Here is a 49,911-nt window from a genome sequence, read left to right as displayed (position 1 = left end):
GTAGTAAAAAAGGGTCGAGGTCAGTTCCAAAATCATCGAAATTTGACTTCTTAATCACATATATTTGGCTGCCCAATGAATTTTTTATGCCTCAGTTTCTAACTGAGCCAGCTTTTCTTAGTCTAAACTCCAGTATTTTAGCTGTTTTTTTTGCACCTGACCACCTTTTGTGGGTCAGACAATCCATAGAGTGTTTACTTTTCCAACTTATTAAACAAGTCCTAATTAGGTGTAAGGTGCGCCGTGCGCCTTCTACAGATAGAGTTGGCACGTAATTCCTAAACCTTATTTCATCAGATAGGGAGGTTCAGATGACCCAAATAAATCCCGATGGCACTACTGGAACAATTGCGATCGACGTTTTCGCTCAATCAAATGGGCAGTATGCTTGTCAGATTTCATCATCTCTGAGCGATCGCCCTGACGATCGCATGAATTTTTACGGACAAACGAAAGAATACGCGGTCGCGATCGCCTTAGAACGTTTAGCCTCTCGCTACCGCCAGCAAGCCGAAGAATCTCAAAATATAGATTGGGACGCGGTGGAAATTTCGGATTTTGGAGACCCAATTGAAAAGCGTTATCACGTAATTTTGCACTACGAACGAATTGCTAAGGATGAATCTAAGTTTGAGGCAATGCACAATACAATGCTCGGAAATACAGTAGTTGAAAATGCCCAAATTTCAATAATTGAGATTTCTCCAGGTATTGAAATCGAGCCGTTAGAGCGATCGGGATATTGAGCGATCTGGACTTACGCGCAGACACTATATTTAGGGCGATGCACACCACACCTTACCCTAAGCCTCAACGAGCGAAACGTTAGTTTGAGGCGCTCGACTAGAAGCGATCGCATAATTTCAAATACCCATTAATCCAGGTTTCGGAGGCAAATACGGACCGAATACCCCACCTACTACACCTATTGTTTGTGGTATCTTTCTGCTGTCTCCTTCCAAAAGAGTTTCTCCCTTCACATTTAATTTAGACGAACCCGAACCATCTAGCATCATTACTTTATTAGCTCCAAAATTTTTGAGAGTATCACCAGCATTATTTTGAGTGGATTTGTCAGAAGTAAACAGTAAAACACTCTCATTAATCCCATCAGAATCATGAAGATCGCCAACACCGATGAATGTTCTTCCCTGTTCCGTATTCCGTGATGCTCCATACTCTATAGGATCGTAGCTGACCAGAATATTTTTGGCTGAAGATGAATCGAAAGTGTTACTATTGTACTCTTTGATATTTGCCCGATCGGAGAACAACTCTAACAGGAGTAGACTGTCTGCTTCCTCTTGGGTTTTAGCACCAGTGCTTGCTCTTTGCCCATCAATTTTTAGAGGGTGAATAACTTGAGCGCTGGTATCCCAGAACCAGCCTCCAAACCAAAAATTGTTCACAGTATCCAAAGGTCCTTGATCGAAGTATTGACCGTTGGTAACAGAGAAAGCCCGCGAATTTGCTCTTGAAAAATCCGACCATGCCTCATCAATAGTTTGAGTCTTAAACTCAGGACTGTTGCCCTGCTCAGTAATTTCTCCATGAAGGAACTTGACGGAGGCTCCTTTGCTTAGATCTACAACTTGTACGTAGTCAGAGCCTCTGCGATAAAAATCAATACCTATTGCACTAGGCAAAGTCTCGAAGCCATTGGGAATAGTTCGCGGTTTTTCAGGTTTTGTACCGCCTTCAGTGTTGCCGCTGTTGCTATTTTCTCCCGGCTTGCTGTCGCCAGGATTGGATGGTTTACCAGGCTCTTGGTAAGCAGTCGCCTTGTTGCCATTCCAGTAAATGTGACCGTTCTCAAAGTATTGAATCTTGTTACCGTTACCCCGATCGATCTCTCCGCTCTTGGGAACTCCCAACCTACCATCCAATCCGCCTGTTTTCAAGTATTCTTGGCGGATCGCACCGTAAATTGGAAAAGTTCCTTTGGAACTGCTGACGATCGAGCCACGCTCAAATAGTTGATAGCTGACATTACCTGAATAGTTGGTAACATCTGAAGTAGGTTTGCCGATCGTACTTTGATACTTGTCGTAAACCGGATAGAATTTGCCAGCAATATTGTGACCGTTGATAGAGGTTGAATTAGGTGACTGTTGCTCTGGCTTTTCGATCGAATTGTCACCGCCATCAGATGCCGCTACTTCTACAGGAACCTCTATTTTTTGACCTTCAGAAATTACGTTGTGATTGGAAATGTTGTTGTGTTTGGCAATGAATTTGTAGTAATCGGGAGCAGCGCTGCCCATTGTTTCTCTGGCAATTTCGCTGAGACTATCTCCGGCTTGAATCGTGTAAGGTTGCCACTCATAAGATTTGCCGTTAAATCGATCGGCAGTAGCTCGTTCCATTGGCTTCACAAGCCCTTCGTAACCCCAAGTTTCAGGTGTTGCGAATTCTGCGCGAGTGCTCGATTGCGGTGCAGTTTCCTTCGCTAACTGCACGGCTTTATCTAAATTCAACAATCCAAAACCTGTTTTCCGATCCCAACCCGGTAAATTGACATCGCTCGCACTTTGCCTGAGAATATCTATGACTTGGCGATCGCTCAACTCTGGATTGGTTTCCCACACCACAGACGCCATCCCAGTCGCTTTCGCTGCTGCAAAAGAAGTTCCCGTCAGCGCATCTAAATCGTTGTCCCCCTCGGCAACTACAGCATCCAAACCATAGCCGTAACTCGAATAGGACGATCGGCGCACTCCGTCAAACGCCCCAACAGTCATAATATTGTCAAACTCCTGGGAAGCTTGACCCAAAACCGACATCACACCGCCATCGTTGCCAGCAGCAACCACCAGCAGCACTCCATTCTGACGAGCATATTCTAAAGCCGCCCGCTCTCTGGGCGTCAACTCGTAACGCGTCGTCACGTTGCCCTCGCCGTTAACTTGAGTTAAGTCTAGGCTGAGGTTGACAATAGAATTCTGCTGCCCTTGTGCCTTGGCTTCATGCACAAAATCTGTCAGCGACAAGTCCCACTGCCCGGAACCGCTGGCGCGTCCCAGCCAAACAGGAGCGCGATCGTTAATACCGTCAATGCCAATATTATTACCTGCGCGAGCGCCAATCAAACTCCAAACAGCCGTGCCGTGTTCGTTTTCTGCATCAGACGACACTAAAGGGTTGTTGTCACCGTCAATGCGATCGCGCCCCAGTGTCACTTTAGAATAATCAAGATCCTGATTGTTGGCAGCAAACCCAGTATCGATAATCCCGATTAAAGGCAGGTTGGGCTTCTTTGGTTCTAGAGGCGGTGCAGGCTCAGCAGGCGGTTGAGTTTCAGCCGATAACTGGGTATCATCGATCGACCGCGGTGCAGGTGCAGGCGCAGGCACAGGTAGCGGTGCAGGCGCAGGTGGTGGTGCAGGTGGTGGTGCAGGTGGTGGTGCAGGTGGTGGTGCAGGTGCAGGCGCAGGCGCAGGTGTTGGTGCAGGCGCAGGTGGTGGTGCAGGCGCAGGTGTTGGTGCAGGCGCAGGTGTTGGTGCAGGCGCAGGTGTTGGTGCAGGCGCAGGCGCAGGTGGTGGTGCAGGCGCAGGTGGTGGCGCAGGCACAGGTGGTGGTGCAGGCGCAGGTGTTGGCGCAGGCGCAGGTGTTGGCGCAGGCGTGGGTGCAGGCGGTTCTGGCTCAACAGGCGGTTCTGTATCTGCAGGGGGCTTCAGCTCATCAGGCAGTTTTGATGTGACATAATCGATTAATTTCTTACCGCCTTCAGATTTAGTCCAATCCTTAGCCGGAGCGATAACTTCTTTCACCTCCACCGCTTTGCCTGTCGCACCCGTCAAACGGAAAATCACATCCTCGTAGTCGTAATCTGACTTCGGAGTAATCGATCGATCCTCGATCGCGAATGTCTTACCATCGCCAGTAATATCTGCTACCTGACCCAACAGCCAAGCATCATCCGCGTCACTGCTAGATAGCGAAAACAGCGGACGATTGTCGCCGCTAATATCCGGTTTATCAAATACTTCCTTAACTGTGCCATCCGGCACCAGCATCACAGCAAATGCTTCTCCCGGAGTCATCGCAAACTTCTTCACACCTTTGTAGGGCCCGGTGTTCAGATTTACCTTCCCTAAAGTACCCCTGAATTGAGGATCTGTTCCTTCTGTAATATCAGAAATCACGACGTGACCCAACACCGAATTACTCAGAGCCCTTTTTGCAGCTTCCTTGATAAACTCCTCAGAGCCTGGAGTAAATTTCTCCATACCCTGCAAACTAAATATGGCTAATTGTCCTTTGAATCCGCCGCCATCATACAGGAAATCAAAGCCTACTTCACCAGCAGGATCGGGCGTAAAAAAACCGGAGTCAACCTTCAAACCCGTGAGCGGGTCAACTTTGTCATTTACGGCCAGACTAATCTGATAGGTTGTGTCGGAGGAGATGGGAGAAACTTTGAGAGTATAGTCTCCTGCGCCCAAATTCTCGGTACTGAGAGTTCCGGGCTTTTTGCCACTAGTTGAGATAGTTTCGATCGGCTTTCCTTGGCTGTCGAGCAGTTCCATTTTCAGACCCCCGCTAAAACCTTCAGCCAAGACTTGGAAACTGCCTGCCGCAGGACGATTGAAACGATAAATGTCTGTGGAATCGAGCTTACCAACGAAATCGATATTGAAATAGTTATCGTTAAGACTGCCGAGTTGAATGTTAGACATTTTGCACCCTGCCCACAAACTTACTTGTATTTTTATCAGTCGGCATAATTGAGCGATCGACTTTCAATACATCTGGGCTGCTTCCCAGATCCGGTCTCTCCCCACAACACAGATATCCGCCCCTTCAAAAATCTACGATTGTAAGCTGCTACCTATGTCTTGGATTAAGTCTTACTTTTTTCGCTGCAAGCAAACTTTACAGACATTACTTTGGAGGCAGGATATAGTATTAGTTTTGGTTAAAGGTTTTTTGAAAGAAAGCTCGTTACTACCTTCTATCCGTTGAGGATACTTTATGTGTGAAAAGTTGACAAGCAATCTGAACGATTACTAGCTTGGCGAATTTAGATGTCAGTCAATTAGAGAGGACTTACGCACAGCCTCTAAATATAGGATTTTGTAGGGCAATCCCCCCACAGATGAAGAGCCCCTACATCTGGATATGGCGCGTAAGTCCTGCTTTATGCGTTGTGGAACAGGCCGAATATCCCGTTTTCTGAGTCTCTTAAAGGGGGGCTTCGTTGGTGTAGTAGTACCTTCAAGCGCCGGCTTTTAACTGCCGAGTTTTAGCAGCCGATTTTATGGACTTCAACTACTAGAATAAATGCCTCTTTCTTGCAGTTGCTGCATAAAAAACTCTTCCAAACTAGGCTTAGCCAAATTCATCCCAATTAGCTGCCCTCCCGTACCGCTCAGACTAGAAAGAAACTCCTTCGGATCGCCCTGCAAATGACCGTACCACAAATCATTATCAACTTCCATATCCGGTATCCATTTTTTCAGGATATTCAAGTGACCGCCCCTACCTTCAACCCGGTAAGTTTCAGTATTACCTAGGATTTCGTCGATCGCACCAATGCAGATTAACTCACCCTTCGCCAAAATAGCCACTCGATCGCAAATCTTCTCCACATCAGACAATATATGCGAATTAAAAAAAATCGTTTTTCCTTGATTTTTCAGCGATAAAATTATCTCCCGCATCTGATAGCGCCCCATCGGATCTAAACCCGACATCGGCTCATCCAAAAATACTACATCTGGATTGTTAATCAAAGCTTGAGCCATGCCGATCCGTTGCAGCATTCCCTTAGAATACTGGCGCAACTGTTTTTTTATTGCCGCCGATTGAGATAGCCCAACTAAGTCTAGCAAATTCGGAATTCGCTGCCGCTGAATCGAGGGGGGAATTTGAAATAACCCCGCCGCAAATTGCAAGAATTCCCAGCCCGTGAGATAATCATAGAAATAGGGATTTTCAGGCAAATAGCCGACTCGCTGCTTCACAGTGCGATCGCCCAAAGGCCTCCCCAACAGCAGCGCCCGCCCAGAAGTGGGGCGCACTATACCCAGCAAAGTTTTCAGCAGCGTAGTTTTCCCCGCTCCATTTTGCCCTAACAACCCAAAAGTTTCCCCCTCAGAGACAGTCAGAGTACAATTTTTGAGCGATTCAACTTTTTCATTCATCCAAAAGCCGGTACGGTAGAACTTCCCCAGATTAAATGTTTCCACCACAGGGGTAGCTCCGTGTATCTCGGTGGGATTTGGCGCATCTACAAGAGGTTCCATTTTTGTCACAGAAATAACTAGCACCTAATTATATTTTATGGCATAAGTTCAGTAATAATTGTTTTTTTAATGTTAAACTAATCTTAGCTGCACTTAATTTTTTCTCAATATGGATCGTTCAAAAATTATTGCTATTATCACTGGGGTGATTTCTCTAATTCTAGCAGTTGCCTATCTGCTGCTTGTCACCATCCTCGACTTTCGAGGCGAAATGCTGCCTGCACCTCAAAGTCAGTTGCCAGTCTCCATGCCACTTCAGCAATTAGGCACTGCCAACCCGACTTTGCGATCGCCCAGGATTTATTCTCAATCGTGAGAAAAATAATACAATTAAAATTCCGAAATTTCCCCAGCACATCATGTAGACAAAATTACCGATTAATTAACGATAGGTTGAGATAATCGGCTAATAATTCTCACCTATATTTTGGCTAAATAAAGTCAATTTAACATGATGGAGGACTTTAGATATGAAACCGATAATTTTAATCGCTATCTTAACTCCTTTGTTGTTGACTCCGCCCGCCAAAGCGGAAAATATTACTTGCACCAGACAACGGATTGCAACAAATTACTGCAAAGATCATATTAGTCAAGCTCAGAATATTACTCTCGGACAAGCTTCGGATTTAATTAGCAAGTGGTTGGAGGCCAAGCAGAAAATATTTGCTCCTCCATTCGATCGCCAATTGCTGGCTAAAATGACTACAGGTATTTTGTATGCCGATACAGTCAAAGGGATAGACTATCTGAGAAAAAGCAATTCTCAGTACAGATACGGTGTCCAAAAAGTTGAATCCGTCGAACGCTTTGCAGCATCTGGGAACAAAGCCACTATTGAAGTCAGAGTCACCGAAGATGCCACAGTTTACCGAAATGGTAAAGTCGATAGTAGCAGTTTCAATACTAAGCTAGTTCGCTATACCTTAGAGTATTGGGATGGCATCTGGAAAATTGCCGACTCTCAAATTATCAGCCATTAGTCATGAGTTAGTTGTTATTTGTTACTAATGAGAATTAGTAATTGCTAATGGTGAGTGGAACTAATCACCCAAAACCAATAAACAAATAACAACTAACAACTAACTAATAGACATGAATAGCTTTCATCATGTGATATGCAACTAGCAACTGCGTCAAAGCTAGGGGGTAACTTTGCAAAACTTCACCAGTTGTACCGATCAGTTTGCCAATTTCCGGGTTGCCTTGGGCGGAGCAAAATCCCCGCAGGTGGGGCAACTCGCTGCACAAAATCATTTCCAGTTCGTTTACTTGCTCGCTGGTAGCGTGCGAGTCTACTTCCAAAACGTCAACTGGTTTGCCCATATCCCGATCGAGTCCCAAGCGAATTGCAGGTTGAAAACTATCGCTACCTCGACCTAAAATTTCAGTAAAATCAGGGTGAGGAATTGTCGGTCTGAGCACTAAACGGACGCTCAAATTTGATTCATTGTCCGCTTCTGGTGGGTAAAAACTAACTACAACGTCGGCAGATTTGCGCTGAGGACGAATGAAGTCTTCAGAGTCCGGTTCCCGTTTTTTTATTTCTGCAAGCACCTGTTCTTCAGTATAACCGCGCTTCATGATATCGCGCTTAACTTTCCACTGAGTACGCAACTCTTCGGGAGGAGCAAGATACACTTTTACGTCGTAAGAATCGCGGATTGTTCGGGTTGCGTAACCCAGCAAACCTTCAACTATCACAAATTTGCTGGGCTTGATATATTCCGGCGGGTCAAATGTACCTGTGGTGTGGTTGTAGATGGGTTTGAGAATTGCTTGTCCGGTACGCAGCAGGCTGAGGTGCTGCTGCATGATGTCGAGGTAATTGCAGTCGGGATGCAATGCTGTAATTCCGATTTCGGCCCGCTGCTTTCTGTCGTAGCGATGATAGTCGTCAGTGCAAATAACAGTGACATTTTCTGGCCCCAATACTTGGGCAATTCCCCGCGTCAGGGTGGTTTTGCCCGCTGCGCTGTCTCCGACAATACCGAGAATAATTGGTCGATCGCTCATTGTTTTTACCCGGACGCACAATAGCAAATTTTGTTGTCAAGCTTAAATCTTATCAAAATTATGTTCGATCCGATCGCTCGGTTTGATTTGATCCCCCCGGAGTCTATCCGATGTGTAAAATTATTGTAAATTTTCTTAATAAAATTCAACAAAGCATACTCAGGGAACATCTCATTCAACGATCGTAATTACCCCATTCTCAATTCCCTGTTTGCCCAATTCCCAATGCCCAATTACCAGTCATCCTTTCGTTTGTTGTTGTAAGTTTCCCAATCATCGTATTGCGGCCGCTGATACAATGCTTCTGCTTCTATTTCTGATTCTAATTCGGCTGACATTTCTAATTCTGGTTCCGATTCCTGCTGATAAATGTTCAGAGGTTCGACAACCCGGGCGATCGCATCTTTGACAAATGCTTTGACAAACTCGTCTTTCCGATTTAACTGAAACTGCCTTTGCACGACTTCGGCAATGCCGCCGTCGCCCCAATCTTGGTCATGGCGGAAATATTCAATAAAACTTTTACCAGCTATTCTGGTTAAATAAGCGGCGCTGACGGCTTGAATTGCTTTGCCAAGTACAAACCCGGCTACGCTTAATTGCAGCGCCCTTGACACTACTTGAATTACACCTTCAACTATTCCCAAACTTGCTAGGGTTTTTGCTAGAGACAATGCCAATTCTTTCGCGCGATCGATATTTAATTCGCAGCCGTAAATCTTGGCAATTTCTACTACCATTTGAGCGTTAACTGCTGCTGTCGCTAACAAATCCACAACTGGCAAAGGGGTTACGGCAATTACTCCGGCTCCGATCCACTGAAATCGCTCTACTGCTTTATCAGCTTGCCGCCTTCTTTGAGCATCAATTAACTTGCGCGCTTGGTCTCCCAAGTGCTGAGATTGCAGCAAAATATTGTCCGCAATTAAGTCTTCGCCTTCGGCTCGCAAAATCGCAGCGACGCGCCGAATTAATGGCATAATATCCGGGTCTGGCTGAAAAATTGTGCCGTCTTCTAGTACAACTTTTTGCGGATTGGCGCTAATGGCTACTACATCCATTGCTGCTACAAAACCTTTGACTCGCTGCCGCAGTCTATCGAGAATTTCATCTCTGTCGGTGTCGGGATAAAGGTCAACTTTATTAAAAACCACGATCGACCTTTTGCCAATTTCCGCCAAAGTCCGCAGCGGTTCGTACTCGGATTTTCGCAAGTCGCCGTCCAAAACAAATAAGATTAAATCTGCCCGGGCCGCCAACTGCCTCGCCAATTCTTCTCTGTAAGTCCCCGCAACTCCCGCTTCCAAGATTCCTGGGGTATCAGTAATTGCTAATTCTCGATCGATTCCTTTCAATTTCAGAGTGTAAGTTTCGCCAACTTCCGTAGTTCCCATCGGCGCGCCCACCTGTCCCGCCATCCGCCCCACCAGGGCATTCACAGCGGAAGTTTTGCCCGCAGAACCTGTGCCGAAAACAACTACTCGAACGCTGCCGCGAGCCATGCTAGCTTCAATTTCGCGAGCTCTCAACAGCAAAGCTTGCCGCGCTACTTCATCTTGAATGCGATCGACTTGTTGCCGAATTGCTTTAAGGTTTTCCGAAGCTGCTTCACTTTTGACAACAGGAACCTTCGGAGTAATCGGCCGTTTTCCCTTAACTTTCTGAGGGCGTTGCAGCAGCCTAAAATAGTAAACAAGCGCAAAAATTAGGGTTCCCAAAAGTACAATTATTAGGAAAATCAACAAATTAGCCAGCAGCGGAGAAGCAGACCACGCAACTTGACTGTAAAGCCCTGTTAAGGAACTCACCAGCCCAATAATCAACCCCAGGGCGAGGCAGAAAGCAGCAATTAAGGTTAACAGGCGCGGCAAAGGCATGAGGGGAGTGGCAAATAAAAGGGTTATGCTTTGATTTTTACATTACGCCGATAGTCATCAGTCATTGCAAATCTAAAATCTCAAATCTAAAATGCCGTAGTGCCCGTTAGCGAAGCCCTCGAAGAGGATCGTACTGCGCGAACCCGCAAATCCCGATTATGTCGCACTGCGGGCGCGATTTACGGCGTTGTAGCGCCAGCAGGACGGACAAGTGCGATCGTCCTCTTGCTGCAATTGTAGCTTGCACGATAACTCAGCTACAGCCGCTCACCCGCTGGAACCGCAGGCTGGTTTATTTGCATCTACCTACTTATTTATTCGGTGATTTATTCGATCGCAAGTGGAGCCATACTTTTTTATTAAGAATAAAATATCACATGAAGTATCCAGAAAGCCGGTTTATTCAGGTCAGTGCCTCCTAGAATGTCCGAAAGCGGAAACGAAAAACCGGGTTTATTAGGCAGGGTAAAAGCATCCTAATTCACAAAAATTATCAAATTCAGTATCCATGCGGTACTCTCAAATCAGCCGCGAGTTAAGTTAGACTGAATTGTCAGTGCGTGAATAATTCACAGGTTAGCATCTATGCAGCTCAAACATCTGAATCAGCCTTCACAAGAACTCTCTACCTCTTGCGAGCATAAGATCAAAGAGAGCCAGCCACTAAAGCCCAATTATTTCGCTCACATAGCCCGTTCCTTGGGCAACCTCAGTATTCGCGACAAAATCAGCAGTGGGTACGCACTGGCTCTTTGTGTTGCGATTGCGGGAACGACTGTCGGGATGTTGGCGGGCAATCATTACTATCGCAGAACGAACAATCAAGTACATATCGATCGAGAAAGTCAGCTTTTAAATAAGTTGCAGGTGGCTTTACTGCGAATGCAAAACAGCCAAGAGGGGCTGATTTACTGGATCGAAAAACCGCAACTTTTTAACAGCAAATATGGACAGCTACAAAACAATATTTACAATTTGAAGTTGTTGCTCTCTGACGCTAAAAATCCTAAATACCTGGAAGATATAGAAGGCATAGAAAAATTTAGACAAACTTGCGATGATTTGTTATCTAATTATATAAATCGACTAGAAATAGTTAATAAAAAAATTAGTAAACTGCCAAATAACCCCGCTCAACAAAGTGTTAAACGTAAGTTACTGTCGAATTTAGATCGAGATAAAATAGGGTTGCAACTAGATAGGGCGGTCAATGATATAGCAGAAATTATCGATCGCGCCCAAGAGCAAGAAGATGCTGGGCGGGAGGCTCTGCTGCAAGCGCAGGCGCTGCGGGTGCAAATAATTTTGGGTAGCATGGCATTGTCGATCGTCGTTGCAGCATTGCTAGTGGCCTTGACCAGTCGGGCGATCGCCAAACCTCTCGCCGCTGTTACTAAAATTGCTCAGCGAGTAACTGAAGAATCTAATTTTCAGTTGCAAGTACCAGTTACCAGCAACGATGAAGTGGGAGTATTAGCAGCTTCGCTGAATCAACTGATTCAGAAAGTAAATCAGTTGCTAGAAGAATTGAAATCTGAACAACAAAGCCAGATACTTCAAAATGAAAAAATGGCAACTTTGGGGCGGATGTTAGCCGGTGTTGCTCACGAAGTTAACAACCCAATCAATTTTATCTATGCCAATATCGACCCAGCGAGACATTATGTTGAAGATATTTTAGATTTTCTCAAAACTTATGAAACAGAAATTCCCACCCCCCCTGCCGCAGTGCTGGCAAAAGGCGAAGAAATAGACATCGATTTTCTCAAAGAAGATTTGATCAAAATATTTGACTCGATGCAAGTAGGCGCTGAAAGAGCCAAAGCTATTATCTTAAGTTTGAAAGATTTTTCTCGTCTTGACGATGCAGCCCCTCATCCCGTCGATTTGCACGCCTGCATAGACAGCAGTTTGCTGATTCTCAACAGCCGCATCAAACAGGGCATTGAAGTGGTGCGAAATTACGGGAATATTCCGACTGTTGAAGGCTATATGGGTTTGCTTTACCAGGTATTTGTGAACCTTCTGAATAATGCACTAGATGCTGTGGAAGAGAAAGCAAAAAGTGAGAAATTCAGGTCTGATGAGGTGAAAAAACAATCGGCTTCGGAGTCACTCCAGGAAGCATCGAGTTTTACGCCGAGAATTGTGATTGCTACAGAATACTTGGACGACGATTCAGTAGTAGTGCGAATTTCTGATAACGGTATGGGAATAGCGCCAGAGAGTCAAGAAAAAATGTTTGAAACATTCTTTACTACTAAACCGAGAGGTGTAGGTACTGGTTTGGGATTGGCAATTGGTCGCGAAATTATCGTCAAGAAACACGGCGGAACAATTAACTGTTGGTCGGAGGTAGGAACGGGGACGGAGTTTTCGATCGCCCTGCCGATTAAGCAGGAGGATTCAATGCAAAATGCGCTCTTACAACCTCCAATTGCTCGTGAATATAATTCCCTCGGCAACGAGAACGTACCAACCAAGCCCGAAAAAAGAGGAACTGTAAAAACTTAAAAATTATTCGTTTTTATCCCTGTTTCAAAAAAGAATGCAACTCCAAGCAAGCTCGCCACTTTGATGTCAGAATTCATTCCCGATCTAACATCTAAAATCTAAAATTTAAAATGGTATGAGATTGGTTACTGACTGGCTGTCGCTCCCCCACTCAATGAGTGATAATACCCAAATCAAAACTATTTTCAGTAATCTTGAAAAACAGGAGTTGCTATAATTTAAAGTTGAGCAATCACTGTACGGAGCGAAATTATGGGACTATTTGACCAAATTTTGAGCGCGATCGACAATCCCAACCAACAAGCAAGTCCCAATCAGTTGGGCAACATTATCGGTGCGGTAGAGCAGTTGAGCGGCAACCAGGGCGTCGATGCGAGTACGACTCAGCTAGCAATGTCGGTTTTGGGCGGATACGTGCGATCGGCATTGCAAGACGTGCGATCGCAGTCAGGAGACGCACAAGCTCAACAACTTGTCAACCAATTTAGCGGCACAAATCCCAATCCCCAAGCAGTACAGAGTTTGTTCGGAGCAGGCCAACTGACGCAAATAGTAGCCGATATCGCCCAAAGAACCGGTTTGAATAACGCCACAGTGCAAGCGATGATACCTGTTTTGGTGCCGCTCGTACTGAATTTGCTACAAACCGGCGGCAACGCTCAAAATCCAGCCCTGGGGGGAAATCCCGTTTTGAATACGTTTTTAGATGGAGATGGAGACGGCGATGTAGATATTACTGACGCAATGTCGATGGCTAGCCGCTTTTTGAATCAGCGCAGTTAATTTGGAATTTTTGTAACCCCAGATCTCAGCGGATGGACACAGATGAACGGAGATTGGATTTGATCTGCGTTCATCTGTGTTGATCTGCCTTGATCTGCGGTTACAAAAATTCCTACTTTAACCCAAACCCAAATCAGTCACAGCACCAACACTGCTAGAAGAAACCAACTTAGCGTATTTAGCCAAAACGCCTTTAGTATACCGAGGTTTAGGAGGCTGCCAAAGAGCGCGCCGCTGCTCCAATTCTGCATCAGAAACATTGAGCTGCAACAAGCGATTGTTAGCATCAATCGTAATCGAATCACCCTCTTTTACCAAAGCAATTGTCCCGCCAACTTGCGCTTCTGGTGCAACGTGACCGACAACCATGCCGTAAGTTCCGCCAGAGAAGCGACCGTCAGTAATTAATCCTACAGAATCGCCCAAACCGGCACCAATAATTGCCGAAGTTGGTGCTAACATTTCGCGCATTCCCGGTCCGCCTTTGGGCCCTTCGTAGCGGATGATAATCACATCTCCGGCTTTAATTTTGCCCGCTAAAATTGCGTCTAAACAATTTTCTTCAGATTCAAATACCCGCGCCGGGCCGGTAATTTGCGGTTTCTTAACGCCACTAATTTTAGCAACGGCTCCTTCGGTTGCCAGATTTCCTCTCAGAATTGCTAAATGTCCTTGGGCGTAAAGCGGGTTGTTCCAAGAACGGATAACATCTTGGTCGGTGCGGGGTTCGGCTGGAATATCTGCCAACACTTCAGCAACAGTTTGACCGCTAATTGTCAGCGCGTCTCCGTGCAGTAAACCCTTTTCTAGCAGCATTTTCATTACTTGGGGAATGCCGCCGGCTTTGTGCAAATCGGTTGCTACATATTTGCCGCTGGGTTTGAGGTCGCACAGCACCGGCACTTTCGCTCTAATAGTTTCAAAATCGTCGAGGGTCAGTTCAACGCCGATCGCGTTGGAAATGGCTAATAAATGCAGCACAGCATTGGTTGAACCGCCGACTGCCATGATTACCGCGATCGCATTTTCAAAGGCCTTGCGAGTCAAAATTTGGCTCGGTAACAACTGTTTGCGGATCGCTTCCACGACAACTTTTGCAGATTCGGCAGCGCTGTCAGCTTTTTCGGCATCCTCAGCAGCCATTGTCGAAGAATAAGGCAAACTCATGCCCATCGCTTCAAAAGCGCTCGACATCGTATTTGCTGTGAACATCCCGCCGCAAGAACCCGCACCGGGACAAGCATTCTGTTCCACTGCATTGAGTTCTGTTTGGTCAATTTTGCCCGCACTGAATTGACCGACTGCTTCAAAAGCGCTGACAACGGTTAAATCCTGTCCGTTGTGGTGTCCGGGCTTGATCGTGCCGCCGTAAACAAAAATAGCAGGAATGTTCATGCGGGCGATCGCAATCATCGCCCCCGGCATATTTTTATCGCAACCGCCGACAGCCAGCAACCCGTCCATACTTTGGCCGTTGCAAACAGTTTCGATGGAATCAGCAATTACATCTCTCGACACCAGAGAATATTTCATCCCTTGGGTTCCCATCGAGATCCCGTCGCTGATAGTAATCGTACCGAACACCTGTGGCATTCCTCCGGCTTCCTTTGCACCCGCAATAGCCCGCAAAGCGAGGTCGTTCAATCCCATATTGCAGGGCGTAATCGTGCTGTACCCGTTGGCAATCCCCACAATCGGCTTAGTGAAATCGCCGTCACCAAAACCGACTGCCCGCAGCATTGCCCGGTTGGGCGCGCGCTGCACGCCTCCAGTCACAGCTTGGCTTCTCAAATTTTCAGGCATTTTAAAATTTCCTTTGTCTGTTGACAGTTGACAGTTGACAGTTGACAGTTGACTGTTGTCAACTGCCAGCTCGCCCAAAAACGAATACAAGTTTCCGATAATCGTCGTGGTGAGCCCATAATTTTAGACCAAAGTTCCGGCTCCCAGATGAATCTGTGGAGCAAATCTAAAATCTAAAATTTAAAATCGACTGACTCAGTGCCGAGCGCCGAGAGTTTTACCCTATTGTTGATTTTCTCAGAAGCTTTGATATTTGTCAGACCTTTTAGGAGGCTGTGGCACAGCAGTGTCCGTAAAGCAGTGCAAAGATTCTACAGATAGTACAGCGTGCAGAGTGAATACCGTAGTTATCTGGGATGATGTGGTAACACCCATCACTCTAACGTTTAAAAAAAATTGCGAGGCGAATGACATGGAGGCCGATCGAATTCTGAGGCAATATGCGGCCGGAGAAAGAAATTTTCGAGAGATTAACCTCGTCGGGGCCGACTTAAAAGGGGTAAACCTCAGCGAGGCTAACTTTACCAGAGCGAATTTCCAAGACGCAAACCTCAAAGGCGCTAACCTGACGGGAGCGAACTTGCGTGAGGTGAAATTGGCAGGGGTGGATATGACGGAAGCCAACCTCAGCGAAGCAAATCTCATCGGTACTGATTTGAGCCGGGCCAATCTCAGCGGGGCTAACCTGATGGGAGCCAACCTGCGCGGCTCAATGGCAAGAGAAGTCAACATGACCAAGGCTAATTTGACCGAAGCTAACTTGACTGAAGCCAACTTTACCGAAGCGAATTTGTTTGCGGCCAACTTAACCGACGCTAGCATGATTCGCATTAATTTGATGAAGGCAAATTTGAGTTGGTCAACTCTCAAAGCGGTAAACCTGACAAATGCCATCCTCAGCGAGTCGCTTTTAGAAAGAGCTAACCTGAATCAGGCAATTCTCAGCGGGGCGATGGTGAGCGGGGCCAACCTGACTGGTGCAGACTTGCGTCAAGTAACGATGGTGGGAGCTAATCTGAGCGAAGCTAATCTGAGCAATGCTAATTTGAGAGTTGCTAATGTGAGTTGGTCAACGCTGGCAAGAGCTAATTTGAGCGGAGCTAATTTGTACCGGGCCAAGCTGTGCTGGTCTAATTTTAGCGGGGCTGTTTTGGTGGAAGCGGTTTTGATTGACGCTAATCTCAATCGAACTAACTTCCGCGATGCAGATCTGAGGCGGGCAATTATGCCCGACGGCACGACTAATGATTCTTAAAATTTGATTGTTGACTGTTAACGGTTAACTGTTAACTGTTAACTACTGACTAATGACTAATGACTATCACTGAATTATTGATGTTGGGTGCGGCGGGAATTTTTGCCGGAATTCTAGCTGGATTTTTGGGTATCGGCGGCGGTACGGTGCTCGTGCCTTTGTTGGTGGCTCTCAAGTACGCCCCGGTACAAGCGGTTGCTACTAGCGGTTTGTCGATCGTCATTACAGCTATTTCTGGCAGCATCCAGAATTGGCGCATGGGCTACCTTAGCTTGAGCCAAGTCGCAGGCATCGGATTTCCCGCTGTCATCACCGCACAAATCGGTGCTTATTTGGCTGGGATATTTCCGCCTTACTTACTGTTACTTACTTTTGGGTTGTTGCTGTGGTTGAATATTTATTTGATAGAAGTTCGCAAGCACCTGACAGCTAAGAAGAAAGCGGAAGCAGAACAAGGGGAAATAGGAGGAGAAGCGGGATCAGGGAAAAATGATCAATTAGCAATTGCCAATCACCAATTGCCAAATAATTCTAATATTTTATTCAATCCAACTTTTGCTAAAATTGCCACCGGCAGTGCGGCGGGTTTATTAGCGGGTTTATTTGGTGTAGGCGGCGGCGTGATTATGGTTCCCCTGCAAATTTTGCTGTTAGGAGAAAGCATTAAAACCGCTATTCAAACCAGCTTGGGCGTCATCGTCATCACGGCAATTTCGGCGACGGCGGGACACGCGGCGCGCGGGAATGTGTTGTGGGTTGTGGGGTTAATTCTGGGCGGCGGCGGTTTGTTGGGCGCGCAGGTGAGCACGCGGTTTTTGCCGAGATTGCCCGATCGTATTGTTAGTTTAGCTTTTCGATCGCTCTTGGCAATCTTATCGATTTATGTTTTCTGGCAAGCTTGGCAAAAATTTAGTAACGGGTAATTGGTAATTGGTAAGGTGCGCGGCCCGGCGCACCCTACAAAAGACTGCGGGAAGATGCCCGCGCTGCACCCTACGAAAAACGAATAAGTAAGACTAATTTGCTGATAGTTTCTTCACGGCGCGAGTCAGACGCTGCAAGTAAGGCTTGACAATTTCTTGATTTTGTCTCTGCAATTGGGAAACTTGCTGCTGCAACTGCTGAATCTCGGTTTGCAGCATCCCTGTGTCTATTGTGGGTCGATCGAGCAAGTCCTGCAATTGCTTGAGAGAACCTTGGATTGTATCGAAGTCTACTTCGTTCGATCGCTCCTGTAACTGAGCCGTAATAGTTTTAACTTCAGTTAACTTTTCGCCCATCAATAAAAATCGGACGTTGACATTTTCCCAATCATGCTCTCTGAGGGCGCTAGTTTCCAAAATGCGGAGTTTTTGCTGCAAATCGGACAGAGTGGTGTAGAGTTCCTGAGAGTCAGCCGGCAGCGCCAGGGCTTGGCGTTCGAGGGAGGCTACGGCAGCTTGTACCTCGGCGATGGCGCCGGATTCCAAGCCCTGGAGTTTCTGCCGCAAGTCGGAGACGGCGGTGTAGAGTTCCGCAGGTTCTCCAGGTAGTATCTGAACTTGCTGCGAGCGACGTTCTACTGCGGCCTGTACGTCCGTAATCGCAGAATTTGCCTTTTGTTGCATTTGTTGCTCGAAACGCTGGCGATTGGCGAGATTCAGCGAAAGTGCTGCGGTTAAGGGGGCGGCAGCGTAGACAATTTGGCCCGACAATCCTGCAGCAATCGTGCCAATAGCTGAACCAGCAACAGAGGCGTATTCTACCAATTCTAGCCAGTCCGGCTGGTTCGGGGCACTTCTGGAAGCTGGGAATGATGCTTTTTCAATCTTCTGCATAGCCTTTTAGTCGTAGTCGGATAGATGGCGATACGGACATGATAAAAGCGATCGGCAAATAAATCAGGCCTCTTTGTCAAAATTTCCTGATTGTGGTATTTTTATTGACCTCGTGCCGAATACCTTCGGCCTTCAAAACGGTCAGTGTCAGGTAAAATTCAAAATAAGTCGATCGCTCAAAACACTTAACCGATAACCATTCACCGCCGTGTGTCAGGAGTATACAGAAAATGGGTCTTAAGATTATTGAAAGCTACGATAGCAGTTTTGTCCTCGAACCCGATGCTAAAACTGCACTGTTCGGTTTGTTAACCGGTGAAAGCTTTGTCAAACAAGTAGCGCTACAATTGCAATGTTCGCGCATTGAGTTTGCCGAGTTACTTTTTCAGCCAGTCCCTTACAGCAGCGAGACGCCGAAGGGAATGCCTGCGGAATTTGAAAAGTATCACGAATCGAGCGATTTTGCGATCGTCAACGTCCCGCCTAATTTCATGTTCCAAGCCAAAATATTTAAACCCAGCCGCCTCTGTGCAATTTATCGAGTTTTCAAGAGTTAGGTAAAGGCTGGTTAATCTGTGGTTTAATCTAAAATCTAAAATCTAAAATCTAAAATCGGATGACAGAAGACATTCAATCTCTCGCCAGCTTAGAATTCATTCCATACATAGACTCCGAGGGGAAATTGCCCGATTTTGTCCAGGGAAAAATCGGCGTTTACGCGATTTTTGACAGCGAGAAAGTCCTGCAATTTGTCGGCTATTCTCGCGACATTTACCTCAGCCTCAAACAGCATTTGGTACGGCAAACCCAATATTGCTACTGGCTGAAAGTCCAAACTATTGACAAGCCCAGCCGCACTATTCTAGAAAGCATTAGAGAAAGTTGGATTGCCGAAAACGGTTCCCAACCCCAAGGTAACGGTGCCGATGCTGCCAAGTGGAACGATCCCATAGACACAAAAACTGTAATGACTGCCCAAGAAACGGCTAATTATGAAGGTATCTTCGCCGATGAAATTGCCAAAGATAAATTGTTAAAAAATGTCGCGCGGCGCGTGGAAAATGAAATTTTTGCACTGCTGAAAGCTCGCGGCGTAACTGAAGAAATCCGGTTTAATCCCAAGTTGAAAACTAGCGGATTGCTGGATTTAAAGTAAATACCGCTCACCCGGCACTTCGCCAGGGAATGAATTCCACGGGGCTTATAGCGAAAGTCCTCGCTTCCGAGGACTAATAAATTATTCAGTCCTCGAAAGCGAGGACTTTCGCTTTGAGGCTCTTGTTTCAACCCCTGACGGGCTGACGGAATATAGGTTTTACCTTAAGGGAACACCAATAGCCATTGCGGCATTGAAATTGTCTCTCAAAAAAATCAAAGTCTTGTGGGGTGTCCCGCCCGCCCTGAATATACAATTTAAATGCGCGACAGCTTAATGCCGTTTCCCTACAGATGCTCGCGTACAATCTATGTGATATATTCTCTGGGTCTGTTAAATTTTAAAAGGTTAAAATCTATTAAAATTTAACATATATCGGAATCTGCAAAATTAACTCGGTTCCTCGACCAGGAGCAGAAATACAACTGATTTGACCTCGATGTTTTTCCACTACAATATCGTGACTAATTGCCAACCCTAATCCAGTACCGCGGCCTACAGGCTTCGTAGTAAAAAATGGGTCAAATATTTGATGGCGCACTTCCTCGCTCATCCCACAACCGTTATCGGCAATGTTAATCACAACGGATTGATTGTTTGGAGTGGCTAATATTGAATCGTGATTGTGCAGCGCAGCTTCTGACTCAAAACCTACTGAAGTGCTGATCGTAATTTTTCGGGGAGAAGGTTGAGTTTCCAGGGCATCAATAGCATTACTTAGCAGGTTCATGAACACCTGATTTAACTCACTGGCGTAACAAGTGACTCTTGGCAGTTGGCTGTAGTTTTTAATGACCTCTATCTCACCAGCTTTGTTTGCTCCCTTCAAGCGATGTTGCAAAATAACTAAAGTATTGTCAATGCCTTCATGAATATCCACTGGTTTGTACTTTTGTTCGCCAAGGCGGGAGAAGTTCCGTAAAGACATGACAATTTCGCTAATCCGAGAAGCACCTTCTGTCATCGAATTCAGAAGTTTTGGATAATCCTCTGCGATGAATTCGGGTTGAATCTCGTCCAATTCCCCAATAATTTCTGCAACGGGGTGGGGGTAGTAATGTCGGTACAATTCAACGAGGCGAAGCAAATCTCGCGCATACTCCGCCGCTAGAGAAATATTGCCGTAGATAAAGCTGACGGGATTGTTGATTTCGTGAGCAATTCCTGCCGCTAGCTGACCTAAAGAAGCCATTTTTTCTTTCTGTACTAACTGAGCTTGAGTTTTCTTTAGTTCAGTTACGGTTTGTTCGAGTTCTTTGGCATAGGATTGTGTTTGTTGGAACAACTGGCGCTGCACGAGTTGATTTGAAACGCGGGCGAGAACTTCTTGTTCGTGAAACGGTTTTGTGATATAATCTATACCACCAACTTCAAATGCTTTGACTTTATCTAATACTTCATTCAAAGCACTGATAAAAATAACTGGAATATCTTTGGTTGTGGGAGAAGCTTTCAATGCTTCGCAGACTTTGTAGCCGTCCATACCGGGCATCATGATGTCGAGCAAAATCAAGTCAGGAGGAGTTAACTCGATTGACCGCAGCGCTAGTTTGCCGTCGGGTGCGGTGCGTGTTTTGTACCCTTGCTGCGAGAGTATTTGAGCTAAAAGTTGCAAATTAGCCGGAATATCATCAACAATTAAAATATTCCCTTTTAAGACGGGAGTTGGTTCGTAATTCATATTTAGTTCGGTAAAATAACCTTTATAGGTTTGTAGTGAGTACGATCGCCCGATGGGGTTTTATGAGGACGATCGTACTCACTACAAACCTATCTCATATCCTTATTATTTTGGTTCGGGATGGATGAGAGCTAGTATTTGATTGAACTGAAACTCGTTAGCCAATGTGGCTAGAGCGCTAGCTAAAGCGTCATTGCGATCGCGAATTTGCTCAATGTGGATCAGAATTAACTCTAAATCGCACTCAATTGTGGCTTTCTCTAAAGCTGCCAGCCAATCTGCGGGTAAAACTGCCAGAGTCTCTGGAGTAGGAACCTCGATTTGATTTGACTCGGGAACACTCTCCGGTTCATCGTAAATGTAACGCACTCCCAGATGTTTGTGCAGGGTGGCAAAAATTTCTGTATCTCGAAAGGGTTTGTGGATAAAGTCATCGCAATCATCTGATACAGTAACGCTTTGCGCTTCCTCGGCGTTACCGGCACTCACGGCAATTATTGCCGTAGCTTGACCTTTAACGGTGGCTTTAATGCGTTTGGTCGCTTCATGTCCATCCATCACGGGCATCCACATATCCATAAAAATTAAGTGTGGCTCAAAACTCGACCACATTTCAATAGCTTCCATGCCATTGCTGGCTTCTTCGAGTTCAAAGTTAAAGCCAGCGAGGAGTTTGATCAGCAGTTGGCGGTTATCCGATTGATCGTCCACAATCAAAATACGATAGCGTGGCTGGTTGCGTTCCATGGCTATCACTCGACGCGGTGGCTCTACGGGTTGAGTCGCCGGGGCATCAACGGCACTGACGGGGATATCAAACGCGAAGGTGGTCCCACGTCCTACTTCACTGCGTACAGTAATCACGCCGCCCATCAGCTTGACAAACTGTTGGCTGATAGCCAGCCCCAAGCCTGTTCCTTGCTGAGATTTGGTTCCTGTTTTGGTTTGCACAAAGGCTTGAAAAAGCTTATCTAACTCATCAGGAGCCATGCCGGAGCCAGTGTCTTCTATTTCAAAATGTAATTGGTAATTACTGATTGGTATTTGCTGATTTTCACTCTCCCTCACCGCACTTACTCTTACCGCAATACTTCCTTCTTTGGTAAACTTAATCGCGTTAGAAAGCAGATTAATTAAAACTTGACGCAACTTAAGTTGATCGGTTTGCACGTATTCGGGAACTTCGCTAGAGCAGTCAAATATTAACTGCAATTGTTGCTCCATTGCCTGGAGTTGAAACATCTCTTCCAGATCGTTCAACAGGCTGTTTAATTGAAAGTCTGTTGGGTTGATTGTAATGCGTCCCGCCTCTATTTTGGCTAAATCTAATATTTGATTAATTAGAGCGAGCAAGTGTTCTCCGCTGCGGTTGATAATGCGGATATTTTCCTGTTGTTCGCGAGTGAGGTTGGTAGAGCGCTGCATCAATTGGGAGAATCCCAGAATTGCGTTTAGCGGGGTGCGAAGTTCGTGGCTCATATTTGCGAGGAAAGTGCTTTTAGCAAGGTTGGCGGCTTCTGCGGCCCAGGCGGCTTGTTGAAGCTGTACTGCTTGCTTTTGAGTGGCTTCGAGCAATTGAGCTTGTTGTAAAGCGACTCCCAATTGGGTGCTAATTTGCAGCCCAATATTGATTTCTGCTTCGCGCCAAGTGCGGGGTCCAGAATTTTGATAGCTGGCGAGCAAACCCCAAAGTTGACTGCCGCAAAATATGGGGAAAATAACGTAGGCTTGAGCTTGAAATTGTTTTAACAGTTCTAGGTAACAAGGACTCAAGCCAGCGCTGTATATGTCTTCAATTATCCGGTAAGGAACGCCTCTAGCGTACATACCGCCTTGATTTTTTTGTAGATAGGTATCCAGCACTGGTGTAGCGCCGGCTTGCATAGTTTTCACGGTACAGTGAGAGTCTTCGACGAGAGTGTTTGGCACATTAAAATCGTCAGGTTGCATCAGAGATATCCAGCCGGCAGCCATTGATTCGGCAACAAATTCTCCGCTCCAATCAGGATTAAAGCGATAGATACCGACACGATCGCATTTTAGGGTTTGTCGCAGTTCCGAGGTTGTGGTTTTGAATATTGTGTCAATATCTAAGGATTGACGGATGCGATCGATCGATCGGGCGATGGCTTGTTCTCCCTGGGCGCTTTCTCGCAAAGCTGACTCGGCTTGTTTGCGATCGCTAATATCCAAGACAGTGCCGAACAAACGGATCAAGTGCCCTTTTTCATCATAAACAGGTTTCCCTCGAACTTCAATGTAACTGAGCGAGCCATCTCTTCGGATCAGCCGCAGATCAATTTCAAAGCTTTGCCCCGACATAGCTTTATCGCGTACCATTGCCAGATAGCGCGATCGATCTTCTGGATGAAAACGCTGAATTAATTGTTCGGTTGGCAGCGGTTTTTGAGTAGGGTCGAGCTCATAAATGCGATATAGTTCCTCACTCCAAGTAGTTCTTTTTGTGGCGATATCGTGTTCCCAACTGCCAATACGAGCAATTTTTTGGGCTTCCAGCAGTCGGGCTTCCGCCAACTGGCGATCGCTAATGTCGCGCGCTACCCAAACAGCGGATATATCCGACAGTGGCGAAATTTTAGCAGCAAACCAAACTTCTTGGTTATTAATCTGCAGACTGTAATCAAAACTAATAGTTTGTTGAGCTTCCAATGCCTGGGTAACTTGATCGAAATAAATCTCCTTGCTTTCCTCAGCAAAAAATTGTTCGATCATGGAGTCGATCTGATTCGTGTGATAGTTGTATTGAAAAATTCCCTTAGTGGGTATAATTTGAATGGTTGCTTCTTGCATATCAAAAATCAATACAATATCTGTAATCGAGTCAAATATTTTTATAAATTGCTCAGTAGAACTGTAAAGTTTTTGCTCGAGCAATTTGCGACCTGCAATTTCAGATTGTAATAGTTCGTTAGCAGCAGCTAAGGCGTAGCTACGTTCGGCAACTTCGGTTTCTAAAGTGCGATTGTAGTCGCTTAATATTTTTTCAGATTGTTTGCGCTGTGTGATGTTATAAAAAGCATTGATGGCATAAATAATATTTCCGCCTTCGTCGAAAATGGGTGTGGCGCGCACCTCAAAAGGAATAAATTTCCCCTCTCGATAAAGTTCTATATCTTCAAGGAATACCGTTTCGCCGCGCAGTGCTCGGAATGCGGGCAGTTCTTCAATTGGATACGGCTGGTTTTGGCGGTACATTTGATAAACTTCTACTGCTTCTTCTAAAGTCGCATCGGGGATAGTTTCTACGCCGAGCCAATGCTTGGCAGTTTCGTTGAAGTACACGACTTTACCCGAGGCATCGTGGATAGATACTCCTGCAGGTATGGCTTCGATAAATTGCTTGAGTTGGCTCTCGCTGTGCGCTAAAGCTTCATTTAAAGATTTTTGGTCTGCAAAAGCCTGTTGCAGTTGCACGACCATAAGATTGAAGGAATGGGCGAGTTCTCCGACTTCATCCAAGCGTCTAATTTCTAAAGGTTGATCCCATTCTCCTTTTGCAAGATTTTTGGCGGCGGTATTCAAGCGCATAATTGGTTTTGTCACCCAACGGGAAGTCAACAATCCGATCGCGATCGCCAGCGGCAGTGTACCGGCCAATAACCACAATGTATTGCGGGTATTTGCTTGAATCGGAGCCATGAAATCAGACTCTGGCACAACCACCACAATCAACCAATCCAAACCACGGAAATCTCGATAGGGAGTGAGGCGGACAAACTGCCTATCGCCCTTGTTAGCTAGGGTCAATTTCTCGGTTGTTTGCAGGGTGCGGAAGTTACCAAATCGGTTGGTGAGTTGTCGAGCAATATCTCGCGTTCGGGCATCCTTGCTGTTGGTGGCTAGCAATGGCGTCGGTTGCTTTTTTGCGGGCGTCACCAAAGGTGTTTCTAGTGTGGATGTGGCAATCAGATTACCCGATCGATCCATAATAAAAGTTTGTCCCGATCCAGAGAAGTGCAGCCTAGCCAGAAAGGTATTGATTGCCGACAGCCCATTATTATAGGTGAGGCGATCGCTAATTCGCTTTTCTACTTGTTCGATTAACTGATGCGCTACATCTTCGACTGATTCCTGACTACTTTTGAAAGAAAGATAGCCCACTAGCCCAACTACACTTACCGTTTGCAAAACTAACGGAACAATCAGAACCGTTCGCAGGGGAAGCTTGCTGAAAAATTTGGCGGTTAGGCGGTTGAAGTGATAAATGGGCATGGGCGTAAACCAATTGCGCTGATAATCGTATTTTAACTGCTGTAGCGTGCCTTTCCCGGCAATTGGCGCGCCCTAAAAACTGGGAAAATTGCCGCCCGGTTCAATACAGCCAACTACTAGCGAAGATTGGACGCGGATGGGAAAATTTGCTTATGTTAGTTCTGTTTCTAGCTGTTGGAAATTTGATTCATTTTTACTTACAAAAAATGTGATAAATTTTCTAATTTCTTTGTGTCTATCGGTCATCATATTTTTAATAAAAAGCCAGCGGGCGCGGGTTTATAAGATAGTAGATTATGGGCAATTATTATTGGTGAACCCGCCCATACAAGATTTAACATCATACAAATCCGAATCAAACAGAAATGATCTTATTTGTGCGTTCATCGAACCCGATCGCCTTACTGTAAATTTGTTAACTTGGCTAAAACGGCGGCGAAGAGAGCGGGTTCGATCGGCTTTGTTAAGTGTTCGTTGTAACCAGTGGCGATCGCCCGATCGCGGTCTTCTTCGCTAGCATAAGCTGTTAGCGCTACGGCCGGCAAGCGCTTGATTTGGTCGGATGCGGACGATCGCACTTTGCGGATCAGCGAGTAGCCGTCCTCAACGGGCATACCGATATCACTAACTAAAATATCCGGCGGCGACTGCTGTAAAATGTCGATCGCCTCCGCAGCCGAAGCAACCGCAGTCGCAGTCGCCCCACACTGTTGCAGCGCAACCATCAAAAGCTCGCGGTTGTCGTGTTCGTCGTCAACTACCAACACCTTTAAACCAGTCAAAATACCCGGAGGCATTGGATTGGATTTCCTTTCTCCTCTCAACTGCGGCTGCTTACTCCGAGGCTGTTTGAGTGGCAGCATTACCGTAAATGTCGCACCCTGGTCTTTACCGGGACTTTCTGCAGTCACAGTCCCCCCGTGGAGTTGCACCAAGTGCTCGACGATCGCCAATCCCAGTCCCAAACCGCTATCAGCCTTAGTTTTCGAGGCGTCTGCTTGTCGGAAGCGATCGAACACGTAGGGCAGAAACTCAGCAGAAATGCCCTTTCCGGTATCGCTGACAGTAATTTGCGCGTAATTGGGAGATGAGACATCGCTAACAGCTACCGCAGACAAGCACACTTGCACACTTCCCCCCGAAGGCGTAAACTTCACGGCGTTAGTCAGCAAATTCCACACTACTTGCTGCAACCTCTGGGCGTCGCCCCACATCAAGCCGACTGCGGGGTCAAGTTCTAACGAAACGGTGACCGACTTGGTTTCGGCTGCCAAACGAACTGAATTATGAGCCGCCTCGATCGTCCTTACCATGTAGAACCAGCCGGGTTTTAGCGCCAGCTTGCCTTGAATAATCCGGGAAACGTCGAGCAAATCTTCCACTAGCTGGATCTGCACCTTCGACTGACGCTCAATGGCTTCCAAACCCCAAGCTAATTTATCTTGGTTATAGGGGTGGGCGCGCAGGATCTGTGCCCACCCCTGAATCACATTTAAAGGCGTTCGCAATTCGTGGGAAAGAGAGTCTAGAAATTCGTCTTTCCGGCGGCTGATCGCTTCTGCTTCCGCCCGCGCGGCCTGTTCGCGCTCGAGCAACTGAGCGCGTTGGGCCTCCACTTGCTTGCGATCGCTGATGTCGGCGACGATCGACATACAGTTGATATTGCCGTTGGTGTCGCGGACTGGAGTTGCCCACAAACTGATGTCGATCGAGCTGCCGTCTTTCCTTTGGCGCTGGGTTTCCATGCCGGCGATCGCCTTTCCTGCGCGAATTCTTTTCAAATTAGCCGTGAATTCCTCCCGCTTGTCTGCCGGAACGCAGGGCACAAATTGACCTACCGCTTCTGATTCATGCCAGCCAAACATCCTCTCTGCCGCTGGGTTCCACATTTTCACAGTCCCGTCGTCGCAGTCCAAAACGGTAATTGCTAGGGGACAAGCCTGAATCAAGGCTTCTAAAGTTTGATTGATGTGCGATCGCGCGGCTTCTGCTTGTTTGCGATCGGTGATATCTACGTTCACCCCGATCATCCGCCAAGGCAAACCCCGATCGTCCTGAAACACCTTCGCCCTGCAAGCAATCCAGCCGACGGTTTTGTCCGGGCGGCAGATGCGGAACTCAATGTTTAATTCTTCCCCGGAAGCCATCGCAGCTTTTACCTGCTTTTCGGTAGCAGCGCGATCGTCTGGATGCACCATTTGGGCCCAACTTTGATAGCTGTCGATACCGCCTGCAGGCAGCCCGTACAAAGCCTCGAACTCCGGCGTACACGCGAGTTCGCCGGTTTGGACGTTCCATTCAAAAGTTCCGATTTTGCCTGCTTGCTGAGCGATTTGCAGCCGTTGTTGATAGTTTTTGAGTTCTGCTTCCACCCGCGAGATCTCGGTCAAGTCGATGAAGAATGCGACGATCGTCTCTGGTTCGCCGTTGTCCGGGCACAGAGTGGTTCCCCCCATCAGAAGCGGCACGCGGCTGCCATCTTTGCGGATGTACTCTTTCTTGAAAGGAGTTGCGACTCCCTTAGCCCGCAGTTCCCCGGCCGCCAGGGCGTCGAGGTGCAGGTATTCGGGGGGGGTCATTCTGTCCCACCGCATTTGACCGGAGAGTAAGTCTGAGCGGGTGTAGCCGACCATGTTGAGCAGCGATTGGTTGGCGTAAGCGATGCGGCCGCTAAAATCGCCGATCGCGACTCCGAAAATATTTGACTCGAACAGCCGCCGGAATATGCCTTCGCTTTGCTGTATTACTCGTTTTGCTTGTTTGCGATCGGTGATTTCGGCTACCACAGTGCTGACTCCCAGCAGTGTTCCTGATTCATCGCTCACGGGGTAAAAGCTGATTTGCCAATCGCGCAAAACTCCCGGCTGTTGCTTGGTTTCGGCTTTAACTTCCAAGTCGAGCACGGGGGTTTGCGTCGCCAGCACTTGGCGGTAAATCCGCTCTACCATATCGGCCATTTCGGGAATTACTTCTCTAACCGTGCGCCCGATGTGATCTGCGATCGATCGGCCGTTGATCGCAGCGAGGCATTCGTTCAGGCGGATGTAGCGCAAATTGGTATCGACAAAGCACAGCCCGACTGGTGTGGTTTGGTAAACTAAGTCGAGTTCTGCTAGTTGGCGGCGAATGCGTATTTCGTTTTCTCGAAGTTGGTTTTGGGCTTGTTTGCGATCTGTGATATTTAGTACGAAGAATGCTCCTTTGTCTTTGCATCCTTGGAATTTTCCGCCGCCGACTAAAACTGGGAACCGCGCGCCGTCTTTGCGGAGATATTCTTTTTCAAAAGGCGCGCAACTTCCTAATGCTTCGACTTGCGCGAGGGCGATTTGATCGAGTTCTAGATATTCCGGCGCCGTGAGTTCGAGCCAGCGGATATGTCCCGAAACTAAGTCTTCCCTCGTATATCCAATCATTTCCAGCAAGGCGTCGTTAGCCTCAGTAACTTCGCCGTTGGCATCCCAGAAACCGATGCCGATCATGTTAGATTCTACCACGCTGCGGAAGCGCATTTCGCTTTCCCGCAAAGCTAATTCTGTTTGTTTTGCTGCGGTAATATCTGTGATAATTAGGCCGACTCCGATTATTTCTCCCTTTTCATTTTTCACTGGGTAGTAGTTGGCTAGCCAGTAACCGAAATATCCCGGTTTCCCATGAGGTTCGCCGCTCATTTCTAAGTTTAAAACAGGCTGACCGGTTTCTAAAACTTGCTGAATTATCGGCGCAAATTTGGCTGCATGTTCTGGCAACAATTGGCGGAAGTCTTGGCCGAGATGCTGTTCTATCGGCAAACCGTTGAGTTCTGCTAATACTTGATTGATACGGATGAAGCGCATTTCGCGATCCATAAAGCAAATCGCTAGGGGAGATGCTTCTAACAGCGCGTCAATTAAGGCAAAGGATTGCGATGTTTGAGATAGTGCTTGTTGCGCTTCAGTGTAAAGTCTGGCGTTGTCGAGGGCGATCGCCACGCGATATGCTAAATCTTCTAGCATTGCCAAGTCTTCTGCACTGTAGCGACGGCCAAACTTTGACGTAAAGCAAGTAATGGAACCCATTACCCGCCCGCGGGCTTTCAGCGGTACGCAAGCGTGAGATCCGATATTGAGCGATCGCAATATTTCCATTTCTGCGGCATTTTCCGCTCCTGCTGCTAGAATCTCCTCATCCACTTCGGTAATTAGTTTGGATTTCCCGCTGCGGATTACCAGCGGATAGCCGTTAACAGCATTGTCGGCGCTCAAACTTCGGATTCTCAAGTTATTCAGACTATCAACTATAGAGGCTTCTGCGTGAGCCGCAGCGACTCGACGCACGTTTGAGTCGGTTTCGGTCAAATGAATGCAGCACCCGTCGGCGATCGAATTTATTGCTAATTCTGCTACCTTTTGCAGCACCGTTTCCCCGTCAAAAGCATCAGCCAGCATTTTGCTGACTTCTGCTAAAAATGCCGAGCGCTGCTGTTCTATTTCCGCTTTTTCCCTCGCTGTTTGCTCGATTGTTAACTGGAATCTTTGAGTTTCCGCAATTTTGATTTCTGTAATATCGCGGGCGACAATTAAGGCAGATTCTGGTACGCCATTTTTGTCCAACTCGGGAACTACGCGGGATTGATAATTTCGGATGCCGTTGATTGAGAAAGCCTGAAATTCGACAATTTCTTCTCGACCCGTTTCTAACACTTTGTGCAGGGTTTCATCCCACATTTGGCACAGATCCGGCGGCATTCCTATTTCTTGACTGGTTTTACCCAAAAAGAATGAAAGCGGTTTTCCTTGGCTTCTTTCCACTGCTTTATTGACATACATATAACGCAGTTTTTTGTCCGTGCGGATAATGATGTCTGGCGTATTTTCTAGCAGCGTTCTCAGTTGCTGTTCGCTGCTTGCTAAAGCTGCTTGCGCTTGTTGTCTTTCCGTGACATCTCTCACCGTGCCCACGTGTCCGATGAGTTCGCCGGAGTCCGAGAACATCGGCGAGGAACAAACGTTAATCCAGCGCACAATTCCTTCTGGTCTTTGCAGGCGATACTCGATCGCATATTCCCCACCTTGCCGAGTATAATCTAACCATCGGGCCAATACGCGATCGCTGTCTTCCGGGTGAATGCAATTCTCCCAACCGTCTCCTAAAAGTTCTGTCAAACTCAAGCCGCAAATAGCCTGACAGCGAGGGTTTGCATAGGTGTAGCGCCCCTCAAAATCTGCCATAAAAATGCCGACTGGCGAACACAAACTTAAACAGCGAAATCGTTCTTCTTGAGCCTGCAGCGCTTCTTTAGCTACTGTTAGTTCTGCTGTGCGTTCTTTAACACGACTTTCTAGCTTAGTGTAGGATAAAGCCAGGGCTCTTTCTGCTTCTTTGCGGTCAGTAATATCGATCCCTGTTCCTATCACATATTCTACCAAACCCTCGCCATCTGTCGTCACAGTATTAGACCAAGAGATTAAGCGCTTCTCGCCATTTTTAGCGCGCCAATAGTTTTGATATTCGCTGTTATAATTTTCGACTTTTAGCTTGGTAAAAACAGTTTTAACTGGATCTATTTCTTCGGGAATTAAGAACAAATCCCATACATATTTATTGATTACTTCTGCTGTCGAGTAGCCTGTAGTTTTTTCGCAAGCTTGGTTAAAGCGGACAATCCGTCCTTGGCTGTCGAGAACTACAATTAAGCAAGCCGTCGTGTCAATTACTTTGGAAATAATATTACGTTCTATTTCTAGTTCTTGTGCTGCGGACTTTAAGCCAGCATACCAAGCGCTAACCATTGCAGCCGCCAAAAGTAAGATTGCAGGAGCTGCCTGGAAGGAAAACAGTAACAGAGTTGTCAGCAGTAAAGCCGTGCCGGCACTAAATGTAGCAATACTGTAAGATTTAATGGGTAAGGGCAAAACCTCAAACTGGCTCATTTTTGTTGACCTGTAGCGATGGCGCGATCGCACTATTGCTTATGTCGATGAAACAACCTTGTTAAAACTCAGTTAAAACTAAGCATTTATTTTTTCTATACAAAACCACATTTGTCGGTCCTGTGCCATCTTCCCACAGACAGATTGGCTGCGGGATTGGTGCTGAATCAACTGCTATCATAGATCCAGGGACAAATTAGATTATCTAATTTCTGGGAGCAATAAGCGAGTGAATCACAAGCTGGCAAAAATTATCGGATTATTTTTCGCAGCCGCCACCCTCTTTGGATTCGTCGGTTACGCGCTTCAAAATCCCAACTTCGCCAGCAGCTCACCGATGTCGATCGGCTTCCCAAATCTTACCATCGCGGCCGCTGGGGCGATCGACAACAAACGATCCCAAATTTATCTCAACGGAACTTGGCAATTTGTCCCCGCAGTTGGCAACCCCAAAAACCCCCCCGTCTCTCCAAGTTGGGGTTCCATCCAAGTACCCGGAGATTGGCAAAAAGAAAACAACCAATCCGTACCAGGAATCATCACTCGCGGCAACGGCAAAGATTGGGAAAACTTCAACAGCAAACAACTTTCAAAAGCTTGGTATCAGAGAAATATAGACATTCCCGGTGACTGGACAAACCGCAGAATCTTTCTCGACTTAGCCAGAGTCAGCACCGATGCAGTCATCTTTGTCAACGGCATTAACTGCGGTGAAATCCCCTGGCCCTACGGCAGTATTGAAATTACCAAAGTAGCAAAACCAGGTCAAAACACCCTATCTATTTTAGTGGTGGCAGTATCCGATGAAAAGGAAAAAGCCGTCATCATGGGTCCCACAGAAATCTACACAGAAAAATTTAACTTGCAATCGCGGGGAATCATCGGCGAGGTACGCCTTCTGAGCCTTCCCCCAGGTCCGCTAATTAGCGACGTATTCGTCCAAACTTCCACCCGAAAAAAGCAAGTTAAATTAGATGTAGAACTCAAAGACGTTGCCCAAAACGGTCAAGTTGAATTAATCGCGCAAATGCTCGACGAAAAAGGCAAAGTACAACAAAAATTCACCGCAAATGCCAAGGTTCAATCTAAACCGATTCAAACCGTACAAGTTCAGTGGAATTGGCCAAATCCCCGTCTTTGGGATGTGGGGCAACCAAACCTTTACACCCTGCAATTAGAAGTAAAAGGCAGCGGCATAGACACGCAATACCACCAACCTTTTGGCTTCCGCGAATTTTGGATAGAAGGGCGCAAATTTTTCTTAAACGGAACCGAATTTCGGCTGCGACCAAACTTGCACTCCGAGTCTTGGCAAGGCGGGACAGTAGAAGTTGCTGATAGCCTAATTGATGGCTACGTAAAAGCTGGTTTTAACATAACAGAAATGTGGCCTTGGAATCACGACGAACGCGGTAGATGGCACTTCCGAGAGTTATTTTCTGAAAGAGCAGACCTCAAAGGTTTTCCCATTATGGCTCCCGCTTTAGATATTAGTCCTATCGCTTGGAACGGCAAGTGGAAAAACCCTTACTGGAACGACCGCTGGAAAGCCCGAATGGTGACTGAAATGCGTCGCTACCGTAATCATCCCTCAGTATTAATGTGGGCGACAAGTCCTAATTTTTTCGGCAACGCTGACGACCAAAATCCGCGCCGCATCGGCAAAAGAAAAGTAGAAGGAACTCTCAGTCCCTCCGAAAAAGAGCGTTTGCGGGTCAACACTCCCCTAGGAAATGACGCTATAGCTGCGATTAAATCGGCAGACCCAACTAGACCTGTGATGGTACACCAAGGCGCCAACTTCGGTGATGTTTATGCGCTCAATTCTTATTTAAATATGATTCCCTTGCAAGAACGGGAAGAGTGGATTTCTGAGTGGAGCAAAACCGGGGAAATGCCCTACATGGCAGTCGAGTTTGGGACTCCTCTGCACGCAACGATGATGCGGAACCGCAAAGGTTTTGGTCAGGTGATTCTGAGCGAACCTTGGATGACTGAGTTTACGGCAATTTATTTGGGCAAGCAGGCTTACGAGTTGGAAACGGTTGCTTATAAATCTAAAATTCGCGAGCAATTTGTCAAGGGTCAGGAGTATCAAAGCTGGCATTTAAAAAAAGAGTTAGATTTTGCACCCGCTTTTCAAAAGTTGCAGCAGTTATTCAGTACAAATACTTGGCGGAGTTGGCGGACTTTTGGAATGTCTGGGGGGATGATTCCTTGGAATGACGGACATGGTTGGGAAGTTTCCGAAGCTGGTCGAAAAAAGGTGGAGATTGGGGCATTTCTACCGGGTCGCCGGGGAGTTTATTTGAAGCAAATCTCGAATAATCTTCTGAATTATTTGCAGCCGGAAGCTTACACTGTTCATCCAGGGGGCGAGGCAATTATGAAGAATAATAGCTCGACTTTGGCTTGGATTGCTGGTGCTAGCCCGGCTTTTACCGCGAAAGATCGCAATTTGTTTGTAGGCGGAAAACTGGCAAAGCAAGTAGTGTTAATTAACGATACGCGGGCGGCGCAAGAATTTTCGTTTAAGTGGCAGGTTTGGGTAGGGGGAAAAGAAGTAAAAAAAGGCGATAACAAAGGGATAATTGCTCCGGCAGGCACGCTATTTTTCCCAATAGGCGTAAATTTGTCAAATACCATTTCTAGCAAGGCTGACGGCGAAATTCGCTTGACGGCACGGGTGGGCGAGCGATCGCATTCTGATACATTTGCTTTCCGCGTTTTTCCCAAACAATCAAATATCAAAGATTCGGTGACAATTTTCGATCCGGTGGGCAAAACATCGGCAATGTTAAAACAATTAGGTCATCAGCTTGTACCGTGGAATGGTTCGCAAGTTTCCTCGTTATTAATTGTCGGTAGAGAAGCGTTTTCTAGCGGGAAAAATTTGCCGGGAAGTGTAGAAAGTTTTGTACGAAACGGCGGCCAAGTAATTGTGTTTCCTCAGCGCAGGGAATGGCTGGAAAATATGGGTTTCCGGGTTGCTGCCCACGTCAGCCGCCGCGCTTATCCAGTTGACAGCAACCATCCGGCAATTAGCGGTTTAGACAGTGAAGATTTGCGGGATTGGGTGGGGGAAAGCACGCTGCTTGAAGCTTATCCAGATACGATCCAAACTGGCCCTAATTTGAGTCCGGCAAATAAACCTTGGTACGGCTGGCATTGGGGAAATCGTGGCGGTGTAAGTAGCGCTTCAATTGAGAAGCCGCACCGCAGCGGTTGGCGCCCAATTTTGGAATCCGAGTTTGATTTAGCTTATTCGCCGCTGATGGAATTGGATTACGGGAAAGGGCGACTGATTTTAAACGAGTTGGATTTGGAAGACCATTATTCTGTAGATGCTGGCGCGGCGCAGTTAGTGCAACAAATTGTGAGTTACGGCATGAATTATCCGGTACTTGGAAAGCCGGATAAAGTGGTTTTAATAGGGGGAGATGAAGATGTCCAAAAGTTGGACAGTTTGGGGGTAATTTATCAGCGCGCTACTTCGCTTTCTAATGATTTTGGTTTGGCCATTGTGGGGAGAGAAGCGAATCTGAAAGATGCAGAGTTGCGCGGTTATTTGAATGCTGGCGGGAAGGTGTTTTTCTTGCCGCGTCAAGTGCCTGTGGCGGGTTTGGGTGTGGGTTTGCAGCAAGCGCAGGATTTTGGGGGTTCGCTGGCGGTTCCGAGTTGGGATGAGGTGAAGGGGGTTAGTGCTTCAGATTTGCGATCGCGCTCTTTTTATGATACTTGGCTGATTAAGTCTGGGGGAGAAATCGGTGCTGACGGTTTGTTAAGTCGGGTAAAAGTTGGCAAGGGTGTGGCGATTTTCTCTCAGATTGAACCTGACAGTTTGAATGCTGATACTAAGACTTATTTGCGTTTTACTCGCTGGCGGCAAACCAGGGCAAATGCTCAGATTTTGGGTAATTTAGGGGCGAGTTTTAAGGCGGATGGATCTGTGTTTAATGGTTCGAGTCGGGAGTTTTATCACTGGGATTACAGAACGGATTTTGAGTATGGGGACGATCCTTATCGGTATTATCGATGGTAGGTGTTACCACTCTATTTTTACCGGATAGTTGGCTAGTATCGAATCGCCACTCACCAGCACAGCGTTTTCTACAATCGCTTGAGAAATCAACAGGCGATCGAACGAATCTTTGTGATGGTTGGGTAGGCTATCCAAGGTGAAAAGATGAGTTAAATTAATAGATAACACTTCTATATTATTAGTCTGTTGCTGACTTTCTATAAGTTCTGGTAAAGGCAGATTGAGACTCAGCTTCCCCAGTTGGAGCTTGATTTGCATTTCCCAAATGCTGCCAATGCTTAAAAGCAAAATATTTTCTTGGTTTTGGCACAATGCCAAAGCCTTTGGTGAAAGCTTTTGGGGGGAACTATCCCACCAAATAAATGTATGAGTATCCAGCAGTAATTTCATAGATTCCCTGTCCAAAATTCGTCTGGTAACGGTTCATCAAAATCATTACTTGTCCAGATTGCTCCTGCGTGCAATCCTGCTGTACGCTGCTTAGTTGGGGATGCGATCGGCGCTAAACGGACAAGGGGAATGCCACCTTCTGTGAGAACAACCTCTATGCCTTTAAGTGCTAGAGATAATAACTCTTTCAAATTTGTCTGTGCTTCTTGCACGTCTACTGTTTTTGTCAGCATTGCAGTTATCCAAGCTAGGGATTAAAAGTGCGATCGAACATAGGTTAGCAATTTCAATCTTAAATTGCTGATTTTATTATACTGTTAAATATCAAAGGTCAAAGTGACGGCGGAAGCGCGGGTCTAGTTTGTCGGTTTTCTTTTGGTTGCAGGTGCCGCAGAGGGTTTGCAAGTTGCTGATGTCGTTGCTGCCGCCGCGCGCTAGGGGGATGATATGATCGATCGTCAGTTGGGTTTCTAGCTTGGTTTGGCCGCAGCTTTGGCACTGGTATTTATTGCGAGTAAATACATATTTTCTGACTTCTGGGGGAATGGGGATTCTAGGGGTTTTAGACATAATGATTTTTAACCGCAGATGAACGCGAATGAACGCGGATGTTTGATGGATTAGCTGGGTGAGTTTTCTTGATTGAGAAGTTGGCGGCGCAAATCATCGAGGGGGGATTCTGGTTGGCTAGCTTCTGACTCGTTGTTTTCTGGTGTTTCTTCAACTTCTGGTTCATCTGGGCAAAATTCTATAGTGACATTGAGTTTGAGCTTCATCTTTCCTTTCTTCCAGCCCTGAGCACCCACTCTGAGAATTTCACAATCTATACCTTCACCAAACCATTTCTCATAAGCAGTACGTAGTTGGTTAGTAGTTAAACCTATATCAATATTTAGATTCTGTTGCCTTAACGTCTCACTAAGTCTCTCTCCTAACACATATTCAGGCAAAGCTCGATTTACTGTTTCCTTGAGTTGTTCTACTTTAAGCATTGCCTTACCGAAAGATAAAGCATCCTCATTACCGCAGTTGTGAAAATCAAATTTATCTTCCATATTGATATCTAACCTAATAGGTTTTTTAGCCATGAATTTTAACCGCAGATGAACGCGAATGAACGCGGATGTTTGATGGCTCAGTCTGCAAATATTTCGTCATAAATGTCATTTTCCGCACTCAGCCAATCCTGATAAGCTTGGGATGCAAGCAGCGGTGGAACAGATTCTTTCCCTTTTGTCAAGAACACGGCTAGGTTGAGAAGTGTTGCTAACTTATCCTCGGAAAGTTGCTCGATTATTGTTAGAAGTTTTTGGCGAATGTTCATAGAATTAAACTCGCTCTTTGTTGGCTATTATATCACAATAAACACAGTAAAGAAACCAGGTGAATATAATTCACCCGGATTTCAATTATTCACCCTCCACCGAAACACTATCATTTTGTCCAATTACAGGCAACAAATGCTCGTGCAACTTCATCGCCTGCAAACAACTATTAATCCCAGAAACCGCCCGATCGTACTCTTGAATCTTTTGCTCATTCTCAGCTTGCCGCCGCAGATTCCCAGCAATCTTTTCCTCCGCCTCCTGTGCCAAAGTTTGCTCCAAATAATCGCGAGCTTGACTGTATTTCTGCAAAATATCATCAGCTTGCTTTTGGGCCAGCGGCAACAAATGCTCTTTCAGGGTTTGGTTGACAGTTTGGCGGAAAGTTTGCCGAATAGTTCTAGAGACTTTTGGCTCGAAATCTAGCCGCAATAATTGCCGAATTGCAGGTTGGGCGTCCACCATGTTTTCGCAGTCGAAACCTTGAGAAGTTTGCTGCAATGTTTCCCGGAATTGATAAATCGAAAATGTGCCTTCGTCGTAAAAACGGGGACTTTCTCGCACGTAGCGATCGCACTCAACGCCCGCCGCATTTACCAAAGCATCAGAAACCCGCTTTGATAACTCCTCTAACTGCTGTTCAATTCCCCCATCATTCCCCAACAACCGATAAAGTAATCGATAGTATTCTGACTTGCGAACGCTATCTTTCAAATACTGGAAATAATTATCAACCAGTGATTTAGTAGCCTCTACTAAAATATCTTCCAACTGATTCGCTAAATAATAAAGTGCTTCAACTAAAACAGCAATTAAAGGTGCTGTAGCATTGCGGGGATGATTCCGTAAAGTACGTCCGTAAGCCGCCTCAACAGAAAATCCGTCTAACAATTCATCCAAGCGCCGGATCATCCGAGATTGCAGTTGCCGAAAGTCTATATCGAAAATATCGCATCTGTTCATAATCATTTCATTGACTTCTTCGGCGATATGTTCCCGAAAATCCTGTCCGACTTGCTGCAACTCTTGATTTAGTCGCAAAAGTTCCTGTGCTTTCATTGCTTCAATTTCACGGGGCTGGCTGTCCAAATTCCGCTGAATTGTTTGGTAATGTTTCCGCAGTTGAATGCACAAATCTTCTAAGTCGTCAGCTAAATTTTTGAACAGTTGCGGGCGTTTTTCTTCTGTGAGGTAACGGGTGATAGCTGTGCGAAAATCTTCGATGCCGCTATCTTGAATTAATTGAGTAATTAATGGTTGTCCTTGCTCTGCAAGAATCCGCACGTAGTTTTCATTTGGTGTTTCGTAGCTGTTAACTGAAATCCGAAATTTGCTCGGAGATAGCTTGCCGGAATTCGCACAGTAGCGATTAAATTCACTAACAAATTGCGGAGTCTCTTCACTATTACTAAAAAAATCTGAATCTAATTTATCATCTCCAAAAACTCGCCCTTTACTGGTGGCAAAGATTGTATTTAAACCAAAGCGATCGCGCCCTGTTGTCCCTCGAATCAAACTCCCGTAAAACCCCAACAATCCGCTAGTTTTATAAACTCTCGCAGTATCGCGAAAGTCGGAATTAATCAGATTTTCTAAGCGCTGCCGCAGTTGCGTGTTGTACCAAGTTTCGTCAATGCGGTTGAAAATGTAAAACAGTCGATCGCGAATTCCCGGATTTCCCCGTGTTTTTTCCATCAACTCGGTTTCTTCCGTCGTCATTTCCCCAGACGAAGCTGCTTTCAAAACGCAGACAACCGCCGAAGTATCGGGGCTTTCAATCTTATCATAAGTCAATTCTGCATCCCGTTGCACGGGTGCATCAATTCCCGGCGTATCGATAATAATATTGCCATCTTGCAGCAGCGGATGATAACAGTAATATTCAACTCGCTTGAGTACAGCACTGTTACTACCGCGACGGGCATAACTAGCAGCTTCCTTGAGATTGGAAAAGTTAAACTGTTCCATCGAGTAGGTAGCGTTTTCGAGAGTTTGGATGCGATCGCGATTTGCCTCAAAACCTTCTAACAGCAGCATCAAAGCCTTAGCTTTTTTGGCTAACTCGGATTTATTTTCGCCGCCTTCCGTTTCAATAATTATGTTACATCCCTGAGACAACAGCGACACTACATCTGTTTGATTAATATTAAGTTCAGTAGCTAAACCTAACTGATGGCACAGCACAGAAGCTTGCTGGCTAATCTCAAACTCGCTCAAAAAAGTGAGAACAACGCGCTCTTTTTCCGGCTCAGCAAAGGCGATATAACATTCCGTACCTGTCGCGTGTCCTTCTGCACTGTAGAGCAATTCTCGCTCCAGCAAAGCATTAATTAGCATGGATTTTCCCGCACTGAAAGCGCCAGCAAACACAATTTCAAACTCAGGAGAAATTGCCTTTTTCAGAGAAGCTTGTACCGCCGTGATATCTTGTTGTCGCAAAGAAGATTCCTGACGCAGCAGTTGCAGTAAGGAGTCAACTTGCTCTTGCAGATTGTTGCATTGAGGGGGCATTTGAGTCATGGCGGCAGACTGCTCCTGATTTTGGGAAAATTACCTTATTGTTAATTCTCTGCTAGTTCAGGAATAATCACAACAGTAATTTTACTTATGCGATCCAGGATGGCTGAAAGTGCGATCTGCTATTCTGGCGACAAATCCTATCGTTTACGGTTGTTTCGGAATTATTAAACCGCAGAGGCCGCAGAGGCCACAGAGGAAGACAAGAGAGAGATGAATAATTGCTATACCCACGCATTTGATATCGTCTATTTACAGCCAAGTGGCTAAATCTGATATGTCCGTAAAATTTAGCCAAGCATCTCCTAATTTTTCGTACACGATTAGTAGTAAGGCGCGCATTATTGCGCCCCTACAAAATTAAACTGGCGCATTGCGTACTCTATATTAAACCGATAAATCCTGACGCGGTTTAAAAGACTCAACCTGTCGCAACTTCTCGTACAATTCTCGTTCCTCTTCACTAATTTCTTTGGGAATTAACACCTGAATTTCTACCAACTGATCGCCCCGATCGCCATTTCCTGTTGGATAGCCTTTGTTAGCCAGCCGCAACCGCTTTCCAGAGGTTACTCCCGGCGGCAATTTCATCTTTACCAAGCCGTCTAGCGTCGGTACTTCAATATCTCCCCCCAACACCGCTTCGCTGGGAGTCAGTGGCAATTCGCAGCAAATATCCGACATTTCCAAGCGAAAAAATGGATGGGGAGAAACCGTGATTTTCAAATATAAATCTCCGCCGCCCATACCTTGATTTCGCAAGCGAATCCGCTGGCCTGATACCATAGCAGGAGGCAGAGTCACCTCGATCGCTCGCCCATCTTCCAGACGAATTCGCTCGGTACCGCCCGAATAAGCCCTTTCCAAAGGCAGAGTTAGCCTGGCCTCAATGTCCCTTCTCGTTTCGCGATCGACTGTTTCTCGTCGCATTTCGCGATCGACTGTTTCCCGCCGCATTTCGCGATCGACTGTTTCTCGTCGCATTTCGCGATCGACTGTTTCTCGTCGCATTTCGCGATCGACTGTTTCCCGTCGCATTTCGCGATCGTCAAAATCCCTTCTAGGTGGGCGAGAATTAGCCACATAACTCGTTTTCTTAGAAGCCGTATTCCACGGTTCAGAGGAGGCTACTCCCTGTGTATCATTCGCTGTCGCCATCCTCACTTCCCGGCGTCTTCCGAGCACTTGATCGAGAAATTTATTAAAATCCGAGTAATCACTAAAATCGACATCTTCGGTCGGTTTTTTCCGGGTAGTTTTAGTGTTTCCCCAAGTTTTGAAATTGGGAAGTCGCACCCCTTGCTTGCCTTGAAATCCCTTTTGTTTCCAGAATTTACTAAACTGATCGTATTGAGTTCGCTTCTCAATATCGGAAAGAATATCGTAAGCTTCATTAATATCCTTAAACCTATCTTCAGCAGATTTATCCCCTGGATTTACGTCAGGGTGCAACTGTCTGGCTAGCCGTCGATAGGCTTTTTTTATCTCATCAGCCGTGGCATCTTTGGGTACTCCCAAAATTAGATAGTAATTGCGAAAATTCTGCATAGTTAGTCATTAGTCATTAGTTATTAGTCATGAGTTATTAATTATTAGTCATTAGTCATTAGTCATGCTGCTTCCCTGCTTCAAACTAGGGACTAATGACTAGGGACTAATGACTAACCACTAATTAGAGCCAATCGTCGTCATCATCCCAATCGTCGCTTTGATTTTGATAAGGGCGAGTGGGGCGATTAGCACTGCTTCTACGATCGCCCATACGATCGCCCATTCGATCGCCCATTCGATCGCCCATACGATCGCCCATACGATCGTAGGGGCGATCGGGAATTGGATCGACAGTCGATCGCCTGTACGGTTTAGCATTGGTATAATAGCTGCTATCATCGCTGCGCCGCTTCGTACCGTCGCCCGTAAAAGTCCGCTTCACAGACTCAAAGAAATCATCATCATCGTCATCCATCGCAAACGCCGAAACTTCCCGGCTCAAATCGTAAAGAGCATCCTGCAAATCCGAACCAACTTGGTCAACTCCCCGCTCATCATTGCGTTCCAAACTGTCTCGCAATTCCCGAATTAAAGTTTCAATTCGCTGGCGGCTTCTTTGAGCAAACTGCATTCCGCGATCGAGCGCAACTTCCCGCAACTGCCGCTCGGCTTGATAAGCTAAAGCTTCAGCGCGATTGCGTTTTTCTACCCTTTCCCGCTGCAACTTATCAGCTTGAGCAAACTGTTCCGCATCGCGAATCATTTGATTCACTTCCTGCTGACTCAGCGTCGAAGCACCTTGCACAGTAATGCTTTGTTCCCTGCCGGTAGTTTTGTCCAAAGCAGTCACCAACAGCATCCCGTTAGCATCAATATCAAAAGCTACTTGCACCTGCGGAATCCCTCGCGGTGCCGGCGGAATTCCAGTTAGTTTAAACCGTCCCAAAGACTTATTATCTCTGCCTAATTCCCGTTCCCCTTGAATCACGTGAATTTCTACCACAGTTTGGTTGTTTTCAGCAGTCGAAAAAATGTCCGATCGCCTGACGGGAATAGTAGTATTTCTCGGAATCAATTTTTTCATCACCCCGCCGATAGTTTCCAAACCCAGCGACAGCGGCGTCACATCCAACAACAGCACATCGCGAACCTCGCCTCCCAAAATCCCCGCCTGAATTGCTGCTCCCACCGCCACAACTTCATCGGGATTCACATTTTGATTCGGCTCTTTATCAATCAAGTTGCGAACAACTTCCTGCACCAAAGGAATCCGAGTCGAACCGCCAACTAGCACAACTTCATCAATGCGAGAAGGACTCAAACTTGCATCGGCTAACGCTTGTTTCACCGGACGCCGCAGCCGCTGCACCAAATCTGTGCACAGCCCCTCAAATTGACCGCGAGTTAGTCGCGTTTCCAGATGCAAAGGCCCGTCTTCGTTCGCATCGATAAACGGCAAATTAATCTCGGTGACACCGACTCCCGACAGCTCAATCTTCGCTTTTTCTGCCGCTTCGATCAAGCGCTGCAAAGCTTGGCGGTTGCGTCGCAAATCAATTCCTTCTTTTTCTAAGAATTGTTCTGCTAACCAATCCACAATTTTGGAGTCAAAATCATTGCCGCCTAATTGAGTGTCGCCGCTAGTGGCTTTGACTTCAAATACTCCGTCTCCCACGTCTAAAATCGACACATCAAAAGTACCACCGCCCAAATCAAACACTAAAATAGTTTGACTTTCTCGCCTGTCCAAACCGTAAGCCAAAGAAGCCGCTGTCGGCTCATTTAAAATCCGTTTGACATCAAGTCCGGCAATTCGTCCAGCATCCCGCGTCGCCTGTCGCTGCGAGTCGTTGAAATAAGCCGGAACAGTAATTACAGCCCCCGTCACCTCTTGTCCCAGATAGCGGCTGGCTTCATCTGCGAGTTTCCGCAAAACCATCGCCGAAATTTCCTCTGGGGCAAAATCTTTTTTCAGGCGGGGACACTTGATTTTGATGTTCCCGTTCTCGTCGCGGCGAGTTGTGTAAGGCACGCGCTTTGATTCTGGAGTCAGTTCGGTATATTTGCGTCCGATGTACCGCTTGACGGCGTAAAAGGTGTTTTGCGGGTTGAGAACAGTCTGGCGTCTGGCCATCTGTCCCACCAGGCGTTCTCCTTCCTTTGTGAAAGCGACTACCGAGGGAGTTGTCCGCATCCCTTCTGCATTGGCAATCACAACCGGTTTGCCGCCTTCCATGACGGCTACTACTGAGTTTGTTGTTCCGAGGTCAATGCCAACTACTTTACCCATGCGTCAGTTTTCTCCTGTGGCGTTGTGTGTAGCCTTTTCAATATAAGCGTTAAGTATGATTGCATTTATTGTACCGCGTCGAGAAGCGGGGGCTGCGGAGGGATTGCCTCACCTGCGGCTGAGCCAGGGGTGCGATCGATCCCCTGGTGGATGTGCGAGATCCTGCGAGGAGTAGGAGTGTCAACTTGGGAAAGCAGTGTATGTTCATCTTTTGACAGCTAAAAAAAATTCAGAATAGATTAACTAATGCGTTTTGCTAAACTAAAAACAGCTAGCAGGATTGTTGAGCAAACAGGAACATAAAAATATGACTGTCAACTCTGTTCAAAATTCAGAATCCTCTCAAGAACACTCGATAGTTGACGTGCAACAGACCAACTGCTGCATTGTGGGAGGTGGGCCTGCGGGTGCTGTTTTAGCATTACTTTTAGCGAGGCAAAACATTCCAGTCATGCTACTAGAAGTACACAAAGATTTTGACCGAGAATTTCGGGGCGATACGCTGCATCCATCAGTAATGGAAATTATGGATCAATTGGGTTTAGCAGAAAAATTGCTGGAATTGCCCCATACAAAAATGCGCCGCCTCACCATCCAAGCTGCTGGAAATACCGCCACCCTCGTAGATTTGTCCAGTCTCAAAACCAAGTATCCTTACATCACTATCCTTCCGCAAGTCAAGTTTCTCGAATTCATCACTGCCGAAGCGCAGCGCTACCCCTGTTTTCAGTTAGTAATGGGAGCTAATGTCCAAGAAACGATCGTAGAAAATGGGGTTGTGTGCGGAATTCGATACCGGGGACGCGGGGGATGGCATGAAGTGCGATCGACCCTCACTGTCGGTGCAGACGGTCGCTTTTCCCGCCTTCGCCAATTAGCAGGTTTTGAACCGATTAAAACTTCCCCGCCGATGGATGTCCTTTGGTTTCGTTTGCCGCGCAGTCCCCATGATGTCGAAGATTTCGGCGTGGGAGGTCGAGCTGTTGGAGGTCATTTATTAGCCATGATTGACCGCTTGGATTATTGGCAACTCGGTTACATTATTCTGAAAGGCACCTATCAGAAATTGCGCGACTCAGGAATAGAAGTTTTGCAAAAATCTGTTGCTGAATTAGCACCAGAATTTGCAGATAGGGTCAAGCAACTGAAAGATTGGTCGCAAATTTCTTTTCTGTCCGTTGAATCGAGTCGCCTTCCCCGCTGGTATCGTCCCGGTTTGCTCTTAATTGGGGATGCCGCTCACGTCATGTCGCCCGTAGGCGGTGTGGGAATTAACTATGCTATTCAAGATGCTGTCGTCGCGGCCAATGTACTCAGCGCCTCCCTGAAAAATAATCACTTGCATCTGTGGGATTTGGCAGAAGTGCAGCGACAGCGGGAGTTGCCTACACGCATCATTCAAGCATTTCAGTCGTTTGTACAGGAGCGAATTATTAAGGGGGCATTAGATACAAATCGACCGTTTACACCGCCCCTTTTGTTGCAGTTACCAATTTTGCGAAATATTCCAGCGCGATTAATTGGTTTTGGATTAAACCGGGTTCGCGTGCGAAATTAATCCGATACACCAATCCTAAATATAGAGGTAGAATGACGCACGGGTGGTCAGAAACCGGGTTTTTTGACGAAAATCTTTCGCACTCACCCACATATTCGGTAAAAAACCCGGTTTCTTTGGCATAGATGAGTAATTCCTGACAAGATTGAATTTCAGTACAAACTTAATGAGGCCAGATTTATGCAAAGTATTAAAGTACGATCGCGCGTCGGTGCAGACAGGATTACTTCTTGAGAAATATTGTTGGCAGACTTAGAGGAAAACGATGATCGAACAACTGACCCCGCAACAACAAGCCCTGATTCCAGTTTATCGAGAAAAGTGGCGAAAAATTGCACTCTCCACTGAGCCCATCGACCGCGAAAAAGCCACACAATCAGTAAGATTTGCCTATGCAGCCCTCGGCTATAAAGAGCCGCAGATTGTTATCTGCGATAGCCCCTGTGCAGCTTTATATCGCATCTTTATTCCAATTTTTGAAACCTACCAAAAATCTCCATCTTGGAGGAAGATAAAACAGGAAATAACGGCAGTTTTAGGCCATAATTTGACCTACCAAATGCTGAGTCAAATCGTGACAAGAAAAGAGGAGTATTTTTGGTTTTATCTGCTGAATACAGAGGTATATATTCTAAGAGAGCTGGTAGACTATTTTAACCTGCTGCTGTGGTCAGCATTTGACAGTTTAGAAAGATCGATCGATTCTCGCAGACAAATCACCGGAGGTTATACATGGTACGAAAGATGGCGTAAATTCGATAGGTTTGCCAGACATCAATATCATGACATCAATAAATTTTTTTCTGCAGCGATATCTCGCGGCGCGTTAAGTGATTTCTATATTTCAGTATTAAACGGCGATCGCGATACCGTTAAATGGAGAGCATTTCAGTTGCTAGTTGCCAACTGCGCGTGGATTTATCCTTTGGAAAATACTTGTATTTTGTGCGATCGCCCCCGCATCCTCTCCTTCGACAGTGAACACCGCCTCCACGCCGAAGGAGGGCCTGCCATTCTATTTGCTGACGGATACAGCCTCTATGCTTATCACGGCGTCACCTTACCCGAAAAATACGGCCAAATCCATCCGAACGAATGGCGATCGGAATGGCTGTTATCAGAAGATAATACTAATTTGAAAAAAATCCTAATTCAAACAATTGATGACATGCGATTAAATGGGTAAATCCGAGAATTTATCATAAGTAATTTTCAGTATAGGTTTGAATAACTAAGGGAGATATAGTTAGTAATTCAACAGTTTAAATGAGTTTTATTAATTTAAAATAAGAGCTCGATTTCTCTGCTTCTCAAAAACACCTGCAATCCAAATAAAACTATTATGAAATTGACGTTAGATGTAGAAAACAACCCCACAGGCTGGCCAGACCACACTCAGCTACCCGAATCAGACGGCACTTTTGTAAAGAATTTCCAAGAACACCCCCAAAGCATCCTGTTAACCGATTCAATTACTCCCGTCTTCCAAAGCATTCATCCAGATGGTAACTATTGTATCGGTCAAGACACCGGTATTTATTGGCGATTAACTGAGCCGCTAGAACGGGGTGCGGAAGCACCGGACTGGTTTTATGTGCCTAATGTCCCGCCAACTATTGACGGTCAATTGCGCCGTTATTATGTGATGTGGCAAGAATTTGTAGCACCGTTAATTGTGTTAGAATTTGTATCAGGCAATGGTGCAGAAGAACGAGACAGAACGCCTTTGTTGCGATCGGGTCAACAGGAAACTAAGCCGGGTAAATTCTGGATTTATGAAAATGTGATCCGTCCGGCATTTTACGGGATTTATGAAGTAACTAAGGCTAGCGTTGAAGTCTATCACCTGATCGAAGATAGGTATCAATTAGTTGCTGCAAACGATCGCGGTCATTATCCCATTGAACCGTTAGGAGTGGAATTGGGAATTTGGCAAGGAAGGTATCAAAATGTTGAGTTACCTTGGCTGCGCTGGTGGGATAGTCAAGGGAATCTGTTGTTATCGGGATCTGAAAGAGCTCAACAAGAACAGCAAAGAGCCGATCGCGAACAAGAAAGAGCTCAACAAGCAGAAGACCAATTAGAGCAATTGCGCGCTCAGTTGCGCTCGGCTGGAATTGAACCGGAATTGTGAATTGTCTGCAAGTGCGATCGCGCCCATCGCCAGCGATCGCACCTAAAAACTTTACAATGGCGATCGGGAACATCGATCACTCCTATTGAAGCTAAAATCAAACAACAACCCCAAATAAATCTATGGGACTCTTTGACAAGATTCGCGGCGAATTTGTCGATATCATCGAATGGTTAGACAATACCAGCGACACCATTGCCTATCGATTCGAGCGCCACCAAAACGAAATCAAACAAGGTGCTAAACTAACTGTACGACCAGGACAAATAGCAGTCTTTGTCAGCGAAGGTCAAGTTGCCGATGTCTTCGATCCGGGAATGTACGAACTGTACACTCGCAATTTACCCGTTCTCAGCACCTTAAAAGGTTGGCCCTACGGTTTCAACTCTCCCTTTAAAGCAGAAGTCTACTTTTTTAACACCAAAATATTTACCAACCTGAGATGGGGAACCTCTAACCCTGTAATTATCCGCGATCCAGAACTCGGCCCAGTGCGAATGCGGGCTTTTGGCACATACAACATTAAAGTTTCCCATCCAGAACAACTCTTAAAACAACTAATCAGCACAGACGGACTATTTCAAGTAGATGAAATCAGCGAACAGTTACGCAATACAATAGTCAGTGCCTTTGCCAATTGGGTTGGCAATTCCCGCGTTCCCCTCTTAGACTTTGCAGCCAACTACACCCACATGGGCGAACAGGTACGAGTTGCCATAGAGCCAAGTATCCAGCAGTTTGGGTTAGAGTTAACTCAGCTATTAATTGAAAATATCTCGATGCCGGCTGAAGTTGAAGAAGCACTCGACAAACGAGCCTCGATCGGACTTCTGGGAAATATGCAGCAATATACCCAATATCAAGCTGCTAACGCCATAGAAGCATCAGCAAATAACCCTAGCGGTGGCAATCAAGCATTAGAATTTGGCATGGGAATGGCACTAGGTCAACAAATGACAAATATGATGCAGTCACCAGCATCCCAAACACCACCGCCACCTCCCCCGCCAATACAAACTCAGTGGTATATTGCCCAGAACGGTCAACAATCAGGCCCTTTTGAATTGCATCAACTTCTGCAAAATGGTTTGACACATCAGGTAATGGTGTGGCGTGCTGGTTTTGACGGCTGGAAGTTAGCATCGCAAGTGCCGGAATTAGCATCTTTGTTGGCGACAGTACCGCCGCCTCCCCCGCCAGCCGCAGCCTAAAATTTTGCATATTTAGTTAATTGGTAATTGGCAATTGGTATGCTTTCCCGATTACCAATTACCAATTACATCACCAATTAATCATTATGAATACTTCAGAACCTGCTGTTAAACGTTTTCCCTGTCCTAGCTGCGGGGCTTATTTAGAGTTCAACCCCCAAGCAGGAAAGCTCAAGTGTGCTTACTGCGGCTGGGAAGATGCAATTCCCCAAACTGCTGAAGAGGTAAAGGAGAACTCTTACGAACAATATCTCCAAGTCGATCGCACGACGCTGACAACTTTATCAACAACAGCCCTGGAAGTAAAATGCAATGATTGCGGAGCAAGTGTTACTTTTGAACCGCCGAAAGTAGCGGGTAAATGCCCCTTTTGTGCTTCTCCAATTGTGACGCAACCTGCAAAGGCCAGCCCTAGCGTCCACCCAGAGGGAATTGTACCCTTTGAAGTTAGTGATAAACAGGCCAGAGAAAGCATTCAGAAGTGGCTCAGCAATCGCTGGTTTGCTCCCTCTGCTTTGAAATCCCTAGCCCAACAGGAGAAAATTCAAGGGGTTTATTTGCCGTTTTGGACTTACGACACTTATACGGTTAGTTACTATCAAGGTTCTCGCGGAGAACACTACTACGTAACTGAAACTTATACGGAAACAAACTCGCAGGGCGAAACAGAAACTAAAACTCGCGAAGTGCAACATACCAGGTGGTGGCCTGCTTCTGGGAAAGTCGATCGCTTTTTTGACGATATTCTGATTCCGGCTACAACTTCAGTCGATCGCCCGCGCCTGGATGCGTTAGAACCGTGGCATCTCAAGGAGTCGCTGCGCCCTTACAATTCATCTTATTTAGCTGGGTTTGAAGCGCAGCGATCGCAAGTCTCTCTCGATCAAGGATTTGAATCTGCTAAAAATGTCATGGCCGGTACTATTCACTCGGATGTTTGCAGGAATATTGGTGGCGACGAGCAGCGGGTTCACAGCATTTCTACTAATTACAATGCTATCACTTTTAAGCATATTTTGTTACCTGTGTGGCTGTGCGCCTATCGCTATCAAAACCAGCGATATCAAGTAATGGTTAATGCACGCACCGCTGAAGTTCAAGGCGAACGTCCCTACAGTGTTTGGAAAATTACTGCTGCTGTTGTTAGCGGTGTCGTGCTTGCGGGTGTTATGTACCTATTGTTTACTGGTAATTGGAAATATATCCGTGTTCCCGGTCTCCCTCAACCGCAACCCCAACCAACTTCCTTACCTGTACCCAGCCAAAAATTACCAACAGCGCCTGTTCCCTCTAGCGCACCTGTACCGAACAAAAAATTACCGCCAGCGCCTGTTCCCTCTACACTCTAGTAATTCTGGATTGAGCAGTCACCGGAGGCGGCGGAGGCATCGTCGTCGGTGTAGTAGTCGCGATCGAGGCCAGTAAAATTAACTCAATTATTATTTTGTCTGAAGCAATAAATTAATGTAAATCTGCCTTAAGGAGTACACAATAGTGTTTTTACGTATATTTTTTTAAACACCCAAATTAAATAGAAAAACTTCTCTTTAATTTAGGTGTTGCTTTAAGGATAGATTATAATTCCAATACTCCGGACAGTTTTTAAATAGGGATGCTTACGCAATAAAGCACAGAAGCGAAAAAACAGAGTGCTATCTGAA

33 protein-coding genes are annotated in these 49,911 nt (G+C 46.2%); 16 read left to right on the top strand and 17 right to left on the bottom strand.

Annotated elements, in window-relative coordinates; genetic code table 11:
* Positions 1 to 311 precede the first annotated feature (311 nt).
* The gene (locus QUA38_RS04410) at positions 312 to 746 is read left to right on the top strand and encodes a hypothetical protein (RefSeq protein WP_333159552.1); all 435 of its coding nucleotides are present in this window, start codon (positions 312 to 314) and stop codon (positions 744 to 746) included.
* A gap of 117 nt (positions 747 to 863) precedes the next feature.
* Here QUA38_RS04410 and QUA38_RS04405 read toward each other — a convergent pair whose 3' ends face one another.
* Both QUA38_RS04405 and QUA38_RS04400 read right to left on the bottom strand, forming a co-directional pair.
* On the bottom strand, positions 864 to 4,679 hold the full coding sequence (locus tag QUA38_RS04405) for a S8 family serine peptidase (RefSeq protein WP_333159550.1): 3,816 nt from the start codon (positions 4,677 to 4,679) through the stop codon (positions 864 to 866).
* 588 nt (positions 4,680 to 5,267) lie between these two features.
* On the bottom strand, positions 5,268 to 6,248 hold the full coding sequence (locus tag QUA38_RS04400) for an ABC transporter ATP-binding protein (protein ID WP_333159556.1): 981 nt from the start codon (positions 6,246 to 6,248) through the stop codon (positions 5,268 to 5,270).
* 109 nt (positions 6,249 to 6,357) lie between these two features.
* Here QUA38_RS04400 and QUA38_RS04395 point away from each other — a divergent pair, with 109 nt between their 5' ends.
* A complete protein-coding gene (locus QUA38_RS04395; protein ID WP_333159548.1) occupies positions 6,358 to 6,564 on the top strand; it encodes a hypothetical protein in 207 nt (68 codons plus the stop codon).
* Positions 6,565 to 6,718: 154 nt separating this feature from the next.
* Positions 6,719 to 7,231: an ARC6/PARC6 family protein gene (locus QUA38_RS04390; protein ID WP_333097208.1), complete on the top strand. Its 513-nt coding sequence runs from the start codon at positions 6,719 to 6,721 to the stop codon at positions 7,229 to 7,231.
* Positions 7,232 to 7,334: 103 nt separating this feature from the next.
* Here QUA38_RS04390 and QUA38_RS04385 read toward each other — a convergent pair whose 3' ends face one another.
* Together QUA38_RS04385 and QUA38_RS04380 are read right to left on the bottom strand one after the other, a co-directional pair.
* Positions 7,335 to 8,264, bottom strand: coding sequence for a phosphoribulokinase (locus tag QUA38_RS04385; RefSeq protein WP_333159547.1), 930 nt, complete (start codon positions 8,262 to 8,264; stop codon positions 7,335 to 7,337).
* Between the two features lie 233 nt (positions 8,265 to 8,497).
* Positions 8,498 to 10,141: a GTP-binding protein gene (locus QUA38_RS04380; RefSeq protein ID WP_333159545.1), complete on the bottom strand. Its 1,644-nt coding sequence runs from the start codon at positions 10,139 to 10,141 to the stop codon at positions 8,498 to 8,500.
* Between the two features lie 99 nt (positions 10,142 to 10,240).
* Here QUA38_RS04380 and QUA38_RS04375 point away from each other — a divergent pair, with 99 nt between their 5' ends.
* The 3 genes from QUA38_RS04375 (at position 10,241) to QUA38_RS04365 (ending at position 13,438) form a co-directional block, all read left to right on the top strand.
* The gene (locus tag QUA38_RS04375; RefSeq protein WP_333159543.1) at positions 10,241 to 10,381 is read left to right on the top strand and encodes a hypothetical protein; all 141 of its coding nucleotides are present in this window, start codon (positions 10,241 to 10,243) and stop codon (positions 10,379 to 10,381) included.
* A 345-nt stretch (positions 10,382 to 10,726) separates the two neighbouring features.
* Positions 10,727 to 12,655, top strand: a complete 1,929-nt coding sequence (locus tag QUA38_RS04370) for an ATP-binding protein (RefSeq protein ID WP_333159541.1) — start codon at positions 10,727 to 10,729, stop codon at positions 12,653 to 12,655.
* Between the two features lie 252 nt (positions 12,656 to 12,907).
* The gene (locus QUA38_RS04365; protein ID WP_333159539.1) at positions 12,908 to 13,438 is read left to right on the top strand and encodes a hypothetical protein; all 531 of its coding nucleotides are present in this window, start codon (positions 12,908 to 12,910) and stop codon (positions 13,436 to 13,438) included.
* A 117-nt stretch (positions 13,439 to 13,555) separates the two neighbouring features.
* Here the strand turns inward: QUA38_RS04365 and ilvD are convergent, their stop codons facing one another.
* Complete coding sequence (ilvD, locus tag QUA38_RS04360) at positions 13,556 to 15,241, bottom strand: dihydroxy-acid dehydratase (RefSeq protein ID WP_333159537.1); 1,686 nt, start codon at positions 15,239 to 15,241, stop codon at positions 13,556 to 13,558.
* A gap of 412 nt (positions 15,242 to 15,653) precedes the next feature.
* On the opposite strand from ilvD, the gene QUA38_RS04355 reads away from it, so the two are divergent.
* The gene (locus tag QUA38_RS04355; protein WP_333159554.1) at positions 15,654 to 16,496 is read left to right on the top strand and encodes a pentapeptide repeat-containing protein; all 843 of its coding nucleotides are present in this window, start codon (positions 15,654 to 15,656) and stop codon (positions 16,494 to 16,496) included.
* Positions 16,497 to 16,555: 59 nt separating this feature from the next.
* On the top strand, positions 16,556 to 17,419 hold the full coding sequence (locus QUA38_RS04350) for a sulfite exporter TauE/SafE family protein (RefSeq protein ID WP_333159536.1): 864 nt from the start codon (positions 16,556 to 16,558) through the stop codon (positions 17,417 to 17,419).
* Between the two features lie 93 nt (positions 17,420 to 17,512).
* On the opposite strand, the gene QUA38_RS04345 is transcribed toward QUA38_RS04350, so the two are convergent.
* Positions 17,513 to 18,313: a hypothetical protein gene (locus tag QUA38_RS04345; RefSeq protein WP_333159534.1), complete on the bottom strand. Its 801-nt coding sequence runs from the start codon at positions 18,311 to 18,313 to the stop codon at positions 17,513 to 17,515.
* Between the two features lie 230 nt (positions 18,314 to 18,543).
* Here QUA38_RS04345 and QUA38_RS04340 point away from each other — a divergent pair, with 230 nt between their 5' ends.
* On the top strand, positions 18,544 to 18,870 hold the full coding sequence (locus QUA38_RS04340; protein WP_333077206.1) for a hypothetical protein: 327 nt from the start codon (positions 18,544 to 18,546) through the stop codon (positions 18,868 to 18,870).
* A 59-nt stretch (positions 18,871 to 18,929) separates the two neighbouring features.
* Complete coding sequence (locus tag QUA38_RS04335; RefSeq protein ID WP_333159532.1) at positions 18,930 to 19,469, top strand: GIY-YIG nuclease family protein; 540 nt, start codon at positions 18,930 to 18,932, stop codon at positions 19,467 to 19,469.
* A 358-nt stretch (positions 19,470 to 19,827) separates the two neighbouring features.
* Here the strand turns inward: QUA38_RS04335 and QUA38_RS04330 are convergent, their stop codons facing one another.
* The 3 genes from QUA38_RS04330 to QUA38_RS04320 all read right to left on the bottom strand — a co-directional run bounded on the left by QUA38_RS04330 (position 19,828) and on the right by QUA38_RS04320 (position 31,292).
* Complete coding sequence (locus QUA38_RS04330; protein WP_333159530.1) at positions 19,828 to 21,150, bottom strand: response regulator; 1,323 nt, start codon at positions 21,148 to 21,150, stop codon at positions 19,828 to 19,830.
* Between the two features lie 105 nt (positions 21,151 to 21,255).
* On the bottom strand, positions 21,256 to 25,383 hold the full coding sequence (locus QUA38_RS04325) for an ATP-binding protein (RefSeq protein WP_333159528.1): 4,128 nt from the start codon (positions 25,381 to 25,383) through the stop codon (positions 21,256 to 21,258).
* 401 nt (positions 25,384 to 25,784) lie between these two features.
* Positions 25,785 to 31,292, bottom strand: a complete 5,508-nt coding sequence (locus tag QUA38_RS04320; protein ID WP_333159526.1) for a PAS domain S-box protein — start codon at positions 31,290 to 31,292, stop codon at positions 25,785 to 25,787.
* Positions 31,293 to 31,521: 229 nt separating this feature from the next.
* Between QUA38_RS04320 and QUA38_RS04315 the strand changes: the two genes are divergently transcribed.
* Positions 31,522 to 35,334 carry a sugar-binding domain-containing protein gene (locus tag QUA38_RS04315; RefSeq protein ID WP_333159524.1) on the top strand — a complete coding sequence of 1,271 codons (3,813 nt, stop codon included), beginning with the start codon at positions 31,522 to 31,524 and terminating at the stop codon, positions 35,332 to 35,334.
* Positions 35,335 to 35,337: 3 nt separating this feature from the next.
* On the opposite strand, the gene QUA38_RS04310 is transcribed toward QUA38_RS04315, so the two are convergent.
* From QUA38_RS04310 to dnaK, 8 genes are all read right to left on the bottom strand, one after another.
* Positions 35,338 to 35,724, bottom strand: a complete 387-nt coding sequence (locus QUA38_RS04310; RefSeq protein WP_333159522.1) for a type II toxin-antitoxin system VapC family toxin — start codon at positions 35,722 to 35,724, stop codon at positions 35,338 to 35,340.
* On the bottom strand, positions 35,721 to 35,957 hold the full coding sequence (locus QUA38_RS04305; RefSeq protein WP_172186585.1) for a type II toxin-antitoxin system Phd/YefM family antitoxin: 237 nt from the start codon (positions 35,955 to 35,957) through the stop codon (positions 35,721 to 35,723). Before QUA38_RS04305 ends, QUA38_RS04310 begins: the two co-directional genes overlap by 4 nt.
* A 91-nt stretch (positions 35,958 to 36,048) precedes the next feature.
* Positions 36,049 to 36,294 (bottom strand): HNH endonuclease, encoded by a 246-nt coding sequence (locus QUA38_RS04300; protein ID WP_015179287.1) that lies wholly within the window; start codon positions 36,292 to 36,294, stop codon positions 36,049 to 36,051.
* Positions 36,295 to 36,344: 50 nt separating this feature from the next.
* On the bottom strand, positions 36,345 to 36,812 hold the full coding sequence (locus QUA38_RS04295; RefSeq protein ID WP_333154338.1) for a KGK domain-containing protein: 468 nt from the start codon (positions 36,810 to 36,812) through the stop codon (positions 36,345 to 36,347).
* Positions 36,813 to 36,859: 47 nt separating this feature from the next.
* Positions 36,860 to 37,048 carry a hypothetical protein gene (locus QUA38_RS04290; RefSeq protein ID WP_333154336.1) on the bottom strand — a complete coding sequence of 63 codons (189 nt, stop codon included), beginning with the start codon at positions 37,046 to 37,048 and terminating at the stop codon, positions 36,860 to 36,862.
* A gap of 85 nt (positions 37,049 to 37,133) precedes the next feature.
* Positions 37,134 to 39,569, bottom strand: a complete 2,436-nt coding sequence (locus QUA38_RS04285; protein WP_333159519.1) for a dynamin-like GTPase family protein — start codon at positions 39,567 to 39,569, stop codon at positions 37,134 to 37,136.
* 384 nt (positions 39,570 to 39,953) lie between these two features.
* The gene (locus QUA38_RS04280) at positions 39,954 to 41,114 is read right to left on the bottom strand and encodes a J domain-containing protein (RefSeq protein ID WP_333159517.1); all 1,161 of its coding nucleotides are present in this window, start codon (positions 41,112 to 41,114) and stop codon (positions 39,954 to 39,956) included.
* A gap of 124 nt (positions 41,115 to 41,238) precedes the next feature.
* On the bottom strand, positions 41,239 to 43,347 hold the full coding sequence (gene dnaK / locus QUA38_RS04275; protein WP_333159515.1) for a molecular chaperone DnaK: 2,109 nt from the start codon (positions 43,345 to 43,347) through the stop codon (positions 41,239 to 41,241).
* A 307-nt stretch (positions 43,348 to 43,654) separates the two neighbouring features.
* Here dnaK and QUA38_RS04270 point away from each other — a divergent pair, with 307 nt between their 5' ends.
* The 5 genes from QUA38_RS04270 to QUA38_RS04250 all read left to right on the top strand — a co-directional run bounded on the left by QUA38_RS04270 (position 43,655) and on the right by QUA38_RS04250 (position 49,599).
* Positions 43,655 to 44,905, top strand: a complete 1,251-nt coding sequence (locus QUA38_RS04270) for an FAD-dependent oxidoreductase (RefSeq protein WP_333159513.1) — start codon at positions 43,655 to 43,657, stop codon at positions 44,903 to 44,905.
* Between the two features lie 265 nt (positions 44,906 to 45,170).
* Complete coding sequence (locus tag QUA38_RS04265) at positions 45,171 to 46,091, top strand: DUF6745 domain-containing protein (protein ID WP_333159511.1); 921 nt, start codon at positions 45,171 to 45,173, stop codon at positions 46,089 to 46,091.
* Between the two features lie 156 nt (positions 46,092 to 46,247).
* Entirely contained in the window at positions 46,248 to 47,039 is a 792-nt protein-coding gene (locus QUA38_RS04260; protein ID WP_333159509.1) for a Uma2 family endonuclease, read from the top strand.
* A 122-nt stretch (positions 47,040 to 47,161) separates the two neighbouring features.
* On the top strand, positions 47,162 to 48,250 hold the full coding sequence (locus tag QUA38_RS04255) for an SPFH domain-containing protein (RefSeq protein WP_333159507.1): 1,089 nt from the start codon (positions 47,162 to 47,164) through the stop codon (positions 48,248 to 48,250).
* Positions 48,251 to 48,336: 86 nt separating this feature from the next.
* Positions 48,337 to 49,599 carry a hypothetical protein gene (locus QUA38_RS04250; protein WP_333159505.1) on the top strand — a complete coding sequence of 421 codons (1,263 nt, stop codon included), beginning with the start codon at positions 48,337 to 48,339 and terminating at the stop codon, positions 49,597 to 49,599.
* Positions 49,600 to 49,911: the final 312 nt, after the last annotated feature.

Source organism: Microcoleus sp. Pol12B4 (genome assembly GCF_036701385.1).
Taxonomy (GTDB): Bacteria; Cyanobacteriota; Cyanobacteriia; order Cyanobacteriales; family Microcoleaceae; genus Microcoleus.
Note: the sequence above shows the minus strand (reverse complement) of the source record. Positions and strands in the feature narration are given on the sequence as shown.

Bases quoted from the DNA above. Each gene is read 5' to 3' on its own strand.
- QUA38_RS04410 (WP_333159552.1), top strand. From the start codon at position 312: ATGACCCAAATAAATCCCGATGGCACTACTGGAACAATTGCGATCGAC.
- QUA38_RS04405 (WP_333159550.1), bottom strand. From the start codon at position 4,679: ATGTCTAACATTCAACTCGGCAGTCTTAACGATAACTATTTCAATATC.
- QUA38_RS04400 (WP_333159556.1), bottom strand. From the start codon at position 6,248: ATGGAACCTCTTGTAGATGCGCCAAATCCCACCGAGATACACGGAGCT.
- QUA38_RS04395 (WP_333159548.1), top strand. From the start codon at position 6,358: ATGGATCGTTCAAAAATTATTGCTATTATCACTGGGGTGATTTCTCTA.
- QUA38_RS04390 (WP_333097208.1), top strand. From the start codon at position 6,719: ATGAAACCGATAATTTTAATCGCTATCTTAACTCCTTTGTTGTTGACT.
- QUA38_RS04385 (WP_333159547.1), bottom strand. From the start codon at position 8,264: ATGAGCGATCGACCAATTATTCTCGGTATTGTCGGAGACAGCGCAGCG.
- QUA38_RS04380 (WP_333159545.1), bottom strand. From the start codon at position 10,141: ATGCCTTTGCCGCGCCTGTTAACCTTAATTGCTGCTTTCTGCCTCGCC.
- QUA38_RS04370 (WP_333159541.1), top strand. From the start codon at position 10,727: ATGCAGCTCAAACATCTGAATCAGCCTTCACAAGAACTCTCTACCTCT.
- QUA38_RS04365 (WP_333159539.1), top strand. From the start codon at position 12,908: ATGGGACTATTTGACCAAATTTTGAGCGCGATCGACAATCCCAACCAA.
- ilvD (WP_333159537.1), bottom strand. From the start codon at position 15,241: ATGCCTGAAAATTTGAGAAGCCAAGCTGTGACTGGAGGCGTGCAGCGC.
- QUA38_RS04355 (WP_333159554.1), top strand. From the start codon at position 15,654: ATGGAGGCCGATCGAATTCTGAGGCAATATGCGGCCGGAGAAAGAAAT.
- QUA38_RS04350 (WP_333159536.1), top strand. From the start codon at position 16,556: ATGACTATCACTGAATTATTGATGTTGGGTGCGGCGGGAATTTTTGCC.
- QUA38_RS04345 (WP_333159534.1), bottom strand. From the start codon at position 18,313: ATGCAGAAGATTGAAAAAGCATCATTCCCAGCTTCCAGAAGTGCCCCG.
- QUA38_RS04340 (WP_333077206.1), top strand. From the start codon at position 18,544: ATGGGTCTTAAGATTATTGAAAGCTACGATAGCAGTTTTGTCCTCGAA.
- QUA38_RS04335 (WP_333159532.1), top strand. From the start codon at position 18,930: ATGACAGAAGACATTCAATCTCTCGCCAGCTTAGAATTCATTCCATAC.
- QUA38_RS04330 (WP_333159530.1), bottom strand. From the start codon at position 21,150: ATGAATTACGAACCAACTCCCGTCTTAAAAGGGAATATTTTAATTGTT.
- QUA38_RS04325 (WP_333159528.1), bottom strand. From the start codon at position 25,383: ATGCCCATTTATCACTTCAACCGCCTAACCGCCAAATTTTTCAGCAAG.
- QUA38_RS04320 (WP_333159526.1), bottom strand. From the start codon at position 31,292: ATGAGCCAGTTTGAGGTTTTGCCCTTACCCATTAAATCTTACAGTATT.
- QUA38_RS04310 (WP_333159522.1), bottom strand. From the start codon at position 35,724: ATGAAATTACTGCTGGATACTCATACATTTATTTGGTGGGATAGTTCC.
- QUA38_RS04305 (WP_172186585.1), bottom strand. From the start codon at position 35,957: ATGCTGACAAAAACAGTAGACGTGCAAGAAGCACAGACAAATTTGAAA.
- QUA38_RS04300 (WP_015179287.1), bottom strand. From the start codon at position 36,294: ATGTCTAAAACCCCTAGAATCCCCATTCCCCCAGAAGTCAGAAAATAT.
- QUA38_RS04295 (WP_333154338.1), bottom strand. From the start codon at position 36,812: ATGGCTAAAAAACCTATTAGGTTAGATATCAATATGGAAGATAAATTT.
- QUA38_RS04290 (WP_333154336.1), bottom strand. From the start codon at position 37,048: ATGAACATTCGCCAAAAACTTCTAACAATAATCGAGCAACTTTCCGAG.
- QUA38_RS04285 (WP_333159519.1), bottom strand. From the start codon at position 39,569: ATGACTCAAATGCCCCCTCAATGCAACAATCTGCAAGAGCAAGTTGAC.
- QUA38_RS04280 (WP_333159517.1), bottom strand. From the start codon at position 41,114: ATGCAGAATTTTCGCAATTACTATCTAATTTTGGGAGTACCCAAAGAT.
- dnaK (WP_333159515.1), bottom strand. From the start codon at position 43,347: ATGGGTAAAGTAGTTGGCATTGACCTCGGAACAACAAACTCAGTAGTA.
- QUA38_RS04270 (WP_333159513.1), top strand. From the start codon at position 43,655: ATGACTGTCAACTCTGTTCAAAATTCAGAATCCTCTCAAGAACACTCG.
- QUA38_RS04265 (WP_333159511.1), top strand. From the start codon at position 45,171: ATGATCGAACAACTGACCCCGCAACAACAAGCCCTGATTCCAGTTTAT.
- QUA38_RS04260 (WP_333159509.1), top strand. From the start codon at position 46,248: ATGAAATTGACGTTAGATGTAGAAAACAACCCCACAGGCTGGCCAGAC.
- QUA38_RS04255 (WP_333159507.1), top strand. From the start codon at position 47,162: ATGGGACTCTTTGACAAGATTCGCGGCGAATTTGTCGATATCATCGAA.
- QUA38_RS04250 (WP_333159505.1), top strand. From the start codon at position 48,337: ATGAATACTTCAGAACCTGCTGTTAAACGTTTTCCCTGTCCTAGCTGC.